The organism is Psychroserpens mesophilus (genome assembly GCF_000826645.1).
In the GTDB taxonomy this organism is placed as follows: Bacteria; Bacteroidota; Bacteroidia; order Flavobacteriales; family Flavobacteriaceae; genus Psychroserpens; species Psychroserpens mesophilus.
The window spans coordinates 288,357-346,027 of the sequence record NZ_JXJP01000003.1 but is presented as its reverse complement, the minus strand read 5'-3'; the positions used below and the strand labels follow the sequence as shown (position 1 = coordinate 346,027).

Here is a 57,671-nt window from a genome sequence, read left to right as displayed (position 1 = left end):
TATATGTTATAATTCCCGACGTAAATACTTTTGAAAACCCAGCTGAAGGAGTACGAACTATGGCTGTAATAGTTGGCGCAGTTTGCATAGCATTTGGCGTTTTACCCGCTTTTTTCTGTAAAGGTATTGATGCGTCACATATGGAAAACCGACAGGTTATTAATTTTAAAACCTTGGCTTCTAATATGAAAGAATTATTCAGGGGAATCAAACAAGTTTCAAAAAATAAGCCATTTATGAAACTCTGTGGCGCAACCTTTTTAGTGTTTAATGGGTTTCAATTAGTAGCTGCATTTTCTGTATTTATTATTGTTTTTTATATGAACAAAGGAAGCTGGGAAGATGCAGGAACATGGCCTGCTTGGTTTAACACACTTAACGCCATAATTACAGCTTTTATAGTTATACCTATAATTTCTAAAATGGCAACAAAATGGGGTAAAAGAAATGCTTTTCTTATTTCTACATTCTTATCTATTATTGGTTATATATTGAAATGGTGGGGTTTTGATGTTCAACTAAATGATCGTTTTAATCAAACGACATTAGGACAATCGCTGAATAACGGTGTTGCTTCTATATTTGATTTCTTGAATCCATATTTAGAGAGCGCTGGAATGTCATGGTTTAGTATTGATGCAAGTAATGGCATCCCTTGGCTAATCTTTTTGCCTATTCCGTTATTCGCCTTTGGAATGGGAGGATTATTTACTCTTATGATGAGTATGACTGCAGATGTATGCGATTTGGATGAACTAAAAAATGGTATGCCAAGAAAGGAAGGAACGTTTGGCGCTATTTACTGGTGGATGGTAAAATTAGGGCAAGCCATAGCAATCATCTTGAGTGGTGTAATATTAAAAATCGTTGGATTTGATCAGAATGTAAGTCTGCAAGCAGCAGAAACTATGAGGTCTCTGAGAATTGCAGATATCGTTGTGCCTGCTACCACTGCCGCGTTGGCGATGCTTGTAATGTGGAAGTATAGCTTAAATGAATCTCGAGCTAGAGAGATCAAAGAAGTATTGGTGAAACGCAGAGGAGAATTGTAACTTAAATAAAAATACAAATATAAATGTCATATAGAGATGAAGATTATCACGCATATAGTGGTGTAAATTTTACAGAACTTTCTGGAACTGATTTTTCAGAATATACCTCAGAAGACTTGAAAAAACTATGGCGGAAAACTTTAAAAAGTGGAATGCATGGTATTTGTTTCAGTATGTATGAAGATGGTCAAGAGCCTGGAGATATAATTACTGTGGAACAGGTCGAAAGACGTGTTAAGATCTTGAAACCTTATTCTAAATGGATAAGATCATTTTCTTGTATTGAAGGGAATGAGCATATTGCTAGAATTTCACACAAACATGGCATCAAAACTATGGTTGGTGCTTGGTTGAGTGATAATAAAGAGGATAATGAAAGAGAAATAGAAGGCTTAATCGCTCTAGCCAAAGAAGGATGTGTAAATATTGCAGCTGTAGGAAATGAAGTACTTTATAGAAACGACCTGTCACTTCAAGAATTATTAGAATACATGACACGTGTCAAGGAAGCACTTTCTGGTTTAGATATACCAGTTGGATATGTTGACGCTTATTATGAGTTTTCTGTTCATCCTGAATTGGTGGAAATTAGTGATGTTATTTTAAGCAATTGTTACCCTTATTGGGAAGGATGTCACATAGATGGCTCCTTAAGTCATATGCAACAAATGTTTGGTCAAGCTACAGATGCCGCTAAAGGAAAAAAAGTAATAATTACCGAAACTGGTTGGCCGAGTGAAGGTGGAAGTTTAAGAGGCGCATTGTCTTCTGAAGAAAATGCCATGAAATATTTTATAAATACACAACTTTGGGCAAAAAAATCGAATATAGAAGTCTTCTATTTCTCATCTTTTGATGAATCCTGGAAAACAGGAGATGAAGGTGATGTTGGAGCGTTTTGGGGACTTTGGGATAAGCATGAAAAATTGAAATTTTGAATTTAATATCGACTGGCTTGTAGTTTTAATAATAAATCTATTACAACATTAAGTTTAATTAGCAATACGGTTGAAATAATGAACACAACATTACCAATACGTAGTTCAAAAACATCGTGATTGTTCATTATGACTTATAGAAATGAAGGCTCTTAAGGCATTACAAACATTGGTTTGTGCAATTTTTATTTTGAAATATAAAATAATTTGTATTTGTATGTTTTTTGTTTAGGTGGTATTTGCATAATAATCAAATTTTACTATCTAAATTTACGAATATGAAAATCTAATAATATGTTTTTTGAATAATTAATAAATCTAAATACTTAATACTATGAAAAAAATTACGCTACTAACTTTTTTATTAACATCTTTTGTGATGTTTGGTCAATCGTCCTTACCAATTGACTTCGAAAACGGAACTACGACTGCTTCTTTTGAATTTGGCGGTTTAGGATTTGCCAATATTGCTAATCCTGATCCATCAGGAATTAATACCTCTTCAAGAGTTTTGGAAGTTGTTAAACCTGCAGGCGCTGAATGGTTTGGTGGATTTGGTTATGAAACACCAGGTTCAGCATTTATCGATCTAGCCAACGGTGAGGCTTTTACCCTGAAAATTTGGTCAACAAAAGCCAATCTCAAACTACGTTTTCAAATCCAGATCGGATTAAGTGGAGAACCAACCTATAATAGAGATGTAATTGTTTCTGATGCTAATACATGGACAGAAGTTACTTTTGATTTCTCAAACCAAGCAGGTCTTACTGGTACTGAACAATATTCAACTCTAGTTATACAACCTGATTACGACCCAGCATGTGAAGGACCAGGTTGTCCAACCCTTGCTGTTGGAGGAACGTATTACATTGATGATATCGTTCAAGTAGGTGCTCCTGAGCCGACATGTACAGACGGTATTCAAAATGGAAATGAAACAGGTGTTGACTGTGGAGGACCTGATTGTCCTGCTTGTCCGCCTTCATGTACTGATGGTATTCAAAACGGAAACGAAACAGGAGTTGACTGTGGAGGACCTGATTGTCCTGAGTGTCCTGCTCCAGATCCGACTGTTGGTCCAGTTAACTTTGGTTCAACAGGGAATGATATGTATATCTACAGTGAATTAAGTGGAAATGCAAATTCTTCAGATTTTGCTGGGTTTAATTTAGTGGATTTTGCAGGAGGAACACAACTTTCTCAACCTGATTTATCTGGAGATACTGTTTTAAGAGTTGATAATTTAGATTTCTTTGGTAGTGGTTTAGGTGAAGTATTTAATGCTACAAGTACGTATAGTTTTGTGCATTTAAATTATTATGCAACATCTTCTACAGCATTTAATTTTTCATTAGTAGATCAATCATTAAGTGCGACAATTTGTTGTGGTAACCCTGAAGAACCATTCTACAGATTTGGTAGTGGAGGAGATGCTCCTCTAGTTACAGGACAATGGGTAAGCGTATTTATTCCATTATCACATTTTGCTAACTTTCCAGCACTTGTAAATGGTACATGGGATGGAACAGATATTATCCAAACGCTAGTAACTGGAAATGGGACTGTTTATTTAGATAACATATTCTTTAGTGATTCTAATACCTTAGGTATAGATCAGTTTACAACGGTTTCTACAAAAGTATTTCCTAATCCAACAAATTCAACGTGGAATGTAGTTTCAAATCAAGTGATTTCAAAAATCCAATTATTTGACATATTAGGTAAAGCAGTTATAACACTTGAGCCAAATGCTGCAGTAACAACTATCGATGCGGCATCAATTCCAAAAGGGATGTATTTTGCAACTTTAACAACTGAATTAGGTTCTGAGACTATTAAGTTGATTAAAAACTAAATTATCTTTTAATATAATTATAAAAGAGTGTATTTTTATAAAGTACACTCTTTTTTTATGATGACAAGATTATGATAACACTAAAACACTTAGCAGAACAATTAAACGTGTCTATTTCAACCGTTTCAAAAGCATTACATGATAGTGAAGAAATAAGTCCAGATACTATAGAACGTGTTAAAGCGCTTGCAAAGCATCTTAATTATAAGCCCAATAAAGTGGCTATTAGTCTAAAGAACAGTAAAACAAATACGATAGGCGTTATAATTCCAAATATACTTAATCATTTTTTTGCTAAAGCACTTTATGCTATTGAGAAAGAGGCTTCAAAGCAAGGATATAATATCATTACTTGTCTCTCTAATGAAAAAAAAGATAAAGAAATGAATAGTCTACAATTATTGTCTAATGGTAGTGTGGACGGGTTTATAATGTCTATGGCTGAAGAATCACAAATTGCAAATAATGTAGATCATATTAAAGACATACTTCATCAAAATATTCCGGTTGTAATTTTCGACCGAGTTTCGGAATCTATTGCATGTGATAAAGTCATAATTGATGATTTCGGAGCAGCTTACGAGGCTACAAAACATTTACTTTCGGAAGGCAGAAAACATATTGTCTTAATTAGTAATATAGATGACCTAAGTGTTGGAAAACTCAGAACTAACGGTTACATGGAAGCTTTAAGTGAGGCTGCAAATTATGACAATAAACCAAATGTTATAATCATTAAAACCAATGATGCAATTGAAGCACCAATAGAGGATTTATTTAAAAATCATCCTACTGTTGACGGTATTATTTCTATTGATAATACTTCAGGAGTTGTAGCGCTTCAAAAAGCCATTAAACTAAATTATAAAATACCTCAGGATTTATCTATTATTGGTTTTTCAGATGAAAACGTACTTCAGTTTACAGATCCAAAATTATCTACGATTTCTCAGCACACTTTAGATATTGGTAAATCCTCTGTTCAGTTGTTGGTCGATCGTTTAAAGAGTAAAGACCAGGTAAAGCCTATTATTAAAACCATAAAAACAAAATTAATTTTAAGAGAAACCACGAAATAAAGAACACTGTATAGTAGTCACTTTTACAAAGACTCTTTGTTAAATGGACTAAATAGACCTTTCTAAACTTTTCAATTGCGTATATTTAATGCATAATATTAGAATATGTTAGAAGAATTAAAAACAAACTACGGTTACTTATTTGAGGAAGAATTACTTCAAGAAATTAATAGTGTTGGTACGTATAAAGATGTGCCAGAGGGTCATCATCTCATAGAAATAGGTGATTACATAAGATCTATGCCACTTTTAATAAGTGGTGCTATTAAAATTCTTCGTGAAGACACCAATGGTGATGAACTTATACTATATTTTATTGAACGAGGGGATACTTGTGCAATGACACTATCGTGTTGTTTGGGGCAATCAAAAAGTGAAATAAGAGCTGTTGCTGAAACGGATACAAAACTGATAATGATTCCTGTTCAAAAAATGGAAGAATGGCTAGGGAAGTATAAAAGCTGGCAAAAATTTATTCTACAAAGTTATCATGATCGTATGTCGGAATTGCTTCATGCTATTGATACCATTGCGTTTTTAAAAATGGATGAGCGTTTGTTCAAATATCTGAAAGATAAAGCTATGGTCAATCATAATGAAGTTATTCATGTTACTCATCAAGAAATAGCACAAGATTTACATACCTCACGTGTTGTAATTTCACGATTACTAAAAAAGTTGTCCATCAATGGTAAAATAGAACTTCACAGAAATAATATTAAGGTTATAGATCTGTAAAAGGTAACTTTTGTTACCAAATACCATTCAATTTCGATTTAGATTTGAACGAAATTATAAGCATATGGATATACAATTGATATTAGGATATATTGGAGCACTTTTAATTGGTGTTGTTTTAGGACTTATTGGTGGTGGTGGATCGATTTTAACAGTTCCGATTTTAGTATATCTCATGTTTGTTAATCCTGTTACAGCAACGGCTTATTCGCTTTTTATTGTTGGTGTGTCGGCATTGGTAGGCGCAATTAGAAATATTCAAAAAGGTTTGGTTGACTTTAAAACGGCTATAGTTTTTGCTATTCCAGCATTTATAGCTGTGTATTCTACTCGAAAATTTTTGGTCCCAGCAATACCTGAAGAACTATTTAGTTTAGGTGCTTTTATAATGACAAAAAATATTGCCATTATGCTATTTTTTGCTGTTATCATGTTAGTAGCTTCCATATCCATGATTAGAAATAATCGAAACGAATCTAATGAGGAATCTAGTGTTACATATAATTATCCTTTAATTGTAATTGAAGGTTTAGTTGTTGGTGTACTAACAGGAATTGTTGGAGCAGGCGGTGGATTTTTAATAATTCCAGCACTAGTTTTACTCGCTAAGCTACCCATGAAAAAAGCTGTTGCAACGTCGCTTTTAATTATTGCAATTAAATCACTTATCGGTTTCATTGGCGATATTGAAAACTTAGATATCGATTGGGCATTTTTAATTAAATTCACTACAATATCTGTAGTTGGCATCTTCTTAGGCATTTATTTGTCGAAATTCGTCAATGGGAAAAGTCTTAAAAAAGGCTTTGGTTGGTTTGTGCTAATTATGGGTGTATATATCATCTTTAAAGAATTATCTAAGTCTTAGTCTGTAACCTTTGTTACACCACAACCTGTTTTTTTGTAGTAATTTTAAGCTGTTTAATTAATAGTTTAAAAAGATTAGTACATATGAAAGTAGAACAAATTTATACAGGCTGTTTAGCACACGCAGCATATTATATAGAAAACAATGGAGAAGCAGCAATCATAGATCCGCTTCGAGAAGTAGAACCATATATCAAAAGAGCAAAACTTGATGATGCCAAAATAAAATATGTTTTTGAAACTCATTTTCATGCCGATTTTGTGTCTGGTCATTTAGAATTAAAAGAAAAAACAGGTGCTAATATTGTTTATGGACCTACAGCAAAACCTGGGTACGAAGCTATAGTTGCTGAAGACGGTCAGGTATTTGAAGTAGGCAATTATAAGGTTAAAGTGATTCATACGCCTGGTCATACCATGGAAAGTACAACGTATTTGTTGATAGATGAAAACGGAAAAGAGCATGGTATTGCAACTGGTGATACACTTTTTATTGGTGATGTTGGTCGTCCTGATTTAGCCCAAAAAGTTGTAGCTGAACTTACCCAAGATAAATTAGCAGCTTTATTGTACCACTCATTAAGAGATAAAATTATGCCTCTAAGTGACGACTTAATCATCTATCCAAATCATGGTGCTGGATCTGCATGTGGAAAAAACATGAGCAAGGAAACTACAGATACTCTCGGCCATCAGAAAGAAGTAAATTATGCGTTGAGAGCAGACATGACTAAAGAAGAATTTATTGAAGAATTGTTAGATGGTTTAACTGAACCACCTGGATATTTTCCTCAAAACGTTATGATGAATATTAAAGGCTACGAAAGTTTTGATAAAGTAATGTCAAAATCTCATAAACCATTAAACCCTAAAGCGTTTGAAGCAGCAGCAAATGAAACTGATGCCATAATTTTAGATATACGTCATCAATCTGAATATATCAAAGGACATATTCCGAGATCTATTTTTATAGGAATCAATGGAGATTTTGCACCTTGGGTTGGTGCTTTAATTGTAGATGTGAATCAGCCAATTTTATTAGTATCTCCAGAAAACAGGTTAGAAGAAGCAATTACTCGATTATCACGAGTTGGATTTGACAATGTTTTAGGCTATCTAGAAGGAGGATTTGAAAATTGGAAAACTTCAGGAATGGAGTACGATACACTTACTTCTATAGCTTCTGAAGAATTTGCTAAGACCTATTCAGAGCATAAGGATGTAGTTTTTGATGTTAGAAGAGAAGGTGAATATAAAGCAGAACACATTGAAGGTGCTAAAAACACACCCTTAGATTATCTTAATAATTATTTAAGTGAATTCCCAGATGACCAAACATTTTATGTTCATTGTGCTGGTGGTTATCGGTCTGTAATTGCTGCATCCATATTGAAAAGTAGAGGGATTCATAATTTGATTGATATTGCTGGTGGTTTTTCAGCTATTAAAAACACAAATATACCAAGAACGGCCTATGTTTGCCCTTCAACAGTTAATTAACTTACATGATTTTTTGGTTGGTAAAAAGCGTGTCCGAATTGAAGTAGGATGCGCTTTTTTGTGTAACAAAGGTTACCAAATTTTACTCTTAGAACGATTATTTTTAAAGAAGTTAATTTACGCGAACACTATTAAAAACAAATTAGAAGACTATGTCATTTTTATCAGCAATTTTCGGTACAAAATCTCCACAAAATGATTGTATCACAGTTTTATCTCCTAATGATTTTCAAAGTCAGGTTGAAGGTAAAAATGTTCAATTAATTGATGTGAGAACACCAAATGAATTTAAATCGGGTCACATAAAAGGGGCTAAAAATATCGATTTTTTCTCTGGAAGATTTAATGTTGAGTTTAATAAGCTTAAAAAGGATAAGCCCGTTTATGTTTACTGTAGAAGTGGAAGTCGAAGCCGACAAACTGCTAACAAGTTAGCGAACATGGACTTTAAAGAAATCTATGATTTAAAAGGAGGCATATTAAATTATTAAATTATGAAACATTTATTAGCCGTTTTTGCATTATCTTTTTTATTATTTAGTTGTAATAACTCAAAAAAAGAAATTTCCTATGCATCTAAAAAAGTAGTTGATACAGAAAGTCCACATCCTGGTAAGACGTTAATGGAAACCAATTGTTATGTTTGCCATAGTCCAACGGCTAATCACGAAGACCGAGTAGGTCCGCCAATGATTGCAGTTAAAAAACATTATCTAATTGAAGGAATGTCTAAAGAAGAATTTACTGATGCCATTCAAAATTGGATTGCTAATCCTACAGAAGATAATGCGAAAATGCCTGGAGCTATTAGACGTTTTGGGATCATGCCTAAGCAAATGTTTCCCGAAGAAACCATACGATTAATCTCTGAATATCTATTTGAAAATGACATAGAGGAACCTGAATGGTTTGAGGAACATTTTAATTCTGAAAAAGGTCAGCATAAAGGTATGGGAAAAGGAAAAGGAATGCATAAAAACCAGGCTAAAGCTGATGGGGAAGCTGTAATGACCAATAGTGAACGTGGCTTAAAATATGCCTTAAGTACTAAGGCCGTTTTAGGTAAAAATTTAATGGGAACTATTCAAAAAAAAGGAACAATTGCGGCCTTAGATTTTTGTAATGTCAAAGCATATCCACTAACAGATAGTATGGCTCAAGTTAATAATGCAACTATTAAACGTGTAACAGACAAACCAAGAAATCAAAATAATCAGGCGAATGCAATTGAATTAAAACACATGGAATTTTTTAAAAATCAATTGAGTAATGCTGTTGAAATAGAACCAGTCGTTTCTGAAATAAACGATAAAATTCACGTATATTATCCTATCATTACAAATGAGATGTGTTTACAATGTCATGGTAAACCCAATCAAACTATGAGCAAAGAAACGTTAGCTAGGATAACTCAATTATATCCCGAAGATAAAGCGTTAGGTTATAATATAAATGAAATTAGAGGCGTTTGGAGTATTACTTTCGATAAATAAATACGATTAATCATGAGCAAGTTTTCAGAAATAATCAATCAAAACAAACCAGTACTTGTCGATTTTTTTGCAGAATGGTGTGGACCATGTAAAATGATGAGTCCTATTTTAAAGGATGTTAAGTTAGATTTAGGTGATAAAGTTTCTATTATCAAAATTGATGTCGATAAAAATCAATCTTTAGCAGCTCAATATCAGGTGAGAGGTGTTCCCACTTTTTTATTATTCAAGAATGGTAAACAAGTTTGGCGACAATCAGGTATGATTCAAAAAGACGAATTAATAACTGTTATATCAAGTGCTAATTGATGAATTTAAATGAAGAGTTTTGGGATAATCGCTACAAAAATGATGATACTGGTTGGGATTTGGGTCAAATTTCACCACCTTTAAAAGCATATATAGATCAACTTACCGATACATCAATTCAGATTTTAATTCCTGGCGGAGGAAATTCATATGAAGCAGAATATCTGTTTAATAAAGGGTTTAAAAACGTATTTGTAGTAGATCTTTCACTCACAGCATTGCAAAACATTAAGAGTCGTGTTCCGTATTTTCCTTCGCAACAATTACTTCATAATAACTTTTTCGATCTGGATTTGAGCTTCGATTTAATACTCGAACAAACCTTCTTTTGTGCTATTGATCCAAATTTAAGAAATGACTATGTGTTTCAAATGAACGACTTGCTTTCTGATCAAGGAAAGCTGGTAGGATTGTTATTTGATGCTCCACTTAACAACGACAGACCACCATTTGGAGGTTCTAAATCTGAGTATATCAACCGCTTTGATAATGTATTTAATATCAAACTTATAGATACGGCATATAATTCATTCGAATCAAGGCAGAATAAAGAACTATTTTTTATCTTAGAAAAAATAAAAAAGAAATCTTAAATTCAAATCATTATGAAAGCAAATATGGGAAATACTGACCGACTTATTAGAATAGTCATAGCAGTTATTATTGGAATATTATACTGGCAAGGATTAATTGAAGGGACTCTAGCCTATATTCTAATCGCATTATCAGTCATCTTCGTACTGACTAGTCTCATAAATTTTTGTCCGTTATACACTTTGTTTGGAATTAATACTTGCAAAAGAAAATAGCAATAAAACCTATCGAGATATTTCGATTCGTACATGTTTTGTAACAATAGTTACATTATATTCAATAAAAGGCTTTTACTTTTATCAATATTGAAAATTAACCAATTCAAAATTAATAATTGTATAAAGTATGAAATCACATTACCAAATTTTAGTGATAGGTGGAGGTACTGGAGGAATAATGACCTCGGCCAATCTATTGAATAAAGATTCAAGTCTTGATATTGGCTTGATTGAACCAGCCGATTGGCATTACTATCAGCCTGCATGGACTCTTGTAGGAGCAGGAACTTTTGATTTCGATAAAACAAAAAAATCCATGGCTTCCGTTATGCCTAAAGGAGTCGATTGGATTAAAGATTACGCAATAAGTTTTAATCCAGAAAATAATAGTGTTTCAACAAAAGAAAATGGTGCAATCACTTATGACTATCTTATAGTCTCTCCAGGATTAGTTATGGACACGTCCTTAATCGAGGGTTTAACAGAAGCGCTAGATAAAGGGGTTGTTTGTAGTAATTACACAGACCCAAAACATACGTGGGAAGTTCTTAAAAATTTTAAAGGCGGAAATGCTGTATTTACACAACCTACAACGCCTATCAAATGTGGTGGAGCTCCTCAAAAAATAGCCTATTTAGCAGCCGATTATTTTAAGAAAAACGGATTAAAACATAAATCTAATGTCGTTTTTGCAACGCCTGGATCTGTAATTTTTGGTGTTAAAGAGATTCGTGAAAACTTGATGAAAGTAATTAGCCGTTATGGTATTCACTTTAAACCATTTTATGCACCTATAAAAATTGATGGGGAGAATCAAATTGTAACGTTTAAAGGAGTTGGAACTGGTGAAAATAAATGTGTCATCAATGAAGATAATGAATTAAGGGAGATTATGTCTGGTGAATCAATTATTGAAATGCCATTTGATATGCTTCATTTAGCGCCTCCACAAACAGCTCCTAAATTTGTTAAAGAATCACCATTGGTTAATGATGCTGGTTGGTTAGATGTAGATAAGCATACACTGCAACATAATAAGTATTCTAATATTTTTGGTTTGGGAGATGTTGCGGCTTTGCCTACCGCCAAAACTGGAGCTGCAATACGTAAGCAAGTTCCTATTGTTTCAGATAATATTAGACAATTAATAGCACATAATAAAAAAGGAAATAAATCTTATAACGGATATTCTTCATGCCCTTTAGTTACTGGTTATGGAAAAATGATATTAGCAGAATTTGATTATGATAATAATTTTATACCAGACCCCAAATTGAAACAAATGCTTGTTTTTAACAGTGAAAAAGAACATTGGAGATTATGGATGCTAAAGAAATACGGACTGCCTTATCTGTATTGGAACAAAATGATGAAAGGGAAAGAAGTTTAAACTTAACCTGCATGATTAATAGCAAAAAGTATCTTATTTTCTAAGATACTTTTTTTTAACTGACAAATATCATATTTAAAATCAATACTCTATGGTAATTTTATAATTTCAAAATAACGACTAAAACATCATACTATGATTGCACAAAACATAGCTTTATACAGTTGGACTAACGGAGTAATAATGATAGCAGTTTTTGGACTGGTTTGTCTTACATTAATTGGGTTTTTGGTGAAATTTATGACATCCAGTGACAGAGATAAGGAGGAACCTAAAGAAAGGTGATTTGTATGTCTATTGCTATTAAAAAGGAGTGCATGATCATGCACTCCTTTTTTAATTTTTAAGAATTAAATTTTAAAATTTATAGTGTAAAAAAACAGAAAAATTTCGACCTGGTTCTGTAATAGGTGTTCGATCAAAGTTCTCTTGATTAGTAAAAGAAAAGTTTAAGTGGTTATTATAAGCTTCGTCAAATATATTAATGACAGCTAATCCTAATGTGATGTTCTTGATAGGCGTTAATCCTAAACGGAAATCTAAGGTTTGATAGCCATCCGTTTCTATTTCTCCAAAACTTCTTGATATATCATCTTGTTTCGATACGACATTGTATTGTAAATTTGCCCAATAGTTATTCTTGTCAAATCCAATTGTAAGTCTTGTCGTTAAAGGAGGAGTTAACGGTAAGGACTCAGCTAAATCTTTGTTTTTTGCGTACACATAAGAGACTTCTGTTTTATAGTAATAATCTTTCAAAAAATCGACTTGAAACATGGCCTCAAAGCCTGTTTTATAAGCTTCATCTAAATTTTGAAACACCTTTACATTGGTTGGTTGTGCCATAGGATTAAATTTACGGCTAATCGCAGGATCTATAATACCAACAATATAATTTTCGAACAATGAGTAGTAGAAGGACGCTCCATATTTGAAGGCGTTAATACCATTTTTGAAATTTTTATTTCCATTAAACCCAATTTCAAACTGATTATTAACTTCAGCTTTTAAATTAGGATTTCCTATGTATTCATATGGGTCTTGACCAGCATTAAAATGGTTTATAAAGCGTTCTATCATATTCGCTGAGCGAACACCTCGACCATATGCAGCTTCAATAATAAAATTATCAGATACTGATTTTTTAATAGAAACAGTTCCGCTAATATTATGTTCAGTACGTTTTTTTAAATCATACATAGCAGCAAAGTCATCTTCAGGATCTTGAATGTCTGAAACCACTTGATCATATCTAATTCCAGCAGTAAATATGGTACTAGAGCTTAAATTGTATTTTGCTTCTGTAAATAATCCTAAATCAGTTATATAAGAATTTTGCCAAACCTTATCATTAAATGTCATTGGCGTTGGTAGAACATTTCCATTCATAACTTTAACTAATCGTGTTCTACTTCCGTCTCGTGAAATATGAATAGCGTCCAGTCCGGTAAACATATTTAGTTTTGAAAATGGCTTCCAGTTTAATTCTAGTTTTCCTCCAATGGTTGTTGCATCTACAGCAGAAGAGGCTTCCATCATCATAAAGGAAGGCCTATTGCTATTAGACATTAAATGGTCTACATAACTATAATATGTTTTTGCAGTGAATGATTTAACAATTCTACCAATGTTATTTAATTTGTAATCTAATGAAATGATACTACTATTATCATATTCAGTATCCATTGGCAAGGCAGCATGTAAAACATCACGACCAAATGATTGTCGCCAATGTGCCTGAATTCGTTGATCTTCAGATAAATTATAGCCTATTTTAATACCATAATCTGTACTTCTAAATGATGAAGGTATTTCAACTTCATTACCATCTTTATAATTTCCAAAATCTCTGTAACCAGCGATAGCTACTATATCAAACGTCTCTTTTATATACTGTAGTTGTGCTAAGTTTACTATTGAATTTCCGTTACTTTCATATCCAGCAGACACCTTTCCATGAATGCCATAATCTTCGTAATCAGGTTTTTGAGTAACCATATTAATTACGCCACTAAAAGTAGCACCATATCTAACCGTATAAGGGCCTTTAATAATTTCAATTCTGGCAATGTCTTCAGGAATTATATGCGTAGTTATTGGGTCCATTCTATTCGGACAAGCATGCATAGCTTTGGTGCCTCCATCATATTGAATATTCAGCTGCTCATATTGAGACGCTCTAAATGATGGATCAATGGCATAATTTCCTCGTTTGATCACCGAGAATCCATTAATCGAATTAAATAGGTCTGCGACATTTTTAGGTTGTACAATTTTTTCAACATAATTGTTTTTTACGGAAGTCATTACTGGATCCGTTTTTTTGTTTCCAGTAACAATCACTTCGTCGAGTATTGTTACTGTTTTCAGGGTGTCTTTTTTGGTTTCAGTCGTTTCTTGACTAAAAGACACATTTGTAATTAGTACGCATAGAAGCATACCATATAATGTTTTCATTTATAGTAATTTTTAATTTAACTGATGTCATTGTGATAGTGATTTCTACCAATTTCAAAAGAAAAATTATACCCTCGGAGGGTGAAAACAGTCGTTAGAATTTTTAAAAGAATACAGGTTAAGATAGGATAAAAATTGTGGTCTTTTTTGATAGATATTATCAGGTAATTTAAAGGTAATTTCAGGATGTAGATATAATACAAGTTCCTTGAAATCAATAATACTTTCAGGTGTGTTTTGTTCTTTATCTTGTGACTGAGCTACCTTTTTTAAGTGACATTTTCCATTACATTGGAGCTCAGGCTTGTCTTTATTCTCACATAAAGCTTCGATAAAACCAATAGGGTCTACCTCATAATACACATAGGACAATGTGACTTTAGTACTGTTTATAAAAAGAAGTACGATAAATGATATTGCAAAAATATAAGTGCATATTTTCATGGTTACAAATATACTTGTCTTTATTCATTTTAAAAGTGACTTTAGTCACATTATTGTCAGAATTCAAGAGTATTATTTTGAAAAATTATACGATTACAATCGTATTGAATCTACCTATTTTGATATTAAGATTTTAAATTGCTAAGGTGACTTTTGTTACAGAGTTTGAAACCAATGAAGATTAATTTTACATCTAATTAAAACTACAATTAAGATGAACACAACAGAAACAACACAAGAGCAAGACGTATTTACAATGCCACGAATTGGTGACAAGGCTCCAGAATTTAAGGCAACAACGACACAAGGTGAAATTAACTTCCCTTCAGATTATAAAGGCGAATGGTCTATTCTATTTAGCCATCCAGCAGATTTTACACCTGTGTGTACCTCAGAGTTTATGACGTTTGCACATTTAGAAGAAAAATTTAAGAAAGCGAATTGTAATCTCATCGGATTATCAATCGATGGTTTGTATAGCCATATAGCTTGGTTAAGAACTATTAAGGATAAAATCAAGTTTAATGGTATGGAAAACATAGAAGTTAAGTTTCCTTTAATTGAAGATATTTCGATGAACGTAGCTAAGAAATATGGTATGATTCAGCCAGGAGAAAGTAAAACACAAGCTGTTAGAGCTGTATTCTTTGTTGATCCTGAAGGCATTGTACGTGCACTTATTTATTATCCTTTAAGTTTAGGACGAAATTTTGATGAGTTATATAGAGCTTTAATAGCTATGCAAACCTCAGATAAATTCAACGTTGCAACTCCGGCAGATTGGAATCCTGGTGACGATGTTATTGTGTCGCCAGCTGGATCATGTGGAGTCGCTGAAGAACGAATGAGTGGAACCGATGATTTAAAATGTGAAGACTGGTTCTTTTGTACTAAACCTTTAGACAAAGATTTAGTTTTAAACGAAATTTTAAAAAAATAAATTATTTTAAATACGCTTTAGTTACTAAAGCGTATTTTTTTTGAATGTGAAATTATGGATGTTGAAATTTTAGCAAGAATACAGTTTGCTTTCACGATAGCTTTTCACTATATCTATCCACCATTGAGCATCGGGATTGGATTGATTATGGTGATAATGGAAGGCTTATACCTAAAAACAGGTAATAAACAGTATGAAATTCTTACGCGTTTTTGGTTGAAAATATTTGCCATAACATTTGGAATAGGTGTCGCTACCGGAATTATCATGGAGTTTGAATTCGGAACCAATTGGGCAGTTTATTCAAAATACGTTGGAGATATTTTTGGAAGTGCATTAGCCGCCGAAGGGTTATTCGCATTTGGTTTAGAAAGCACATTTCTGGGAATTTTAATTTTTGGATGGAATCGTGTGTCACCTAGAGTTCATTTTATATCTGCAATTGGAGTGTTTTTGGGATCTATGTTTTCTGCAGTTTGGATTGTGGTGGCGAATAGCTGGCAACAAACTCCAGCGGGTTACCATATTGTTGGAGAAGGAGTAAATGCAAGGGCAGAAGTAACCGATTTTTGGGCTATGGTGTTTAATCCATCAAGCGTCGATAGAATTATTCATGTTTGGCAAGGTGCTTTTTTGGCAGGAGCATTCATGATTTTAAGTGTGCATGCTTATTATTTATTAAAAGGCAGATATATTGAAATTTCTAAAAAAGCGTTCAAAATCGCTTTGTCTGTTGCTACCATTGTATCATTATTACAATTGGTCTCTGGTCACAGTTCTGCTGATGGTGTTGCTGAAAACCAACCTGCAAAACTGGCAGCGATGGAAGGTCATTATGATAAGTCCGCACCAGCTGATTTATACGTATTCGGTTGGGTAGATGATGAGACGCAAGAAGTTACAGGAATTAGTGTGCCTGGTGGATTATCTTTTTTAGTACATCAAGATTTTCAAGCACCGATTACAGGTTTGAATGCTTTTTCCGAAGAAGATAGACCAGGACAAGTTAATGCTGTTTTTCAGTTTTACCATATTATGATTTCTATAGGAATGTTTTTGATAGCTTTAACCTTGTATGCTAGTTTTTTATGGTGGAAAGGTACACTATTCGATAAAAAATGGTTATTAAAGATTTTTACCTTTTCAGTAATATTACCACAAATAGCTAACCAAGTAGGATGGTTTGCAGCCGAAATGGGGAGACAACCATGGATTGTTTACGGACACTTAAGAACTAGTCAAGGGTTTTCTCAAGAAGTCTCAGCCAATCAAATCGTTTTTTCGTTAGTTCTTTTTACAGTGGTCTATTCCATATTGTTACTTTTATTTTTATATTCTTTAAATAAGAAAATAAAACATGGACCCTATAACGAAGCAGAAAACCCTGAAGAATTTTTAAAATACACATAATAGTAGCATATGGAAACGTTTTTAGGTATCGATTATCCAACCCTCTGGTATTTAGTAGTTGGGTTATTATTTTCAGGATATGCAATTCTGGAAGGATTTGATTACGGAGCAGGAGCATGGCATCTGTTTTTTAAGAAAGATTTGAGCAGACGTATTGCAATTAATGCCATTGGACCTTTATGGGATGCTAATCAGGTTTGGCTGATTATTGGAGGAGGAGCACTATTTGCAGGATTTCCTGTAATGTACGCGACTATGTTGTCTGCTATGTACATACCATTTATGTTATTTTTAGTGTTATTGGTTTTGCGCTCTTCTGCCATAAAATTTAGAAGTGCTGAAGAAATGAAATGGTGGAGAAAATCCTGGGATATTATTTATTTTATTTCAAATGTTTTAATAGCATTTTTGCTAGGTGTTGTTTTAGGAAATATTTTACAAGGTTTTGAAATTCATGAAAACTTCTCTTATAAAGGTGGTATTTTCTTTTCATTTTTGAGTCCTTATGCTATTATAGTCGGGTTAACGACACTCTCAATTTTTATGACTCAAGGAGCTATTTTTTTATTGCTAAAAACCGAAGGACGATTGCATGCTAGATTAACATTTCTATTGAAAAAAGGGATGGTCTTTTTTATCACAAGTTTTGCAGTGACATCTCTATATACTTTAGTTTTTATTCCCGGAGTGACTGATAAGTTTAAGGAAAACCCATTGTTCTTCGTGTTGCCTTTACTGGCATTTCTGGCAGTTGCCAATGTGCCAAGATTAGTATCCAAGAAGAAATATTCAAATGCTTTATTGTTTTCATCCTTAACTATGGCATTTTTACTAATGCTCGTTGCTTTTCAGTTGTATCCTGTGCTTTTGCCTTCAACAATAGATCCAGAATATAGTGTTACGATTTATAACGCAGCATCTTCTCAGAAATCACTGGGTATTATGTTAACGATTGTTCTTATTGGTGCACCACTTTTAGCCGGTTATTTCTTGTTTTTATATAAAACATTCCATGGTAAAGTTAAATTAGATGATACAAGTTATTAAGGTATGAGCAATAACTTTTATTATGTAAAGGAGCACCAGATATGGTGCTCTTTTTTATGTAACATAGGTTACTTATATAGACTTTTAATTTTCAGAAATTTGATAAAACGAAATACCTTAATATTATGAAAATTAAAAGAGTACTCATTTTTCTATTGTCAATTATTGCAGCAAGTCCAGGTGTCTCACAAGAGCAGTTTACAGTACAAATAGAACCACTAGTGATTGCAAATGCTCCGAGCGTTCATTCTTTTTCTTTTGGTAAGACTACAGATGGAAAATGGATCATACTAGGAGGTAGAATAGATGGTCTACATAGAAGACAGCCTTTTGCTTCATTTCTTGAAAACGATAATAATAAAAATGTTTTTGTTGTTGATCCTGCTTCTAATCAAACATGGAGCACATCGTTAAATGTATTATCAGCATCATTATTTGAACAATTACAATCTACAAATCAGGAGTTTATTCAAAGAGGAAATACCTTGTATATTATTGGTGGTTATGGCTTTAGCGCTACACAAAACGATCATATTACTTATGATAAACTAACAGCAATTGATGTTGATGGTTTAGCAAATGCTGTTATAAATAATACAAGTATAACACCCTATTTTAGACAAATAACCAACAGTAATTTAGCCGTAACTGGAGGTCAGTTAGGTAGATTAAATGATGTGTTTTATTTATGTGGCGGACAGTATTTTGAGGGACGATATAATCCGATGGGTCCTAACAACGGACCAGGATTTATTCAGAACTATACAGATGAAATACGAACTTTTGAAATAAGTGATGATGGTTCAAACCTATCAATCTTAAATTATTCAGCTCAAAATGATACTAATAATTTGCATCGAAGAGATTATAACATGACGCCACAAATTTTTCCAGATGGAACACCAGGTTTTACCATGTTTAGTGGTGTTTTTCAGCATTCTGCAAATTTACCATGGTTAAACAGTGTCGATGTTACAGCTTCCGGATACACAGTTAACAATACATTTAATCAATATTTAAGTCAGTATCACAGTGCAAAAGTTCCTATATATGATAGTTTTAATAATGTTATGCACACGCTGTTTTTTGGCGGAATGAGTCAATATAAGCTCGATGCTAATAATAATCTTATTCAGGATAATAACGTACCATTTGTAAAAACGATTAGCAAAGTGTCTAGATTTAATGATGGTTCTATGGTAGAAAGTAGTTTAGATATTGAAATGCCTACACTTTTAGGTTCAGGAGCCGAGTTTATTCCATTAAATAATATTGCTAATTATCAATCTTATGACATCTTAGATCTTAATAGCTTACAGGAAGGTGTTACTCATATTGGTTATATTTTTGGAGGTATTGAAAGTACACAGGAAAATATTTTCTTTATAAATACAGGAACTCAAAGTAGTGCTAGTAATTTGGCTTTTAAAGTGTTTGTTAATAAAGCATCCTTAAATATTGACGATGTGGAACTTAATGTGAATAACATATACAATTTAAAAGTATTTCCAAACCCTTCTAAAGGTGACTATTTAGTTGAAGTCTTCATTCCTAATACAGAAAAAAGTAGTTTGGAGGTTTATGATGTATTGGGTAAAAAGATAAAGTCAATAGATGTAGATGCAACTATAGGATTACAAAAAATATCAATGGATTTAAATCAAATCGCTTCAGGAGAATATTTTTTAGTTTTTAAGAACAATTCAAATATCATTGAAAAGAAAATTATTAAACTTTAATAAGAAATTCTACTATGTAACAATTGTCACTGTGTAGTAATAATTAAAGAGTGATCTTTACTATGGAGTTTAAGTTGATTTTTTAGGAGATATTCAAACCAATGAAAGTCATTTTAAATCATTTTATAAAACTATAAAGCATTAAAAATGTCAAAAGTCGTCATACTAGGAGCAGGAATATCTGGACATGTAGCTGCGTCACATTTAAGACGAAAGCTTTCTAAAGACCATGACGTTGTTGTGGTTTCTCCAAACAGTAACTACCAATGGATTCCGTCTAATATTTGGGTTGGAATTGGTAGAATGAAATCTGAAAAAATTTTATTTCCATTAGCACCATTATATAAAAAGAAAGGCATAGGTTACAAGCAGGCAAAAGCTGTTTCTTTTTATCCAGAAGGAGATAAAGATGAACAAAAGCCTTATGTTTTAGCTGAATATGTTGCAGGAGCTCACAAAGGTCAAAAAGAAAAAATAACCTACGATTATTTAATTAACGCAACAGGTCCAAAACTCAATTTTGAAGCAACCGATGGTTTAATTCCAGGAGAAAATAAAACCTATTCGGTTTGTACTTATACACACGCAGATCATGCTTGGGAAGCATTAAATACCTTAATTCAGGAAATGAAAAAAGGTAAAAAGACTAAAATACTCATTGGTACAGGACATGCAAAATCGACTTGTCAAGGTGCAGCTTTCGAATACATACTAAATGTTGAGCAAGAATTACGACGTCATAATGTAAGAGATATGGCTGAAGTTACATGGATTTCTAATGAATATCAACTAGGTGATTTTGGAATGGATGGAATGTTATTGAGTTATGGTAGTTTGACTATGAAGTCTAGTGAAATGGTAGAGATGATCTTTGAGGACAGAGATATTAATTGGATTCTTGGCGCAGGAGTCAATAAAATTGAAAATGGAGTTGCGCATTATGAAAATTTAGAAGGAGAGTTTAAAACTGAAACTTACGATTTTGCTATGCTCATTCCAGCATTTTCAGGTCATGGCTTTAAAGCTTATGATAAAAATGAAAATGATATCACTGAAAAGCTTTTTAAAGGATTTATGATTGTTGATGCAGATTATACAACAAAATCTTATGATAAATGGTCTGTTCAAGATTGGCCTGAAACTTATCAAAATCCAAGTTATAAAAACATTTTTGCTCCAGGTATTGCTTTTGCTCCTCCACATGCGATTTCAAAACCAAGAAAAAGTAAAAATGGAACTGATATTTCTCCATCACCACCTCGTACAGGAATGCCTTCAGGGATCACAGCAAAATTGGTAGCCGATAATATCATTGATTCAATTAAAAAGGGTAAGGAGTCACTTCATCATAAAGGTAGTTTAGGAAATATGGGAGCTGCATGTATCGCTTCCGCTGGCTATGGAATGACTAAAGGTAGTGGTGTAAGTATAACCACATATCCCATTGTGCCAGATTATGAAAAGTACCCAAAAACACAGGGAAGACAATTGGGAAAAACCTTTGGAGAAATAGGTTTAGCAGGCCACTGGTTAAAACTGGCTTTACACTATGCCTTTATTTACAAAGCGAAAATGCGACCTTTTTGGTGGTTAATTCCGGAATAAAAATGTATTAAGTATGACACAAAGAATATCAAAATATCAAAGATTTAAAATGATGAATCCTATTCTTCAGTTTTTCAAATTTATTTATTTAAGTATAAAAATAATGATTGTTGTAGCTGGAGGACATGGAGGGACTCGAAAAGTAAACTGATGTGGTTGTCAGTTTTTTGATTGGTTGGTTTGAGGATATAGATTAACGTTTATATCTTTAAAAAGAGAGCGTTTAGTAACGCTCTTTTTTTATACATGGATTTTACTGTAAGAAAACTCTACGCATAGTATCAATTTTAATCCTATCATCGATTTTTTTTCCTTATTGAATGGTTTATTTTTTTTCAACCTATAATCAAGCTACCTTTATGTTGATTAATAGCAAAATTAGTTTCAACCCATCTAAACTATTTCTAATGGTTTGCTATAATCGTATTCTTAATATAAGGCTGTTTTTTTCTGTTAGTCTTTATCTAGTACTAATTTCAAATGCTTTCGCTCAATTACCTACGGGTTATATAGCTTCCGAAGTTCAGAATGGTTATAATACCATTATGGGTGTTGTTTTCAATTCAGATGGAACTAAGATGTTTGTTTGGGAAAAACGCGGACATGTATATGTGTCCAATTGGAATGGAACACAATATGTCAAGCAAACGACGCCTGTTCTCGATATTTCTGATGAAGTTGGAGATTGGCGAGATTTTGGTTTTGCTAGTTTTTGCTTAGATCCTAACTTCGACACTAACGGTTTAGTTTACATGTATTACATGGTTGATCGAGAGCATCTTATGAATTATGGAACACCCAGTTATGATCCAAATGATAATGATTATTATGAGGCGACCATAAGTCGTTTAACACGTTATCAATTAAATATTGGAAGTAATCCGTTAACGACAAATTATAATACCAGAACTGTACTTCTTGGAGAATCTGTATCAACTGGAGTGCCATTAACACATGAGTCACACGCAGGAGGAACGGTTATTTTTGCAAATGATGGGACCTTATTGGTGTCGACTGGAGATAATGCAAGTTATTCTTCAACAGACACAGGAAGCGCAAGTGAAACGTATTGGCAACAAGCAATCAACGATGGCATCATGCGTCCTGAGGAAAATGTAGGCGCATTCAGAAGTCAGATGATTACATCGCTTTGTGGAAAAGTATTGCGTCTTGATCCAGCAACAGGAGATGGAATCCCTTCAAATCCGCACTATAATGCTTCAAATCCGAGAGCTCCAGAATCTAGAATGTGGGCTATGGGTTTACGTCATCCATTCAGAATGTCAATTCAACCCAATAGTGGTAGTACTAATCCTGCTGATGGAAATCCTGGAATCATTCAGGTTGCAGATGTAGGTTGGGGAACTTGGGAAGATTTGCATATTTTTGATAAAGCCGGTTTGAATGGTGGTTGGCCTTTATATGAAGGCTTAACACAACATAATGGTTATTATAATAGTGGAACTACAAATCCTGATGAAGGAAATGTACCTTTTGTAAATAATTGTCCACAACCAACAAATTTCGTAGATGATTCAAATCCAGCTTTAAGACGTTTTGTGCACGACAGACCAGAAGTTGCTTGGCGTCATGGAGGTAGTAACGAAGCTCGTGTGCCTTGGTTTAACGGAACAACACCTACAAATCCTAGAGTGGGTACTTCAGGTTCTCCTACAACGGGAATTCAGTTTAGAGGAAATACTGCAATTGCTGGAGTGTACATTACTGGTGATGCAATGGGCAGTAGTATGACTGGTAAATATCTGTTTACAGATTACGTAAGAAACTGGATAAACATAGCAACGCTTACTGATGGAACGTTAAACTGGATAAGTGATATATCAGAATTGGCACCTATAAATTTTGGTGATGGCATAGTACATATGATGCAAAATCCGTTAGATGGTTTTATTTACTATGTGAATATATATAATGGAACACTTTTTAAAATATCATTTGAAGGTCCAACCTGGACGAACCAGCCAACTGATGTTACGTTACAGTGTGATCAGATTACAGATCCTACTGTTGAGTTCAATAATTGGTTAGCTAGTGTTACTGGAACTGTTTTATGTGGAAATGTTACACTTACAAATGATAATTCTGGGTTAAGTATAAGCTGTGGTGCTTCAGTTTCTGAGACAGTCACGTTTACTTTAGCGGATGACTGCGGAAACGAAATTACCAAGCAAGCTACATTTACCATTGAAGACAATGGTGATCCAACATTCAATGAAACATTACCAGCAAGTACGACAGTTGAATGTGATAACATTCCAACAGCAGAAACATTAACAGCTTCAGACACCTGTGGAATTGCAACGGTTTCTTTTACTGAAAGTACAGCTTCAGGATCATGTTCAGGCGATTATACCATCACAAGAACTTGGACAGCCACTGACGAATGTAATAATGAAACAATTCACATTCAAACCATAACGGTTGAAGACAATGGTGATCCAACATTCAATGAACCTTTACCAGCAAGTACAACAGTTGAATGTGATAATATTCCAACGGCAGAAACATTAACTGCTTCAGACACCTGTGGAATTGCAACGGTTTCTTTTACTGAAAGTACAGCTTCAGGATCATGTTCAGGCGATTATACCATCACAAGAACTTGGACAGCCACTGACGAATGTAACAATGAAACAATTCACATTCAAACGATAACGGTTGAAGATAATGGTGATCCAACATTCAATGAACCTTTACCAGCAAGTACGACAGTTGAATGTGATAATATTCCAACAGCAGAAACGCTTACAGCTTCAGATACCTGTGGAATTCCAACGGTTTCTTTTACTGAAAGTACAGCTTCAGGATCATGTTCAGGCGATTATACCATCACAAGAACTTGGACAGCCACTGACGAATGTAACAATGAAACAATTCACATTCAAACGATAACGGTTGAAGATAATGGTGATCCAACATTCAATGAACCTTTACCAGCAAGTACAACAGTTGAATGTGATAACATTCCAACAGCAGAAACATTAACAGCTTCAGACACCTGTGGAATTGCAACGGTGTCCTTTAATGAAAGTACAACTTCAGGATCATGTTCAGGAGATTATACCATCACAAGAACTTGGACAGCCACTGACGAATGTAATAATGAAACAATTCACATTCAAACCATAACGGTTGAAGACAATGGTGATCCAACATTCAATGAAACATTACCAGCAAGTACAACAGTTGAATGTGATGCCATTCCAACAGCAGAAACACTTACAGCTTCAGACACCTGTGGAATTGCAACGGTTTCTTTTACTGAAAGTACAGCTTCAGGATCATGTTCAGGCGATTATACCATCATAAGAACTTGGACAGCCACTGACGAATGTAATAATGAAACAATTCACATTCAAACCATAACGGTTGAAGACAATGGTGATCCAACATTCAATGAACCTTTACCAGCAAGTACAACAGTTGAATGTGATAATATTCCAACAGCAGAAACATTAACAGCTTCAGACACCTGTGGAATGGCAACGGTGTCTTTTACTGAAAGTACAGCATTAGGTTCATGCGCTGGAGATTATACCATCACAAGAACTTGGACAGCCACTGACGAATGTAACAATGAAACGGTTCACATTCAAACCATAACGGTTGAAGACAATGGTGATCCAACATTCAATGAACCTTTACCAGCAAGTACAGCAGTTGAATGTGATGCCATTCCAACAGCAGAAACGCTTACAGCTTCAGACACCTGTGGAATTGCAACGGTGTCTTTTACTGAAAGTACAGCATTAGGTTCATGCGCTGGAGATTATACCATCACAAGAACTTGGACAGCCACTGACGAATGTAATAATGAAACAATTCACATTCAAACGATAACGGTTGAAGACAATGGTGATCCAACATTCAATGAACCTTTACCAGCAAGTACAACAGTTGAATGTGATAATATTCCAACAGCAGAAACATTAACCGCTTCAGACACCTGTGGAATTGCAACGGTGTCTTTTACTGAAAGTACAGCATTAGGTTCATGCGCTGGAGATTATACCATCACAAGAACTTGGACAGCCACTGACGAATGTAACAATGAAACGATTCACATTCAAACCATAACGGTTGAAGACAATGGTGATCCAACATTCAATGAACCTTTACCAGCAAGTACAGCAGTTGAATGTGATGCCATTCCAACAGCAGAAACGCTTACAGCTTCAGATACTTGTGGCACAGCAATGGTGTCCTTTAATGAAAGTATAGCTTCAGGATCATGTTCAGGAGATTATACCATCACAAGAACTTGGACAGCCACTGACGAATGTAACAATGAAACAATTCACATTCAAACGATAACGGTTGAAGATAATGGTGATCCAACATTCAATGAACCTTTACCAGCAAGTACAACAGTTGAATGTGATAATATTCCAACGGCAGAAACATTAACTGCTTCAGATACCTGTGGAATTGCAACGATGTCCTTTAATGAAAGTACAGCTTCAGGATCATGTTCAGGCGATTATACCATCACAAGAACTTGGACAGCCACTGACGAATGTAATAATGAAACAATTCACATTCAAACCATAACGGTTGAAGATAATGTTAGTCCGATTTGGAATGTCATGCCTTCTGATATGACCATCATGTGTTCACCAAATATGCAAGCTGATTATGAAGCATGGTTAAATAGTTTTTCGGGAACTGACAATTGTGGAACACCAGCCGTTATCCATAATGCACCAGCAACTGTATCTTGTCCAGATGCTATTGAAGTTATATTTGAGCTGACTGATGTGTGTGGAAATACAGATGTTGCTACAGCTACTTTTAATGTGGAATCAACCTTACATGTATCGGAAGTTTTTGAAAATGATATTGTCATATTTCCGAATCCGACAGACAAGCATATTTATATAAAAGGCTTGGTAGGTGAAAGTCAAATGGAAGTCTATAATATCGCTGGACAAAACGTGTTTTCTAAAATGGTGAGTAATGGAAATCGTATTGAATTCAATTTAGAGTCAGGACTTTATTTAGTTAGAATTAGTTCAGATATTAAATCTGTCATCAAGAAACTAATAATTAGATAACATTAAGTGTAACATTTTTAATTGATTTGCGTCCAATAGGTGTATTCAATCAAAATAATCACTTAATCATGAGACAAGATAATCAACTTATCGTTTTAACACATTTGAGTCAATTACTAACCTTTATAACAGGCTTCGGTGGACTCATAGTGCCATTAGTTATTTGGTTAACTCAAAAAGACAATGTGTATAAAATGGATCAACAAGGAAAGCATATTTTAAATTTTCAGATTAGTATGTTAATTTACAGTTTAATCTGTATTCCTTTAATATTGGCATTTGGATTAGGGTTTGTAGGATTACTCATCTTATGTCTGTTATCATTTATATATCCCATTATCAATGCTGTAAAAGCTAGCCATGGTGAAACACCAAGATATCCTTTATCTCTTAATTTTATTAGTTAGTTATATTTTATAAAGAGGTAAATAAGAACGCGCACTTAATTAAGTGCGCGTTTTTTCGTTTTAGATTGATATCTATTGATTTGGTTGAAATATTTAATTTCCTTTTAATCGCATCCATAATTCAGATAATAATTTTTTTGCATCGCGATTTTCTTTTGGTTCTTCGGTAAACAAAACGTGACCAAATTCATCAACATCTAACTTATATTGAAATACAAATTTTTCAGAATTTGGTTCGATACTTAAAAGCCCAAATCGTAAATCGTTAAAATATAGGTTGTCATTTTTTTTAGTAATTGTATACCATCCTTCAGAAATTGTAATCATTCGTTTTACGTTTTTGTCTTCAATTAGACTTCCTAAAAACCCATGATTTTTAGGATAGGTTTCAAAAGTGATGGGTTTTGAATCAAAAAAAGAATAATTTCCGAGTAAATAAGAATTTTTAGTTTCCACATTAGCACTCCAAAGAACAGTATTTAAAGGAGAAGGCCTAGTATCTAATTGTCTATAATCTATTTGTTGCTCTTTCAAAGCATCTTGAAATTGAGTAAACGCCAACCATTTTAAAAAAAACGTTAATACTAAATATGTCGAACTGACGATTATACCTGTTTTATTATAAAATTGACGCTTTTTAGAGGATCTATTTTGTCTTATAGCAAGAATTAGAAATACTAAAAAGGGTATGGTGTAGAGGGGATCAATAACAAAAATTGTTTTGAAGGCCAATCGTATCTTAAAAGGCCAAAACAATTGAGTTCCCCAAGTCGTATGAGCATCTAAAATGGGATGTGTTACAAATGCCCAGAAAAATAACCAAGACCAACCTTTAAAACTTTTAAACTTTTCATAGCGGGAAACTATCCAGCCAAAAAGAGGTGCAAAAAGTATCGAAAAGACAATGGAATGTGTAAATCCACGATGTATAGAAAGCGCAGAAACCGTATCCGTAAAATAAGAAGCAAGTACATCTAAATCAGGGATTGTTCCAGCTAGAGCACCATAAAAAAGTGCTCTATTTCCTATTTTTTTTCCTAAAACAGCTTCACCAACAGCTGCCCCTAATACAATTTGAGTAAACGAATCCATAGTATTTAATAAAAGTAAGTCATGTAATTAAAACTATTAATGATACTTTTTTAAGTATTACAAATAATAAACGCACACTATGTAAGTGTGCGTTTTTAAACTTTTATATAATGTTTTGCTTTATAATTAACTATTCAGCATTACAGGCATAACCAACATGGTCACTTGCTCACCTTCATCTAAACCATCAATAGGTGTTAAGATTCCTGCTCTGTTAGGTAAACTCATTTCCAACTGTACCTGATCAGCATTAAGGTTATTAAGCATTTCAGTTAAGAAACGAGAGTTAAAACCAATTTGCATATCATCGCCTTGGTAGTCACAAGTTAATCGTTCTTCTGCTTTGTTTGAGTAATCAATATCTTCCGCAGAAATATTTAATTCAGCTCCTGCAATTTTTAAACGGATTTGATGCGTTGTTTTATTCGAAAAGATACTTACACGACGAACAGAATTTAAAAATTGTGTTCTGTCAATAGTTAATTTATTAGGATTTTCCTTTGGAATAACAGCTTCGTAATTAGGATACTTTCCATCAATTAGACGACATACCAATACAGAGTTCTCAAAAGTAAATTTCGCATTAGAATCATTGTATTCAATTGTAATGACATCATCACTTGTTGCTAAAATTCCTTTTAAAAGATTTAAAGGTTTTTTTGGCATTATAAATTCTGCCACTTGATCTGCAGTCACATCTTCACGTGTATATTTTACCAGTTTGTGCGCATCAGTAGCAACAAATGTCAAACCTTCTGTTGAAAATTGAAAAAACACACCACTCATCACTGGACGCAAATCGTCATTTCCTGCTGCAAAAATCGTTTTACTAATCGCAGTCGCTAAAATATCACCTGCAATTGTAGTTGTACTAGGATTATCGAGTACGACAGCTTTAGGGAATTCATTTCCATTAGCATAAGCTAATGCATATTTTCCATGATTAGAACTGATTTCAACAGTATTATTATCTTCTACAACAAAGGTTAACGGTTGCTCAGGAAATGTTTTTAAGGTATCTAAAAGCAAACGCGCTGGTAAAGCAATACTTCCATCTTCATCACTTTCAACATCTAAAGTAGATGACATTGTCGTTTCAAGATCACTTGCCGATACTGTAAGTTTTGAATCTTTTAATTCAAAAAGAAAGTTATCTAAAATAGGTAATGTGTTAGAATTATTAATAACACCACCTAAAACCTGTAATTGCTTGAGTAAATATGTACTGGATACTATAAATTTCATGTGTTTTATATAAAAAAATTGAACAACAAATATATTTTAATAAAGTGATAAACGTAAACCTTATTTATACAATTTTATTAACACTTGACTATTATATTTTATTCTTGTAAAAAAATATTGATTTCGTTAAAAAAAATCCTTTTAATTAACACTTGTTAGTTTTATTGTTGAAAATGAATTAATTTTATAAAAAAAAATAACTTATTATGAAAAAACTTACTTGCCAAGTACATGTTGTACTTATCTTATGCTTGTGTCTATCTTTTAATTTGTTTGCACAAACACCTGCCCAAAAGAAAGCTATAGCTGACACTTATGATCAAGAGTTATTAGCACAGCTTGCTCTTGAATACACAAGAACTTTTGAAGAAGACTTCGAAGCTGCAAAGGCTTATGCTGCTGCTAATAATATTCCAGTATATGTTGAAAAAGAAAATGGTGGAATAGCGGTACTTCATAAAGTATTGGAAGACGGATCATTACTTTATACATCAACAACCAACCAAGGCGCTGGACGAACGGTTAGAGCACACAGGTTATATCCTGGGCCAAGTCCGTTGGATCTAGAAATTGAAGGCGAAGGCATGATTGTTGGCGTATGGGATGGAGGTATAGTTTTACAGTCACATGAGTTGTTACAGGGGAGAGTTCAGCAAGTTGATGATGCAAATGCTCTTAGTAGCCATGCAACACACGTTTCGGGAACAATAGCTGGATCTGGTGATCCAGAAATTTCTGCCAAGGGTATGGCTCCAAAAGCAACATTGCATGCAAACGATTTTGATAATGACTTAGGTGAAATGACTCCACAAGCTGCGGCAGGACTTCTGCTTTCAAATCATTCTTATGGTGTGCCAGCTGGAAACGTGACAACATCTTTTTTAGGGACGTATTCTAATGCAGCGAGATCATTAGACCAATTATTATACAATACACCGTATTACATGCCTGTGTATTCCGCCGGAAATGATAGAAATACAGGTGTTAATTCTTCAGATAATGGATATGATCTTTTAACTGGAAATAAATGCGCAAAAAATAATATTGTTGTTGCAGCAGTAAACCAAGTAAATAATTACACTGGCCCAAGTAGCGTTGTAATGTCGAATTTTAGTAGTTGGGGACCAACTGATGACGGTAGAGTTAAACCAGATATATCTGCAAAAGGTGTAAATACATACTCATCAGATGCCAATGGTAATGATTCCTATGCATTTTATAATGGAACTTCAATGGCAGCTCCAAGTGTTACTGGAACTTTGGCGCTATTGCAAGAGTTATATGGCGATATCCATGGTAATTTCATGAAGTCTGCTACGATTAGAGCACTAATTATTCAAACTGCTTCTGAAGCTGGCTCTGCGCCAGGTCCGGATTATAGATTTGGTTGGGGTTTGCTAAATGCTGAAGCTGCTGCTGAGGCCATATTACATGAGGGCTATGAATCTCTTATAGAAGAGCTTACCCTTAATAATTCTGGAACATATACAAGAACGGTAACTTCAAATGGAGTGGATCCTCTTGTAGTAACAATCGCTTGGACTGATCCTGCAGGGAATATTTCTTCTATTGAAGATGATACTACACCGCGATTAGTTAACGATTTAAATGTCGTTTTAGAAGATACTAATGGTACGTTACATTATCCATGGAGATTCATTCCTGGATTTACATCATCAGCGCCTTTTAAACAAGTAAACGATGTTGATAATGTTGAAAAAGTTGAGATTGATGTTCCTGCTGGTGATTATATTATAAGAGTCACTCATATGGGGACTTTACTAGATGGATCACAAGATTTTTCTTTAATTGCTACAGGAATTACTGAATCTGATTTCACATTTACACCAGATAACATTAGTAAAGTTTCTTGTGCTGATCAAGTTGCAGAATTTGAGTTTAATTATGAATCTAATGCATCTTATAATGGGCCAACAACATTATCTGCGACAGGTTTGCCTGCAGGTGCTGTTGCTACTTTTACACCATCAGTAATCACTGCAGATGAAGACTTTATTCTTGAAATTTCAGGATTAAGTACTGTTGCGGCTGGAATTTATCCTTTTACAGTAGTTGGTTCTGGAGGTTCATTCACAAAGCAAACAGATATGGAGTTAGAAGTTTTAAGTGCTGCTCCTATAAATACTACAACTTTAAACTATCCTAATAATGGAGAAACAGATGTGTTTATTTATCCTAATTTGACTTGGGATGCGGAAGCTAATGCAACGCAATATGAAGTTGAGGTATCATCTGCCTCTGATTTTTCAGAAATTATTTTTTCAACAACAACTTCTGAAACCAATGTATCTGTTCCAGGATTAAACGATAATTCACAATACTATTGGAGAGTTAAGCCAGTTTCAGAATGTGTAGAAGGGAATTTCTCTGATGCATCTTTTACCACAGAAAGTATTAATTGCTCTAGTATTGCTACAGCTCAAGATACTCCAATAGGTATCAGTCTTGTACCAAATGAAATTCAATCGGTTATAACGATTCCACCAGCAGATAATGTTCTGATTGGTGATATCAATGTTACAGTGGCTTTAACCCATACGTGGTTGGCAGATTTAACAATAAGTTTAATTAGTCCTTCAGGAACTGAAGTTGTTTTAATGAATGGTGCATGTGGCGATTCTAATAACATCAATGTGATATTTGACGATAGTGGAGCTGCTTTTGAATGCGCAGATGCAACACCAGCTGTTACAGGTGTTTTAAGAGCACAAAATTTAATGTCTCCTTTTATTACTGAAAATTCTGCTGGAGATTGGACGTTAAGAGTTATTGACGGATTTGATAATGATGGTGGCGCTTTAGCTAACTTTGCGATAGAGTTCTGTGAAACAGCAGGACCACTAAGTATCACTGAGAATACGTTGGAAGGTTTCGAGTTATTCCCTAATCCTGCAAAAGATTACTTCGAGTTTTCACTGCAAAATCAAAGTAGTAACGTTAAACTTGCAGTTTATGATCTTAATGGTAGAGCTTTAATCTCTAAAGCATTTAACTCACAGGATAGAAAGATTGTAAATACGACCAGCTTATCAGCAGGTATTTACTTTGTAGAAATCAATAGTGGAAATAAAAAAGGCGTGAAAAAGCTTATTGTAAAATAATAGCTTGCGTTTCATAGTAAATAAAAGACCACAACTAGTTTGTGGTCTTTTTTTATATGCCTATTGATACTTTTTTCTTCGTAGATAATTAAAACTAAAACCAAAAATGGCTAAGATTACAAGAGGTAAAGCAATGTTGATAATTTGCCATTGGGTTTTCTCCTTTTCAATTTTCTGTGGATCTAAAAATTGAAGCGCAATATCTTTTGTTCTGATGTCCATCAATCCGTCGTCATTCAACAAATAATTAACCGCATTCTCTAGAAATTCTGAATTGCCAAACCTGCGACCAGTCATACGATCAAAACCGAGTTCCTGAGGCTTATTTTTAATAACATCATTTTTAATCACATCACCATCGGCAATTACAATCATTTTTGTTGAGGTACTCTTCGTTTTATCATCAGTTAATTGAAATGGTTTAACTCTATTTTCGTAAACAGAAGTAAATTCACCTTCTAACAAAACAGCGAGTGATTGGTACGGATCTACATACGTTTTTGGATCTGGTTCTTTAGTTACAATTTCTAAATCCACTTCACTAGGAACTCCGACCAATTTCGTCAATTGAGAGCTTCTTAATAAAATGGTTTTATCTACTGAATTTTTTAACGTATCGATCTGACTGGCAAAATCAAAACGTACCGGATTAATATTAGTCGTAATAGGATGATTCGGATTATTAGCTGCTAAAGGTGAATATGGCCACTGTACAGGTTGAAATTGCGCATTACTGCCTTCTCCTATGGCTAAAGTAATTGGAGCCGAGTAGAGGTCGTTAACCATTACTGGATTGATTCGCACACCATATTTAAAGAAAAAATCATTGAGATTTAAATCATTATTTACGGCTACAGCTTTACCTGAATTGCTGTACAGACTATCTTTATCCATTACAATAGCTTCTGTTAACCAAAGACTTTTTCCGCCATGCATTGTGTATTGATCTAAGACGTATTTTTCTTCTTCGGAAAAAGGTTCCATTGGCTTTGCCGAAATTATTAAATCGTATGATTTAAGATCATTTAAGGTTTTCTGAGGATTAACAGCAACGCTATCTAATGTAAAAGGTGCTAAAAAATAGTGCTCACCTAGTTTTTGAAGAAAATCAGCCATGTATGCATCTCTAAGTTGTGCATTTCCTCTCAATACGGCTATTTTTTTTGATTTTGGATTCACTAATTTTTTAAAAGCTTCAGCAAAGACATATTCTAAATTTTGAATGGAGCCATTAACTAACTCTTGATCCGAAGCGCCAATTTTATTTTTGATTAACGGAACAATTACCGTTTGTTCATTATAACTTGCCAATGCCCACGGAATAACAACTTCTTGTGATGTTTTTCCATTTTCCTGAACTGTGATTTGAAACGGTTGCATGCCACGCTGCGCCAGCTGTTGAATGTTTTGTTCTCGTGTAGATTTATCCTCTAAAGGATTAATAAAATTGAATATCAAGTTACTGTTTACTACCGAAAATTCTTCAAGAATCTGTTGCGTTTCATTTCGTAGTCGTCTGAATTCTGAAGGGAAATCACCTTCTAAAAACACATCAATTATTAAAGGTGCTTCAACAGTTGCAATAGTATGCTTGGCTGCTTCAGATAAGGTGTAACGTTTGTCTTTTGTTAAATCAAACCGCTTGTATACTTGTTTGGAAATCAAGTTGATTACAATGATAATTATCAATGTGATGCATACAATTAGGATATGTTTTTTAGTTTTAATCATCAAATTTTATAGGTTCTTTAAAGGGATTAATAGAAATGACTTTATCATTGCTAAATACAATCTCAACGCATTCTTTTTCAGTATTAAATGCACCAGGCTCAATTCCTAAACTATAATTCCATTTATTAGTATCGTGATCTTTGTTGAAGTCATTCCAACTTAACCATTCATAAGTTCCCAAAAGCGATTCGACTTCAGTTTTTGTTTTTCCAATTAATACTTCTGATGCCATCAAATCATCAGATAGTTCATAACGAAGTGATGGCTTGTCAATCCATAATTCCGAAGAAAAATACTTCTGATGATGGTAATTGCTAAAAATATTAATCATAGGATACACGCCATAAAAATAGATAAAAGGGGTTATCATTATACTCACAAATAACGTGAGCCATTTACGTTTATCAATTGTTTTTACAAACAAAAAGACAAGTACAAATACAACACACATCAATATGACTAATGGAATTGTAATTATCATTGATTAGCACGTTTAATGTTTAACGTTGTAAACGTTAAAAATAAGGCAGTTACACTCAAAAAGTAAATGATGTCTCTGGTATCTAATATTCCTCGACTCATGCTTTTAAAATGAGATTCCATGCCTAGTTTTTCTATAAAAAATGCATCTCCAAACAGATTGTAATTTGAAAGCCCTTCAAATCCAAAATAAAAGAAGAAACTAATAAACACAGCAGTAATAAAGGCGACAATCTGATTATCTGTCAGGCTTGAAGCAAAGACACCAATAGCAGTGTAAGCAGCAACCAAAAACAGCAATCCAAAATACGAACCCATAACGCTGCCTATATCTAAATTGCCTTCAGGATTTCCTAATTTTGAAATGGTATAAACATACAGTAAGGTCGGAATTAAAGCCATTAGTATTAAAATAAAAGCTCCAAGATATTTTCCAAAAACGATATGTAAATGACTGATAGGTTTGGTGAGTAATAATTCTAATGTGCCTTGTTTTTTTTCATCAGCAAAACTTCGCATAGTCACTGCTGGTACAAGGAAAATCAAAATCCATGGAGCCAGTAAAAAAAAGCTTGATAAGTCTGCAAAGCCATTATCTAGAATATTAAATTCACCTTTAAAAAGCCATAGAAATAAGCCATTTATCGATAAGAACACAGCAATGACTAAATAGCCAATGGGTGAAGCGAAGAACGAATTGATTTCTTTTTTAAGTATGGCAATCATTTAATTGTTGTTTAGCTGTTTCAATTTTTTTCTGAATAACACGATTTTAATGCCGTAAAAGATAGTAAATGTTAAACTATATACCGACGCAAAGAGGCTAACCGTTTGAGGTGTAGGTTTTTTACTTCCAAGCCGATTAAAAAGAACAGAAACTATCAATAAAATAACAAAAACAACAAATGGTGTCATTGTTTTTTTCCACGCTTTTTTAAGTTCGGTTTCAGTCATAAATTCAGTTATTTTAAGGTAACCACCTTATCCACACTCCAAGCTTCAGGTTTTGTATTAAACAAGGGTTTGGTTTTTGCCCAAACGCTTTTAAACAAATCGGAATGTCTATACTGTTCTAAATCGGCTTCAGAGTTCCAGTAACTATACGTGAAAAATTGGTTCGTATTGTGTTTATCACGATAAAGCTCTAAAAATTGACAACCTTCAAAGGCTCTGATTTGATGTTTAACAGCTTCAAAATCGGAGAGGAATTCATCAATTTTAGAAGGTTCAAATCCCATTTTTACAATTCGTACAAACATAACTTATCGTTCTAAAACTTCTTTTCCTTTAGGTGTTACAGGTGTTGCAACAAAATTTACAGTCACTGTATCTCGTAATTTTAATCCCATTAAACTGGAAGCACTTCCTACAGTACTACTATCACTTTTATAAACAGCAATTTCTAAATATCCAGATGAATTAAACACGACTAAACCTTTACCAGCGTCGTATCGCTTTTCTTCAGGAATATCAAAATTAATAGCATCACTATATTTATCATAGATTCTTTTAAACTTATAGCTACGAGCAGAAATCTCATAATTACGCGTTTTTTGTATCGATTCAAAAAAGCCACGCTTGATATTCGTAATGACATTACCATAGTTATCTATATAAATCACACTACCAATAATTTGATTTCGTTCGTCATTTACAAACGGAATCAAATTTTTAATCGGTTTAATCGTTTCAATGACCTTACCAATAACTTCTAAAGTGCCTCCACGAGCAATGTGACAAGCAACGTTAACAAAGACATCAAGTACAGGGAAACTGGTTGCTACACGATCGTGAATGTTAATTTCAACAATCTTTTGTGGTGCAATGTCTCTGCAAATCATACTCATAATGCCATTATTAGCACATATAAAATAGTGATCATCAAGTTGAACGGCTATGTGTTTGTTTTCCGGATTGAGTTCAGAATCAATTCCAATCACATGAATAGTGCCTTTAGGAAAGCTGCTATAAGCATTCTGAATGATATAAGCGGCTTCAGGAACGTTAAAAGGCGCAACGGAATGTGAGATATCAACAATTTTCACATCAGACAATTCACTATAAATGGCGCCTTTTATAGCACCAGCAAAGTGGTCTTTTTCTCCAAAATCGGTTGTTAATGTGATGATTGCCATAGCTAAACTGCAACAAATAATTTAATAGATTAATACGCTTTTATAATGTTTATCAAAACTGTTAAAAACTAATCAATATTTTAATCTTAGGAAAACCTAATGAGTTAAATAGTTTAATTATTTTTGGTAGAGATGTTATGAAATGAGCCTCATTTTTTCTCATCACAAAACTAATAAAAGAAAACAGATTAATTTATAAATCGAATAGCTTTTGAACGAACTTATTTTAGAACTAGAAGAAATTACTCCAAAAGAATTTTTTGGAGCCCAAAATGCCAATATTAAAATACTCAAAGAATACTTTCCTAAACTTAAAATTGTTGCCAGAGGCAACAAAATTAAAGCCTATGGTGATGAAGACTTGCTTGAAGAATTTGATCGTCGTATGAACATGCTTATGGAACATTTTGGAAAGTATAATAAGCTTGACGAAAATGTCATAGAGCGTGTATTAACAAGTCAGAGTAGCGACGATTATACAACATCTACTCAAAGTGGCGAAGCCATAGTGCATGGTGTTAATGGTAAAATTATTAAAGCACAAACGGTAAATCAACGGAAGCTGGTTGAAAGTATGCGTGTCAATGATATGGTCTTTGCTATTGGTCCTGCTGGAACAGGAAAAACCTATACAGGTGTTGCTTTGGCTGTAAGAGCCTTAAAAAATAAAGAGGTCAAACGCATTATATTAACACGTCCTGCTGTTGAAGCTGGTGAAAATTTAGGATTTCTTCCTGGTGATTTAAAGGAAAAACTCGATCCCTACATGCAGCCTTTGTACGATGCACTTCGTGATATGATTCCCGCAGAAAAATTAGCGAGTTTTATCGAAAATGGAACCATTCAAATTGCACCTTTGGCGTTTATGCGTGGACGAACTTTAGATAATGCCTTTGTGATTTTAGATGAAGGTCAAAATACGACGCATGCACAAATGAAGATGTTCCTGACACGTATGGGAAAAAATGCCAAGTTTTTATTAACTGGTGATCCTGGTCAGGTCGATTTGCCACGACGAACCATTTCCGGACTCAAAGAAGCTTTACTCGTACTTAAAAATGTAGAAGGCATTGGCATGATTTACCTCGACGATAAAGATGTGATTCGTCATAAATTGGTCAAGAAAGTCATTGAAGCTTATAAGAGTATTGAGAATAGAGATTAATTTTTTAATTTGAAGCTCATCCAGCTTTCGGCAGTCGCTCTCTGCGAGGAGCTCCAACAAATGCCTTAATCTGGGCTAGGGCTTTATCGTTAGAAAATATATTTTATTTATAATTTTGACACCTAAACACCTAAACACCTAAACACCTAAACAATAATGAGTAACACCATCATAGCATCCAATTTTAATTTTCCTAACCAGAAAAGTGTTTACAAAGGAAAGGTCAGAGAAGTGTACAATATCAATGATGAAGAATTGGTGATGATTGCCACCGATCGTTTATCGGCTTTTGATGTCGTGATGCCAAAAGGAATTCCGTATAAAGGGCAAATTCTAAACCAGATTGCGACAAGTATGATGAAAGCGACTGAAGATTTGGTGCCTAACTGGTTAACAGCAACACCAGATCCTAATGTGGCTGTCGGTCATTTATGCGAGCCATTTAAAGTTGAAATGGTCATTCGTGGTTATATGTCTGGTCATGCGGCTCGTGAATATAAATCTGGACGACGATTGTTGTGTGGTGTAGAACTGCCAGAAGGCATGAAAGAAAATGATAAATTTCCTGAACCAATTATTACACCTGCAACCAAAGCAGAAATGGGAGACCACGATGAAGATATTTCAAGAGAAGATATCTTAAAACGTGGTATTGTTTCTGAAGAAGATTACTTAGTTTTAGAAGATTATACACGTAAACTCTTCCAGAGAGGAACAGAAATCGCTGCTTCCAGAGGTTTAATTTTAGTAGATACCAAATACGAATTCGGAAAAACGAAAGAAGGCAAAATTGTCTTAATTGATGAAATCCATACACCAGATTCATCGCGCTATTTTTATGCTGATGGTTATCAGGAACGTCAGGATAAAAACGAACCACAAAAGCAATTATCAAAAGAATTTGTGCGTCAGTGGTTAATTGCTAATAATTTTCAAGGACTTGAAGGACAAACCGTTCCTGAAATGAGTGATGATTATATTGAAAGCGTTAGCGAACGTTATATCGAACTCTATGAGAATATTATGGGAGAACCTTTTGTTAAAGCTGATGTGACTGATATTCATAGTAGGATAGAGGCTAATGTTTTAGAATATTTAAAACAATAAAATGATTGCGGCCATTATAACCAAAATTTTCTTTTTAATAGCAGTAATCGATCCGCTTGGGTCAGTTCCGGTTTTTCTTGAAGCTACAAAACAATTAGACCAGAAGCATAGGAAGAAGGTGGCCATCCGAGCATCCTTTATTGCATTTCTTATTTTGTTGTTTTTTATTGTAGTCGGACAATTAATTCTTGATGGAATGGATGTCACGTTAGACGCGTTTCAAATTTCAGGAGGTGTCATATTATTTCTGTTTGCATTAACCATGATTTTCGGAGAAGGTAAGCCAGAATCTGAAAAACATTTAATCAACGATTACAAACATGTTACAATTTTTCCAGTCGCAATACCATCAATCGCATCACCAGGTGCTATAATGGCTGTCGTTTTGTTAACCGATAATAACATTTATCCAATTGAACAGCAAGCTATTACCACAGCATTAGTCTTTATTGTGATTATGGTTACTATGCTAATTTTACTGACAGCAAGTCTTGTACAACAACGAATCGGAGCTTACGGGATTACTGTAATTAGTAAGGTGATGGGCCTGATCTTAGCTGCTTACGCTGTGCAAAGTATATTAAGTGGACTCAAAGATTTTTTTGTAGTGCTAAAATAAGGTTCTAATAAGCACAACACAGAACAGGATTTAGAAAAACGCTATGAATATTCAATGTCTTATCGTTTTAATCAATCGTCTTACATTTTTATAAATAAATGCATTAGTCTTCACGTAATAAAAGGAAATAAGACAAACTATAATCATAAAACTCACAGCTCCAAATATTGCTTCTGTTGGTGTTAACGATTTGGAAAAGAAATGTTTTAAACCAATTCCAGTAAAGCTTCCGTAGATAATCATAAAATGTATGACATAAATCGATAAGGTTTTTTGTCCGATTTTTCCAATAAGTGATCCCTTCAAAAATGGTTCTGCTGCATAAAAAACGCCAAATAATACGAGTACGTTTCCGAAGTGTGTAAACAAGTAATTATAATATGCAGACGATTTGAACACTTCAATATCTGTCCAGTAATACAGTCGCATTAAAAACCAGGACGAATATTCAATGAATAAGCTTCCGAAGATAAAAAAGCAAACCACTGTAATCAATCGGAATCTGTTTCTGTGGACGTGTGAAAAGAAAACAGTCGCCAGAAATCCACCAAAAGCTGTAAATCCAAACCATGGTAAAATTGTAAATATTGAACCGTTAGCTTTCGTCATATAATTGGCAAATAATTTTGGGATATGGCTCAAATCTAAACTGCGATATAGAGGCTCGTATAAAAAACTTAAACATCCCAAAATTAGCAGCAACAGGGATAATATTCGAACATGTTTCCGAAATAAAACATAACAGCCAATAAGTATAATAAGTGATAATCCAATGCATTGTAGCACATCGATAACGAATACATAGCTATGGAATTCACCGCTAAACCAGCCAAAAACATTGATACGCAAGGCGTAACCAATCAGAATGAGTAACAAACCTCTGTATAAGCCTTTTTTAATCCTTGAATAATCATTGCCTTTATCTTTTGCTCTTAATAACAGATATAAAAAAACCAATCCAGAAATGGTGAAAAATGTTGGCGCAGTAATGCCTCTAAAATACGACCAGATCTGGTAAGCTAAATTAGTTTCATCTCTGTAAATCGGATTTAAAAGCGTATCGATAAAATGCCCTTGAAGCATCATCAAAATAGCGAATGCACGTACAGCATCAATGAAGAAAAGTCGGTTGCTATTCAAAAAGTTGGTTTTAAAAATTAAAGATACTTTATTTTTTAAGGATTGCTAAAACTAAAATAATATCTTAGAGGAGTTTTTATAGGAATTCATGGAGCAACTCAATCTTTTATCTGAAAAATTCTCATCATTAGCTTGGGGAATTCCTTTATTAATTCTACTCATTGGAGGTGGATTATATCTTTTAATTCTGTCACGTTTTTTACCATTTCGTTTTTTTGGACATGCCATACAAGTCTTAAGAGGAAGATATGATAATCCGAATGATTCAGGAGAAATAAGTCATTTTAAAGCACTCACAACAGCCTTGTCATCAACGATTGGTATGGGAAATATTGCTGGAGTAGCATTAGCGATTTCTATTGGAGGACCAGGAGCGATGTTCTGGATGTGGATTAGTGCAATTATTGGAATGAGTACTAAATTTTTTACATCAACTTTGGCAATCATGTATAGAGGTAAGGATAGCAATGGCGATTTGCAAGGTGGACCTATGTATTTTATTCGTGAGGGTTTAGGGAAAAACTGGCAATTTCTTGCTGTAATGTTTTCTATTTTCGGAATGCTAGGCGCTTTACCTGTTGTTAATGTCAATCAGTTAAAACAAGCTATTAATGATATTATTTTAATTCCGAATGGCGTAGAAGTGACTTTATCTTCTAATTTGATGATAGCAGCAATTCTGGTGATTTTGACTTCAGTAGTCATTTTGGGTGGATTGAAACGTATTAGCACAATTGCTTCTAAAATGGTGCCCTCGATGGTGCTTTTATATTTCGCTTTAGTTGTAATTATTTTAATTATTAATCGTACTGAAGTTCCGAAATATGTATTACTGATTTTTACAGATGCCTTTGAAGCCAATTATATTAATGGAGATGCTGTATTTGGTGGAACTTTAGGAGCCTTGTTAATATTAGGAATCAAACGAGGAGCATTTTCAAATGAAGCTGGAATAGGTACAGCTCCAATGGCTCATGGTGCAGCAAAAACTAATGAACCTGTACGTGAAGGCTTAGTTGCTATGTTAGGCCCAGTGATCGATACATTAATCGTTTGTACATTAACTGCATTAGCCATTTTAGTCACAGGTGTATGGCAAACTACAGATGACAATGGTGTAAGTTTAACGGCTTCAGCGTTTCAAGATGCAATGCCTTATGGTCAGTATTTATTAATGATTTGCGTATTTATATTTAGTATGTCATCCTTGTTTTCTTATGCTTACTACGGAACGAAATGCATGTCTTTTTTAATTGGAGCAGATAAGAAGCACTATTATAATTATCTCTACATTTTGAGTATAATTCTTGCAGCGACGACCTCGTTTAGTACAATGATAAATTTTATAGATGGTATTTTCGCCTTAATGGCGATTCCTACGATGTTGTCTACTATTATATTGGCTCCAAAAGTTGTGAAAGAGATTAAAGCCTATCGAAAACGCATGAAATCTTAAAAAGACCTATACTTTTTAGTTATATCGTTACGATTTGTATTAATGTTGCTAATTTAATATATTTATGCTAAATTAATATATATGACTATAGATTTATGTCCAAACTGTGGATCTGATCATTACATCAAGAGTGGAATTATTAATAACCGTCAACGTTATAAATGTAAAAAATGCAATTATTTTTTTACTGTCAATAAAATTGGAAAGAAGATTGACGATTATTACGTAAATAAGTCGCTTCAGTTGTATTTAGAAGGATTAACCTACCGTGAGATAGAACGTATTCTGGGCATTTCTCATGTCAGTATCATGAATTGGGTCAAGAAGTACAATATCAAACGACCTTACAATACCAACTACCACCCAACTTATAAAATTCTCAATGCTTCTGAACTTGGAAATTACTTCCAAAATTCACAAAACATAAAAGGTGCTGGTGTTGTAGTAACCGAATTAGGAGATAAATTTATGTTGATTAAATGGGAACGTTTCAAGGATTAGTATATTTATTTAGCATTTAAATATAGTTATTTTTAGTTAGAACATTGTTTTTCAGAGCTTAGTAGTGCACACAAAACCAATTCATTACTAACTAACACATGTAAACAATGAAAAAACAATCCCTTGTATTGATAGGTCTTTTTTTTCTAACCTTTCAATGTTTAACTGCTCAAGGTTCTCCAGATTATACAGGAGGACTCAAAGTAAAACTAAATGAAGATGGCTCTAAATACTTTAGAATCATCTCATGGGCTCAGTTTTGGGCTCAACATAATTCAGATCGTCCTTTAGATGCCAATGGCAATGAACAAAGTGAACTTAACTTTAGTATGCGAAGAGCTCGTGTACTCATGTATGCTCAGATTAACAAAGACTTTTTAATTCTAACTCATTTTGGTTTAAACAGTCTGAATGCTGATAATATGTCTCCTGTCGGTACAGGTGATAACTCACAATTGTTTTTCCATGACGTTTGGGCGCAATACAGTTTGAGCGATAACCATGCCATTGGTGGTGGTTTGCACTACTGGAATGGAATATCGAGGTTAAACAATCAAAGCACTTTAAACATGATGACGCTTGATAATCAGAGACAAGCCTGGGCTACTATTGGTTTATCCGATCAGTTTGCTCGTCATATGGGTGTGTATTTAAAAGGAAAATTCAAAAAATTTCAATACAGAATTGCGGTTAATGAAGCAATAACGAATAATTTACAAGCTTCTGCTGTTCCAGTAAATAGTGGAGCGGCTATTTATTCAGGAAGACGATTACTAGGTTCAAAAGATGCTGGTAAAACCTACGCTGGCTATTTTGATTATCATTTCTTAGATGAAGAATCTAATTTTTTACCTTATAAAGTGGGAACCTATTTGGGTGGTAAAAAGGTTTTCAATATTGGAGCAGGTTTTTTCTTGCATCCAAATGGTTCGGTTATAGCTGATAGTAACGGTGAGTTATCTGGTGAAAGTGTTTCCATTTTTGCATTCGATGCTTTTTATGATGCACCATTGGGTGACAAAGGAGCTGCAATTACGGCCTATGTCCTTAGCCAGTTTAGTGACTACGGACAAGATTTTACTCTGGGAACAACGTATGAAACTGGCTCCTTATTACATGCTCATTTGGGTTATGTGTTTGCTTCAGAAAGTAAAACGAAATTTCAGCCTTATGTTCAATTTGACAACAGACAAATTGATGCCATTGATGACCAGGCAACGTCTTTTGGAATAGGAGCCAATGCTTATTTCAGTGGACACAATTCTAAACTATCTTTAGAGTATTTCAATACCAAATACGGAGCTAATGATGCTGTTGGAACTCTAACACTTCAAGCAATGATTTATCTATAAAAACCAACTATTATGAGTGAAAAACAAAAACATGCAACAGCGTATTGGAAGGAAAATATAAAGTACCTGTCCATACTATTATCAATATGGTTTATAGCATCTTATGGATGTGGAATCTTATTTAAAGAAGAACTCAACGAATTTAGACTTGGTGGTTTTAAACTAGGTTTTTGGTTCGCACAGCAAGGTTCGATATATGTATTCGTAATTCTCATATTTGTGTATGTGAGATTGATGAATAAACTCGATAAAAAATACGGTTTCGACGAGTAACCCTTAACTAATTTAAAAAAACAAAACATTATGAGTGTACAAACGTGGACTTGGATATTAGTAGGGATTACGTTCGCCCTATATTTCGGAATTGCAATTTGGGCCAGAGCTGGTTCAACTAAAGAATTTTACGTTGCAGGAGGAGGAGTTTCTCCTTTAGCTAACGGAATGGCTACAGCTGCAGACTGGATGAGCGCTGCATCATTTATAAGTATGGCTGGATTAATCTCATTTATGGGTTATGATGGCTCAGTATTTTTAATGGGATGGACTGGTGGTTATGTGCTTCTCGCATTACTGTTAGCACCTTACCTTAGAAAATTTGGAAAATTTACAGTACCCGATTTTATTGGAGATCGCTATTACTCTAACACGGCTAGAACTGTAGCCGTTATTTGTGCTTTAATTGTATCGTTTACTTATGTCGCAGGACAAATGAGAGGTGTAGGAATTGTATTTTCTCAATTCTTGCAAGTTGATATTAATGTTGGAGTTATTATAGGAATGACAGTAGTTTTAATATTTGCATTTTTAGGCGGAATGAAAGGAATTACCTATACGCAAGTTGCTCAATATTGTGTTTTAATTTTTGCATTTATGGTGCCTGCTTTTTTCATTTCAATGCAAATGACCGGAAATATCATCCCACAAATTGGAATGGGAGGAACTGTTGAAGATGGAACTTTTTTACTGGATAAATTAGATGCACTACACACACAACTAGGCTTTAACGAATATACAAGCGGAACAAAATCAACTTGGGATGTTTTTGCTATAACATTGGCTTTAATGGTGGGTACCGCTGGATTACCTCACGTAATTGTTCGTTTCTTTACGGTTCCTAAGGTGAAAGATGCTCGTAAATCGGCTGGTTATGCGTTATTATTAATCGCAATTTTATACACAACAGCTCCTGCCATTGCCGTTTTTTCAAGAACTAACCTTATAGAAACTGTAACAGAAACTGAGTATAAAGAGATTCCAGAATGGTTTAAAAACTGGGAGAATACGGGTTTAATTGCTTGGTCTGATAAAAATGGAGATGGTAAAATTCAATATGTGGCTGGAAGTGCTTTAGATGGTAAAAAACCTGTATATACTGATTCAAGAGGTGTACATGGTGAACGAATGATTTCAAATGCAAGTACTGCTAGCAATGAACTCTATGTTGATCGTGATATTATGGTATTAGCAAATCCTGAAATTGCAAATCTACCCAATTGGGTCATAGCTTTGGTAGCAGCTGGTGGATTGGCAGCGGCTCTGTCTACAGCAGCAGGATTATTATTGGTTATTTCAACGTCAATCTCTCATGATTTAATCAAAAAACAATTGAAGCCTAATATTTCTGAAAAAGGAGAATTAATGGCAGCTCGAATAGCTATTCTAGTGGCTATCATCATTGCTGGACTCTTCGGAATATATCCACCAGGATTTGTCGCAGCGGTCGTCGCTCTGGCTTTTGGATTAGCAGCAGCTTCATTTTTTCCGGCTATTATCCTCGGAATTTTTGATAAACGAATGAACAAACAAGGAGCAGTTGCTGGAATGATTGTAGGTATAATTCTCATGTTATTTTACATGATTAGATACAAAACAGGTTTGATTGGAGTTATGGATGCCAGACCAGCCAGTGAATGGTGGTTTGGAACATCACCAGAAGGATTTGGAACTATTGCTATGCTAGTAAATGTCGTGGTTTCTGTAGTTGTTTCTAGATTAACACCAGCACCTCCACAAGATGTTCAAGATATGGTAGAGAGCATAAGAATTCCTTCAGGAGCAGGAGAAGCTTCTAGTCATTAATAGACTCTTAAGATTTTTTAATCATTAACATCTTAGGAATATTAGTTAGTTAGAAAATCAGCGTTACTTAATTGTAATGCTGATTTCTTATATTAGTTGAAATATTTAAAGTTGCTTTATTATAATTTTGCAAGCATAAAATAATTACAGGAATCCATGAAAAAACGTCATGAACAAAAATTAGTAGTATTAGCTATCGCATTGCTTATACTATTTAATATTCCTATTGTATTAATATATAATCATGAAGGTGTTATTTTCGGAATTCCTACCTTTTATTTTTCAGTATTTTCGATTTGGTTATGCTCAATAATTATTTCATATATCGTATTAAAACGTCACTATGAATAATTATCTACTTGTTTTTATCATTATCATTTATTTGGCAGTGTTATTCTATATTGCTTTTCTTGCTGAAAAGAAAAAACAAAGTAAATGGGTTAACAATCCTTATGTGTATACCTTATCATTAGCAGTATATTGTTCTGCATGGACCTATTATGGCAGTATTGGGATTGCCGCAAACTCTGGAATTGATTTTCTGCCAATTTATTTAGGACCTGTCATAGCTGCTCCTTTATGGATTCTTGTTCTTAGAAAAATAATTAGAATTTCTAAACAACATAAAATTTCATCTATAGCTGATTTTATTTCCTTACGTTACGGAAACCATAAGTTCCTTGGTGCTTTGGTTACGTTGATTTGCCTTTTCGGTACAGTGCCATATATCTCGTTACAATTAAAGGCAGTGTCTGAAACATTTGAAATTATGGCTGATGAAACCAGCTATATTTCAACAACGATACTTGATGACTCTACATTTTATGTTGCCTTATTGTTAGCCGTTTTTGCAACTTTTTTTGGAACTCAAAATACTGATGCATCAGAAAAACATAAAGGGATCATTGCATCCGTAGCTTTTGAATCCATATTGAAACTAGTATTTTTTCTAATTATTGGTATTTACATCACATTCTATCTATTTGATGGAACTTCAGATATCTATAATCAAATTTCTGTACTGGACAACTTTAAATCTTTAACGACTCTAGATGGCGTTGAAGATGGATTTAATTGGTTCTTTATGATTGCATTGTCCTTTATGGCTATTTTTTTATTACCAAGACAATTTCAGGTTGCTGTTTTGGAAAATAATCGTGAAAAACATTTAAAAAAAGCCATATGGCTATTTCCGTTATACTTGTTATTATTTAACGTTTTTGTAATTTTTATTGCTTGGGCAGGAAAGCTAACCTTTGGTGATTCTTCAAATGCTGAATACTATACGCTCTTATTGCCACTTCAAAATGAGAATACATTTTTAGCAACGCTTGTTTTTTTAGGTGGTTTTTCGGCAGTAATCTCTATGGTAATTGTTTCTACACTGGCATTATCAACTATGGTGAGTAATAACTTGATCATTCCATACGGATTTTTAGATAAGTTTATTAAAAACCAACCTGAGCGTAATTCAAAATATATTAAGAACATACGAAGAGTTTCTATTTTCACAATTATTATAGTCGCCTATGTCTTTTACGTTTCATTTTCAAAAGAATTGTCTTTGTATTCTATTGGGCTAATTTCATTTGTAATTATAGCTCAGTTAGCACCTTCATTTTTTATAGGATTATTTTGGAATCGTGGTTCATCAAAAGCGACTATTATCGGTATGATTTCTGGTTTTGCAATAGCAATTTATACGCTAGTATTGCCATTTGTAATTAAAGCATATACTGGTAGCGACGATTTTGTTCAGAATGGAATACATGGTATTACTATGCTTAAACCTTATGCTTTGTTTGGAATTGATTTTTTGAGTCCTCCAGCACATGCCTTTTTTTGGAGTATGACTGTCAATATCATGTGCTATTTGTTGTTTTCCTTGATGTATAAAGGTCATTACAGAGAGCGAAATTATGCAGAAATGTTTGTCGATAGTAAAAATTTCACGACACTTCAAGATAGTGCTTTGGTCTGGAAAGGGGAAGCTTATGTGGCTGATATCAAAAGTGTTTTAATTCGGTTTTTGGGTGAAAAAAGAGCAAATCGTGCTTTGAAAATTTTCTTTACCAAATATAACATGTCTCCTGATACTCAAATGGCTGATGCAAGACTTATTAATTTTTCTGAAAAACTTTTGACTGGAAGCATCGGTAGTGCATCCGCAAAAATATTAATTGATAACGTAGTTAAGGAAGAACAAATTAGTTTGGTTGAAGTTTTGAAAATTCTGGAAGAGTCTAAAGAAAACATTGTAAATAATAAGATTTTATTGGAAAAATCAACGGAGTTATCACAACTATCTTTGAAATTAAAAGATGCTAATGAAGAATTAATATCAAAAGATAAGCAAAAAGATGAATTTTTAGATACTGTGGCTCACGAATTAAAAACACCCATTACAGGTATTCGTGCAGCAACAGAGTTATTGATGGATGAGGATGACGATATGCCTAAAGACATAAAAATTCAATTTCTAAAAAACATACTTCAGGATTCAGATAGGCTAGGACGCTTGATTAATAATATTTTAGACTTTGAAAAATTAGAAACAGGTCGATTGAATCTCGATATTCAACGCTATGATCTTCAAAAAACAATTAAGAAAGCAATGTCCAGCATATCGCAAATAGCCGCTAAAAAAGATATTAGTATAGTAAATAAAAATACGCATAGTTTTAAACTAAGTTATGATGAAGATCGTATTCTCCAGGTATTAACTAATTTAATTTCAAATGCTATCAAATTTTGTGAACCAAAAACTGGAAAAATCGCAGTAGATTACAAACTTGGAAATGAACATGTAGAGATCTCTGTAACCGATAATGGTAAAGGGATTCCTAATGAAGACCATGACTATATTTTTGATAAATTTTATCAGTCTAAACATCAAAATACAGTCAAACCTCATGGAAGTGGATTAGGCTTGGCTATAACCAAACAGATAATAGAAAAACATAATGGTAAAATTTGGGCTCAAAAAGATGTAAAAAATGGCGCAAAGCTTGTTTTTACGTTACCTTTTAAGTAAATTGTATTAAATTTTTTATGAGGAGAAAAATTTTAATAGTTGACGACGAGCCAAACATAGTGATGTCGTTAGAATATACCTTTAAAAAACAAGATTTTGAAGTGTATATTGCTAGAGATGGAAGTGAGGCCTTAGAGATTTTAAAGCATGAAATTCCAGATGTTGTGTTGCTGGATATCATGATGCCAAATGTAGATGGTTATCAAACGTTAACTTATATCAGAAATTTAAAAAGTTTAGAGCACACTAAGGTTGTGTTTTTAACGGCTAAAAATAAAGCTTCAGATATTGAAAAAGGTTTAAAACTTGGAGCAGATAAATATTTGACTAAACCGTTTTCAGTAAAAAAAATAGTTTCAGAAATTCTTGAACTACTCGATTAAATTTTGGTTTTGTGTGCAAACAAACTAATGTTTAATTAAAGTTTTAAGACATGAAATTTTATATCAATCCTTTAGCGTCAGATATCATTATTTGTATCTATGCCGTTGCTACGCTATATCTCAGATTTAAATTTGAAAATGATGCCAATGTAAATCCTGGACTATCGATAGTCATGGGCATATGCTTTGTAGTCATTATATGGGCACTCATTAAATTAAAAGTATTAAATCCAAATTGGTTTGGCTTGCTAAACTCTAAAAAGCTAAAGCCATGAATTATCAGGAATTTTATCAAAAAAGTATTCAAAATCCTGAACTATTCTGGAAAGATCAATCAGAAGCATTGGAATGGTTTACACCTCCAAAAACTATTTTGTCAAAAGATAAATATGACTACTATCAATGGTTTGAAGATGGCGAACTCAACTTAAGCTATTTGTGTATTGATAAACATATTAAGGATGGCTTTGGCGAACAAAACGCCATCATTTATGATTCACCAGTAACGAATGTGAAACAATATATAAGTTTCAATAAATTACACTTAGAAGTATCAAAATTGGCTGGTGGACTTCAAAGTATGGGACTCAAAACAGGTGATGTTTGCATTATTTACATGCCTATGATTCCACAAGCGCTATATGCTATGTTAGCATGTGCCAGATTGGGTATTATTCATTCGGTTGTTTTTGGTGGTTTTGCGCCTCATGAGCTCGCTATCAGAATTGATGATTGTAAACCGAAAGCGATAATTACGGCATCTAGTGGTATTGAAATAGAACGGATTATACCTTATAAACCTTTTGTTGATGAGGCCATCCTAAAGTCACATTATAAGCCTGAACATGTTATCGTTTTTGACAGGCAACTTGGTGTTGAAATACCAAACAAATCATATGATATTGATTATACCACATTAGTTGAAAAATCGCCTTCAGTTGAAGCGGTGTCATTAAAGTCAACACATCCATCTTATATTCTATATACTTCAGGGACCACAGGAACACCTAAAGGAATCATAAGAGATACTGGAGGTTATGCTACTGCACTGAAATTTTCAATGAAATATATCTATGGCGTTGATGAAGGTGATACATTTTGGGCAGCGAGTGATGTTGGTTGGGTAGTAGGCCATAGTTATATCGTTTACGGACCTTTATTACATCGGAATACAACAATATTATTTGAAGGAAAACCGATAAAAACACCGGATGCATCTACCTTTTGGAGAGTAATAAGTGAACACAACGTAAAAGTTATGTTTACTGCACCAACAGCTATTCGAGCTATAAAAAAAGAGGATCCAAATGGTGATCTTTTGAAACAATTTGATATGTCATGTTTAAAATATCAATTTTTGGCAGGAGAGCGTTGTGATGTTGCCACATTAACATGGACTCGACAGCATTTAAATGTTCCGGTAATAGATCATTGGTGGCAAACTGAAAGTGGTTGGCCTATGTTGGCCAATATGGTAGGAATAGAATTGCAGTCCGTTAAACCTGGGTCAGCTGGTTTTCCAGTTTGTGGCTATGATATTCGAATTTTAAATGAAGATGGCGAAATAGCAGCTAATGGGGCTGAAGGCTATGTAGCCGTAAAGTTACCTTTACCTCCTGGAACCTTATCTAATCTTTGGGGAAATCCTGAGCGCTTTAAATCAGGTTATCTTAATCGATTTGATGGCTATTATTTTTCTGGAGATGGAGGCTATCAAGATGAGGATGGTTATGTGTTCATTACTGGACGAGTAGATGACATCATAAATGTAGCAGGACATCGATTGTCAACTGCTGAAATGGAAGAAGTTGTAGCATCTCATAATTCAGTTGCAGAGTGTGCTGTCTTTGGTATTCATTGCGATTTAAAAGGGCAAAAGCCACTCGGACTCATCGTATTAAAATCTGGAGTTACTTCAACAGAAAAAGACATTCAACAATCAATAGTGCAATCGGTAAGACATGAAATAGGAGCTGTAGCTTCATTCAGGGATGTACTCGTTGTAAATAGATTACCAAAAACGCGAAGTGGTAAAATTCTTCGTAAATTATTGCGCAATATTGCTGACGAACAGCAATACAATATTCCATCAACCATTGATGATGTCACTATTATAAACGAAATAAAATCAATATATCAAATCCACAATATTGGGATTCATAATTTAAAAAAATAACCATGAGTAATTATCATATTAAACATCTAGAAGAATACTACCAAGTTTATAGAAAATCTGTAAGGAATCCTGAAATATTTTGGGAAGAAATTGCAGAAGAACATTTTATGTGGCGAAAAAAATGGAACAATGTTTTGAGTTGGGATTTTACAAAGCCGGAAATTAAATGGTTTGAAGGTGCTCAACTTAATATTACCGAAAATTGTATAGATCGTCATTTAGCAGTAAGAGGTGAAAAGACAGCAATTATTTTTGAACCTAATAGTCCAGATGAAGAAGCCCAACATATCACATATAAACAGTTACATGAAAAAGTTTGCCGGTTTGCGAATGTTTTAAAAGCTAAAGGAATTCAAAAAGGTGATCGTGTATGTATCTACTTACCAATGATACCTGAATTGGCTATTTCTGTTTTAGCATGTGCAAGAATTGGAGCTATACACTCCGTTGTTTTTGCTGGATTTTCTTCAATCGCTTTAGCAACAAGAATTAATGATTCAGATTGCAAAATGGTAATTACTAGCGATGGTTCTTACCGAGGTTCTAAAACCATTGATTTAAAAGGAATCGTAGATGAAGCTTTAGAGGATTGTGATTGTGTAGAATCTGTATTAGTAGTAAAACGCATCAATTCTGATATTCCCATGAAAGAAAATCGTGATTACTGGGTACAGCCACTACTTGATAATGCATTATCAGATTGTCCTGCAGAAACTATGGACTCTGAAGATCCATTATTTATTTTATATACGTCTGGTTCTACTGGAAAGCCTAAAGGTATGGTTCATACAACTGCTGGTTATATGGTCTATACGGCTTATACCTTCAAAAATGTATTTCAATATCGTGAAGAAGATGTATATTGGTGTACTGCAGATATAGGTTGGATTACAGGACACAGCTATATTGTTTATGGTCCTTTGTGTAATGGAGCAACAACGGTCATGTTTGAAGGTGTTCCAAGTTATCCTGATTATGGACGATTTTGGGATATTGTAGACAAACACAAAATCAATCAATTTTATACAGCACCAACAGCCATAAGAGCATTGGCTAAAGAAGGTGTTGAACATTTAGAACATCATGATTTATCATCATTAAAAGTTTTAGGAACTGTTGGTGAGCCCATTAATGAAGAGGCTTGGCATTGGTATGATGACAACGTTGGAAAGAAAAAATCACCAATTGTTGATACTTGGTGGCAGACCGAAACAGGTGGAATTATGATTACACCAATTGCTTTTGCAACACCAACAAAACCAACGTATGCAACTTTGCCTTTTATTGGGATTCAACCTGCTTTGATGGATGAGAACGGAAACGAAATAAAGGGCAACCAGGTTGATGGTCGATTATGTATAAAATTTCCTTGGCCTAGTATTGCCCGAACTATTTGGGGAAATCATCAACGTTATAAGGACACGTATTTCTCTGCTTTTAAAAATATGTATTTTACAGGAGATGGTGCATTACGAGATGAAGTTGGCTATTACAGAATAACAGGTCGTGTAGATGATGTGATTATTGTGTCTGGACATAATTTAGGAACAGCACCAATTGAAGATGCTATCAATGAGCATCCGGCTGTTTCTGAAAGTGCAATAGTAGGCTTTCCACATGATATTAAAGGCAATGCACTTTATGGTTATGTAACTCTAAAAGAAACAGGAGAAGATCGAAATCATGATAATTTAAGAAAAGAAATTAATCAAATTATTACAGAACAAATCGGTCCTATAGCTAAATTAGATAAGATTCAGTTTACCCATGGCTTACCAAAAACACGAAGTGGTAAAATTATGCGTCGAATTTTACGCAAAATTGCTGGTAAAGATATGAGTAATTTAGGAGATACCAGTACACTTTTAAATCCGGAAGTAGTTCAAGATATTATGGATAATGTTTTGTAACTTTGGCTAATGACCAAAAAAATCGCTTTTATAATTTTTGCAGGTTTCTGTATTTCAGTTGGTTTATATCCTTTGATATATTTTCTAATTGATCCAACATTTGGCTTGCTAAATTCTAAAAGCGATTTATTATTAAATGATGGTATTTGGAACATTGCGTTCTATGCACACATATCTTTAGGAGGATTAGGCCTTTTGATTGGTTGGGCCCAATTCAATAAAAAACTTAGAAAAAATAATGTTAATTTGCATCGTAATATTGGAAAAGTCTATCTTATTTCAGTACTAATAAGTGGATTTTCAGGGTTATATATTGCTTATTTTGCTACAGGAGGTATGGTATCCACGCTTGGTTTCTCGATTCTTGCAATTGTATGGATATATACGACGCTTAGAGCTTTTTTAGAAATTAAAAACCAGAGTGTAAAAAAGCATCAAAAATACATGATTTATAGTTATGCAGCTTGTTTTGCTGCTGTGACCTTGAGAATTTGGTTACCTATATTAACGGCACTTCTTCAAAACTATATAACCGCTTACCGAATTGTATCTTGGTTATGTTGGATTCCAAATATGATCGTCGCATTTTATATAGTAAAGCGAGAAAAATTGAATAACGCTTACATTAGAACCAATGCATAAAGTCTTTCAGTTTTAAATTTTTACTTTTTTTCTTTAATAAACTTGAGAGTTTTAAAAATATCAAAGCAGTTAGAAAAGCATCGCCTGAAGCAGTATGCCTGTCGTGCATTCTGATGTTAAAAGTGTTACACAGTTCGTCTAAACTGTAATGCTTATGATCTTTAATATATTTTGTTTTTTGATACAATTTTCCAGTATCAATAACTTTATTCTTCAGTTTCGGTAAGCCCATACGTTTAAGAGCTTCATTCACCATAGCAATATCAAAGGCAGCATGATGTGCCACTAAGACAGAATTCTTGATATGTGCTAAAAAAGCAATAATAGCATCTTTTTCTTCTAATTTTGTAATGTTTCCAGCTTTAAGTAAACCATGTATTTGAACTGTGTCTTTATTAAAATGTTCTTGCTTTACATAGCATTCCAGACTATCATAGACATTAATTTCAAAAGCTTGAACAGCAACAGTTCCAATAGAAATGATTCGGTCAGATTTAGGGTCTAAGCCTGTCGTTTCTGTATCAAAAACTACAAAACGCACTGCATCTAAATCATTAATTTTATGATTAAATGCTGCTTTATAATGTCTATAAAACTTCGGATATTTTAAATCTCTTTTAAACCATTTCATTACAATAATTGAGATAATTTAAATCTAATTTTAACAAGTTCTTGAATGTCTTTTACGGGTTTAAAGCAACCTTTTAATTTTAATCTATCGTTTTTATTTAAATTCTTAATATCAATAAAACGACCTGAATCGTTACGTTTTAACCCGTGTTGTGTTCTAAATCGCAATAAAATTCTAAAGGCATTAATACAAGAATCATAGAGATCTTTATTTTGAGGTTCTAAATCACCTAGTTTTTTGTAACGAGCCATAGTACTGTTAATGTCTTTAATTTCATGTGATAAAATTAATAATCTTGCAGCATCGACTAATGGCATAATTGCACGAGCTTTAATATCAAATTGATCTTTGTGGTCACCTGAATCCTCAACTAGAAAGTTTCTAAAAAAACTTAAAGGAGGAGGGTTTCTTAAAGCATTTCGACCCATAAAGTTTAAAAAGATCTCATAGTTGTCAATCGCTTCAAATATACTATCAGACATTTGATCAACAAGGTCGTGATTTCCAAACACAAAATCGTAATCGAAGAAAATGTTACAGAGCAGTATTTTATCTTCATCAGGATGTGTAATCCAGTTTTTAAATTGAGCTTTCCACTGCGAAACAGACAAACACCATTTAGGATTACTAGCCATCATTTCAGCAGGACAAAATTCAAATCCAACAACATTAAGTTTGTTGTTGACGGCCTTTGATAATCTTAAAAAATATGATTTTACAACTGCATCATTTTGTACATTTTCATAAACTAAGGCATTATCCTGATCTGTTAAAAGTAATTGTTCTTTTCGACCTTGACTACCAATCGCTAACCAGGCAAAGCTCGTGGGTAATTCTTCTTGTAATTCATCAATACTCAATTGAATACATCGTTTAGTAATGGCATCATTGATAGCAGAAATGATATTGGTTATAAATCCTACAGGAATATTTTGTTCAATATAATTCTTCATTAACAATTGTGCTTTTTGCATAATCATTTGCAATTGATTTGCGGAGCTTGCACGTTTAATTTCTTTTATAAGCACGGAAGGATTATTACCATGAATTACAATTATATCGTGTTCTGATAAAATTCCTACTAATTCAGAATTAATAGTGCCATCTTTAGTAATACATAAATGTGATATGCCATGATTTAACATAGCTATTTGTGCTTCAGCCACTGTGATATGTTTTGGAAACGTAATCACAGGAGCGGACATGATGGCTGTAACATGTTCTGAAATATCATGTTTTCCTGTCGCAATTTTATGTCTTAAATCTTTATCTGTAATTATACCAATTGGTCGATTGTTTTCTGTAATAATAATTGAGCCAATATTGCTCTGACTCATAATAACTGAAGCTTCTTTTATGGTAATTATCGGTTGACAAGTTATAGGATTTTTAGAGAATGAAGCTGATTGCACTTCAGTAAAACTTGATGCATTTGGCTGTAATATGGTTTCATTTGCAAAAAGTTTACCTTTATTTTCACTAGAATATGGATGTCTTGTATTAGTTGCAAAACTTGCCAGTATAAATTGATTTGCTTGAAGATTATTTATAATAATATCATCAATTGATTTTGCAGGAATACCATAAATAATACTTTCTTCTTCAGCAATGGCATTGAGTAAATAAAGATCTTTACGAATAACGGCACGTAAACCAAAAATATCACCTTCATCACATTCGTCTATTAAGGTATTGTCACTGTAAAGGCCAACAGCACCATCTTTGACCACATAAAAGTAATCATGTAAAGCTTCATTTTGTTTAAAAATGTGGTCTCCTTTTTCATAATAAAGTACTTTTATTTGAGTCGAAATATGTAATAGTTCGTCATAACTTAAATAATCAAAAGGTGGAAAGCCTTTTAGAAAGTCTAAAATACGTTCTGCAATGGTGTTCGTCATCTTACTAATTTATGTAAAATAAATCGTTTAATAGCTGAGTTATATCAGGTATTTTAACTTAAAAAATCTATATTTAAAATTGAAAAATTAAAATTATGCACGCATAGTATTTTTTATATCTTTACAAAAAACTCACGTATGTCATCTACAAAACTTACTCAGCTTTTACATATTAAATATCCTATTATTCAGGCTCCAATGTTTTTAGTATCAAATGTAGCTATGGTTAGAGAAGCTATGCATGCTGGTATTGCTGGCTGTATTCCTGCTTTAAATTATCGTACGTTAGACGAGTTAAGGGCAGCTATTAAAGAATTGAAGAAGGCAAAAGTGGAAGGTGGATCATTTGGATTTAATTTGATAGTTAATAAATCTAATTTAAAATACAAAGGTCAGTTAGAAGTGCTTTGTGAAGAAGGTTGTGATTTTATTATTACGTCTTTAGGTAGTCCTGAAGAAACGATCAATCAGGCGCATGCAGCAGGAATTAAGGTATTTTGTGATGTTACCGATTTGAAATTTGCAAAAAAAGTTGAAGTTTTAGGTGCAGATGCCGCAATTGCAGTCAATAATGAAGCAGGTGGTCATCGAGGGAATTTATCACCTGAAAAAC

Annotated in this window: 50 protein-coding genes (2 of these 50 cut by a window edge); 38 read left to right on the top strand and 12 right to left on the bottom strand. The window is 33.7% G+C overall.

Going from position 1 to position 57,671, the window contains the following annotated elements; translation table 11 throughout:
* The 13 genes from TD18_RS05420 to TD18_RS05365 form a co-directional block, all read left to right on the top strand.
* On the top strand, window positions 1–1,052 hold the 3' portion of the coding sequence (locus TD18_RS05420; RefSeq protein ID WP_040249544.1) for an MFS transporter. Its footprint begins 514 nt before the window's first position; 1,052 of the gene's 1,566 nt are visible here — the last part of the coding sequence; the start codon falls outside the window, past its left edge; its stop codon occupies window positions 1,050–1,052.
* Window positions 1,053–1,075: 23 nt separating this feature from the next.
* The gene (locus TD18_RS05415) at window positions 1,076–1,990 is read left to right on the top strand and encodes a glycoside hydrolase family 17 protein (RefSeq protein ID WP_040249541.1); all 915 of its coding nucleotides are present in this window, start codon (window positions 1,076–1,078) and stop codon (window positions 1,988–1,990) included.
* A 334-nt stretch (window positions 1,991–2,324) separates the two neighbouring features.
* Complete coding sequence (locus TD18_RS05410; RefSeq protein ID WP_040249539.1) at window positions 2,325–3,845, top strand: T9SS type A sorting domain-containing protein; 1,521 nt, start codon at window positions 2,325–2,327, stop codon at window positions 3,843–3,845.
* Window positions 3,846–3,916: 71 nt separating this feature from the next.
* Complete coding sequence (locus TD18_RS05405) at window positions 3,917–4,924, top strand: LacI family DNA-binding transcriptional regulator (protein WP_040249536.1); 1,008 nt, start codon at window positions 3,917–3,919, stop codon at window positions 4,922–4,924.
* A gap of 105 nt (window positions 4,925–5,029) precedes the next feature.
* Complete coding sequence (locus TD18_RS05400; protein WP_040249534.1) at window positions 5,030–5,662, top strand: Crp/Fnr family transcriptional regulator; 633 nt, start codon at window positions 5,030–5,032, stop codon at window positions 5,660–5,662.
* Window positions 5,663–5,726: 64 nt separating this feature from the next.
* Entirely contained in the window at window positions 5,727–6,530 is an 804-nt protein-coding gene (locus TD18_RS05395; RefSeq protein WP_040249531.1) for a sulfite exporter TauE/SafE family protein, read from the top strand.
* Between the two features lie 83 nt (window positions 6,531–6,613).
* Window positions 6,614–8,029 carry an MBL fold metallo-hydrolase gene (locus TD18_RS05390; RefSeq protein WP_040249527.1) on the top strand — a complete coding sequence of 472 codons (1,416 nt, stop codon included), beginning with the start codon at window positions 6,614–6,616 and terminating at the stop codon, window positions 8,027–8,029.
* Window positions 8,030–8,181: 152 nt separating this feature from the next.
* The gene (locus tag TD18_RS05385) at window positions 8,182–8,520 is read left to right on the top strand and encodes a rhodanese-like domain-containing protein (RefSeq protein WP_040249524.1); all 339 of its coding nucleotides are present in this window, start codon (window positions 8,182–8,184) and stop codon (window positions 8,518–8,520) included.
* A 3-nt stretch (window positions 8,521–8,523) separates the two neighbouring features.
* Window positions 8,524–9,522 carry a c-type heme family protein gene (locus tag TD18_RS05380; RefSeq protein WP_040249521.1) on the top strand — a complete coding sequence of 333 codons (999 nt, stop codon included), beginning with the start codon at window positions 8,524–8,526 and terminating at the stop codon, window positions 9,520–9,522.
* 12 nt (window positions 9,523–9,534) lie between these two features.
* Window positions 9,535–9,831 carry a thioredoxin gene (gene trxA / locus TD18_RS05375; protein ID WP_040249518.1) on the top strand — a complete coding sequence of 99 codons (297 nt, stop codon included), beginning with the start codon at window positions 9,535–9,537 and terminating at the stop codon, window positions 9,829–9,831.
* Complete coding sequence (locus TD18_RS05370) at window positions 9,831–10,424, top strand: class I SAM-dependent methyltransferase (RefSeq protein ID WP_040249515.1); 594 nt, start codon at window positions 9,831–9,833, stop codon at window positions 10,422–10,424. The genes trxA and TD18_RS05370 overlap by 1 nt, the downstream gene beginning before the upstream one ends.
* A gap of 12 nt (window positions 10,425–10,436) precedes the next feature.
* Window positions 10,437–10,640, top strand: a complete 204-nt coding sequence (locus tag TD18_RS16955; protein WP_084205849.1) for a YgaP family membrane protein — start codon at window positions 10,437–10,439, stop codon at window positions 10,638–10,640.
* Between the two features lie 130 nt (window positions 10,641–10,770).
* Window positions 10,771–12,033, top strand: a complete 1,263-nt coding sequence (locus TD18_RS05365; RefSeq protein ID WP_040249512.1) for an NAD(P)/FAD-dependent oxidoreductase — start codon at window positions 10,771–10,773, stop codon at window positions 12,031–12,033.
* A gap of 357 nt (window positions 12,034–12,390) precedes the next feature.
* Here the strand turns inward: TD18_RS05365 and TD18_RS05360 are convergent, their stop codons facing one another.
* Window positions 12,391–14,490, bottom strand: a complete 2,100-nt coding sequence (locus TD18_RS05360) for a TonB-dependent receptor domain-containing protein (protein ID WP_241480645.1) — start codon at window positions 14,488–14,490, stop codon at window positions 12,391–12,393.
* Window positions 14,491–14,556: 66 nt separating this feature from the next.
* Window positions 14,557–14,934, bottom strand: coding sequence for a hypothetical protein (locus tag TD18_RS05355; protein WP_052461052.1), 378 nt, complete (start codon window positions 14,932–14,934; stop codon window positions 14,557–14,559).
* 214 nt (window positions 14,935–15,148) lie between these two features.
* Between TD18_RS05355 and TD18_RS05350 the strand changes: the two genes are divergently transcribed.
* From TD18_RS05350 to TD18_RS05320, 8 genes are all read left to right on the top strand, one after another.
* Entirely contained in the window at window positions 15,149–15,874 is a 726-nt protein-coding gene (locus TD18_RS05350; protein WP_040249508.1) for a peroxiredoxin, read from the top strand.
* 54 nt (window positions 15,875–15,928) lie between these two features.
* The gene (locus tag TD18_RS05345) at window positions 15,929–17,284 is read left to right on the top strand and encodes a cytochrome ubiquinol oxidase subunit I (protein ID WP_040249504.1); all 1,356 of its coding nucleotides are present in this window, start codon (window positions 15,929–15,931) and stop codon (window positions 17,282–17,284) included.
* A gap of 9 nt (window positions 17,285–17,293) precedes the next feature.
* On the top strand, window positions 17,294–18,331 hold the full coding sequence (cydB, locus tag TD18_RS05340) for a cytochrome d ubiquinol oxidase subunit II (protein ID WP_040249501.1): 1,038 nt from the start codon (window positions 17,294–17,296) through the stop codon (window positions 18,329–18,331).
* 125 nt (window positions 18,332–18,456) lie between these two features.
* Window positions 18,457–20,070: a T9SS type A sorting domain-containing protein gene (locus TD18_RS05335; protein ID WP_040249498.1), complete on the top strand. Its 1,614-nt coding sequence runs from the start codon at window positions 18,457–18,459 to the stop codon at window positions 20,068–20,070.
* A 147-nt stretch (window positions 20,071–20,217) separates the two neighbouring features.
* Window positions 20,218–21,675: an NAD(P)/FAD-dependent oxidoreductase gene (locus tag TD18_RS05330; RefSeq protein ID WP_040249495.1), complete on the top strand. Its 1,458-nt coding sequence runs from the start codon at window positions 20,218–20,220 to the stop codon at window positions 21,673–21,675.
* A gap of 13 nt (window positions 21,676–21,688) precedes the next feature.
* Entirely contained in the window at window positions 21,689–21,826 is a 138-nt protein-coding gene (locus TD18_RS17370; protein ID WP_162835789.1) for a hypothetical protein, read from the top strand.
* 256 nt (window positions 21,827–22,082) lie between these two features.
* A complete protein-coding gene (locus tag TD18_RS16605; protein ID WP_160289454.1) occupies window positions 22,083–26,750 on the top strand; it encodes an HYR-like domain-containing protein in 4,668 nt (1,555 codons plus the stop codon).
* A gap of 68 nt (window positions 26,751–26,818) precedes the next feature.
* Entirely contained in the window at window positions 26,819–27,157 is a 339-nt protein-coding gene (locus TD18_RS05320; protein WP_040249790.1) for a DUF4870 domain-containing protein, read from the top strand.
* Window positions 27,158–27,250: 93 nt separating this feature from the next.
* Here the strand turns inward: TD18_RS05320 and TD18_RS05315 are convergent, their stop codons facing one another.
* Window positions 27,251–28,249: a metal-dependent hydrolase gene (locus tag TD18_RS05315; RefSeq protein WP_040249492.1), complete on the bottom strand. Its 999-nt coding sequence runs from the start codon at window positions 28,247–28,249 to the stop codon at window positions 27,251–27,253.
* 126 nt (window positions 28,250–28,375) lie between these two features.
* Window positions 28,376–29,494 (bottom strand): DNA polymerase III subunit beta, encoded by a 1,119-nt coding sequence (gene dnaN, locus TD18_RS05310; RefSeq protein WP_040249489.1) that lies wholly within the window; start codon window positions 29,492–29,494, stop codon window positions 28,376–28,378.
* Between the two features lie 206 nt (window positions 29,495–29,700).
* On the opposite strand from dnaN, the gene TD18_RS16600 reads away from it, so the two are divergent.
* Window positions 29,701–32,616: a S8 family serine peptidase gene (locus tag TD18_RS16600; RefSeq protein WP_084205848.1), complete on the top strand. Its 2,916-nt coding sequence runs from the start codon at window positions 29,701–29,703 to the stop codon at window positions 32,614–32,616.
* Between the two features lie 60 nt (window positions 32,617–32,676).
* On the opposite strand, the gene gldG is transcribed toward TD18_RS16600, so the two are convergent.
* The 5 genes from gldG to TD18_RS05275 all read right to left on the bottom strand — a co-directional run bounded on the left by gldG (window position 32,677) and on the right by TD18_RS05275 (window position 36,962).
* Window positions 32,677–34,347 (bottom strand): gliding motility-associated ABC transporter substrate-binding protein GldG, encoded by a 1,671-nt coding sequence (gene gldG, locus TD18_RS05300; RefSeq protein ID WP_040249485.1) that lies wholly within the window; start codon window positions 34,345–34,347, stop codon window positions 32,677–32,679.
* Window positions 34,340–34,828 (bottom strand): hypothetical protein, encoded by a 489-nt coding sequence (locus TD18_RS05295; RefSeq protein ID WP_040249482.1) that lies wholly within the window; start codon window positions 34,826–34,828, stop codon window positions 34,340–34,342. Before TD18_RS05295 ends, gldG begins: the two co-directional genes overlap by 8 nt.
* The gene (gene gldF / locus TD18_RS05290) at window positions 34,825–35,553 is read right to left on the bottom strand and encodes a gliding motility-associated ABC transporter permease subunit GldF (RefSeq protein ID WP_040249479.1); all 729 of its coding nucleotides are present in this window, start codon (window positions 35,551–35,553) and stop codon (window positions 34,825–34,827) included. The genes TD18_RS05295 and gldF overlap by 4 nt, the downstream gene beginning before the upstream one ends.
* 236 nt (window positions 35,554–35,789) lie before the next feature.
* Window positions 35,790–36,086, bottom strand: coding sequence for a putative quinol monooxygenase (locus TD18_RS05280; RefSeq protein ID WP_040249472.1), 297 nt, complete (start codon window positions 36,084–36,086; stop codon window positions 35,790–35,792).
* Window positions 36,087–36,089: 3 nt separating this feature from the next.
* Window positions 36,090–36,962, bottom strand: coding sequence for an SAM hydrolase/SAM-dependent halogenase family protein (locus tag TD18_RS05275; RefSeq protein WP_040249468.1), 873 nt, complete (start codon window positions 36,960–36,962; stop codon window positions 36,090–36,092).
* A 211-nt stretch (window positions 36,963–37,173) separates the two neighbouring features.
* On the opposite strand from TD18_RS05275, the gene TD18_RS05270 reads away from it, so the two are divergent.
* The 3 genes from TD18_RS05270 (at window position 37,174) to TD18_RS05260 (ending at window position 39,853) form a co-directional block, all read left to right on the top strand.
* Entirely contained in the window at window positions 37,174–38,127 is a 954-nt protein-coding gene (locus TD18_RS05270; RefSeq protein ID WP_040249466.1) for a PhoH family protein, read from the top strand.
* A gap of 156 nt (window positions 38,128–38,283) precedes the next feature.
* Window positions 38,284–39,234, top strand: coding sequence for a phosphoribosylaminoimidazolesuccinocarboxamide synthase (locus tag TD18_RS05265; RefSeq protein WP_040249463.1), 951 nt, complete (start codon window positions 38,284–38,286; stop codon window positions 39,232–39,234).
* A 4-nt stretch (window positions 39,235–39,238) separates the two neighbouring features.
* On the top strand, window positions 39,239–39,853 hold the full coding sequence (locus TD18_RS05260; RefSeq protein WP_040249783.1) for a MarC family protein: 615 nt from the start codon (window positions 39,239–39,241) through the stop codon (window positions 39,851–39,853).
* Window positions 39,854–39,904: 51 nt separating this feature from the next.
* On the opposite strand, the gene TD18_RS05255 is transcribed toward TD18_RS05260, so the two are convergent.
* Window positions 39,905–40,993: a heparan-alpha-glucosaminide N-acetyltransferase domain-containing protein gene (locus tag TD18_RS05255; protein WP_052461049.1), complete on the bottom strand. Its 1,089-nt coding sequence runs from the start codon at window positions 40,991–40,993 to the stop codon at window positions 39,905–39,907.
* 88 nt (window positions 40,994–41,081) lie between these two features.
* On the opposite strand from TD18_RS05255, the gene TD18_RS05250 reads away from it, so the two are divergent.
* The 12 genes from TD18_RS05250 to TD18_RS05195 all read left to right on the top strand — a co-directional run bounded on the left by TD18_RS05250 (window position 41,082) and on the right by TD18_RS05195 (window position 54,526).
* Window positions 41,082–42,449 carry an alanine/glycine:cation symporter family protein gene (locus tag TD18_RS05250; RefSeq protein WP_040249459.1) on the top strand — a complete coding sequence of 456 codons (1,368 nt, stop codon included), beginning with the start codon at window positions 41,082–41,084 and terminating at the stop codon, window positions 42,447–42,449.
* Between the two features lie 81 nt (window positions 42,450–42,530).
* Window positions 42,531–42,950: a transposase-like zinc-binding domain-containing protein gene (locus TD18_RS05245; protein ID WP_040249457.1), complete on the top strand. Its 420-nt coding sequence runs from the start codon at window positions 42,531–42,533 to the stop codon at window positions 42,948–42,950.
* Window positions 42,951–43,057: 107 nt separating this feature from the next.
* Window positions 43,058–44,302 (top strand): hypothetical protein, encoded by a 1,245-nt coding sequence (locus TD18_RS05240; RefSeq protein WP_040249455.1) that lies wholly within the window; start codon window positions 43,058–43,060, stop codon window positions 44,300–44,302.
* Between the two features lie 12 nt (window positions 44,303–44,314).
* Complete coding sequence (locus TD18_RS05235; RefSeq protein WP_040249453.1) at window positions 44,315–44,575, top strand: DUF4212 domain-containing protein; 261 nt, start codon at window positions 44,315–44,317, stop codon at window positions 44,573–44,575.
* Window positions 44,576–44,605: 30 nt separating this feature from the next.
* On the top strand, window positions 44,606–46,381 hold the full coding sequence (locus TD18_RS05230; protein ID WP_040249450.1) for a sodium:solute symporter family protein: 1,776 nt from the start codon (window positions 44,606–44,608) through the stop codon (window positions 46,379–46,381).
* Between the two features lie 156 nt (window positions 46,382–46,537).
* Complete coding sequence (locus tag TD18_RS05225) at window positions 46,538–46,732, top strand: hypothetical protein (RefSeq protein ID WP_040249447.1); 195 nt, start codon at window positions 46,538–46,540, stop codon at window positions 46,730–46,732.
* Window positions 46,725–49,415, top strand: coding sequence for a sensor histidine kinase (locus TD18_RS05220; protein ID WP_040249443.1), 2,691 nt, complete (start codon window positions 46,725–46,727; stop codon window positions 49,413–49,415). The genes TD18_RS05225 and TD18_RS05220 overlap by 8 nt, the downstream gene beginning before the upstream one ends.
* Before the next feature lie 17 nt (window positions 49,416–49,432).
* The gene (locus TD18_RS05215) at window positions 49,433–49,798 is read left to right on the top strand and encodes a response regulator (protein ID WP_040249441.1); all 366 of its coding nucleotides are present in this window, start codon (window positions 49,433–49,435) and stop codon (window positions 49,796–49,798) included.
* A 50-nt stretch (window positions 49,799–49,848) separates the two neighbouring features.
* The gene (locus TD18_RS05210; protein WP_040249438.1) at window positions 49,849–50,073 is read left to right on the top strand and encodes a hypothetical protein; all 225 of its coding nucleotides are present in this window, start codon (window positions 49,849–49,851) and stop codon (window positions 50,071–50,073) included.
* Window positions 50,070–51,974, top strand: coding sequence for an AMP-binding protein (locus TD18_RS05205; RefSeq protein WP_040249436.1), 1,905 nt, complete (start codon window positions 50,070–50,072; stop codon window positions 51,972–51,974). The genes TD18_RS05210 and TD18_RS05205 overlap by 4 nt, the downstream gene beginning before the upstream one ends.
* 2 nt (window positions 51,975–51,976) lie before the next feature.
* A complete protein-coding gene (gene acs, locus TD18_RS05200; protein WP_040249434.1) occupies window positions 51,977–53,884 on the top strand; it encodes an acetate--CoA ligase in 1,908 nt (635 codons plus the stop codon).
* Between the two features lie 9 nt (window positions 53,885–53,893).
* Entirely contained in the window at window positions 53,894–54,526 is a 633-nt protein-coding gene (locus tag TD18_RS05195) for a DUF2306 domain-containing protein (protein WP_040249431.1), read from the top strand.
* Here the strand turns inward: TD18_RS05195 and TD18_RS05190 are convergent.
* Both TD18_RS05190 and TD18_RS05185 read right to left on the bottom strand, forming a co-directional pair.
* Window positions 54,510–55,157, bottom strand: a complete 648-nt coding sequence (locus TD18_RS05190) for a 3'-5' exonuclease (RefSeq protein WP_040249428.1) — start codon at window positions 55,155–55,157, stop codon at window positions 54,510–54,512. The two genes, TD18_RS05195 and TD18_RS05190, sit on opposite strands and share 17 nt — an antisense overlap.
* Complete coding sequence (locus tag TD18_RS05185; RefSeq protein ID WP_040249426.1) at window positions 55,157–57,058, bottom strand: DUF294 nucleotidyltransferase-like domain-containing protein; 1,902 nt, start codon at window positions 57,056–57,058, stop codon at window positions 55,157–55,159. The genes TD18_RS05190 and TD18_RS05185 overlap by 1 nt, the downstream gene beginning before the upstream one ends.
* Before the next feature lie 138 nt (window positions 57,059–57,196).
* Here TD18_RS05185 and TD18_RS05180 point away from each other — a divergent pair, with 138 nt between their 5' ends.
* A protein-coding gene (locus TD18_RS05180; protein ID WP_040249423.1) for an NAD(P)H-dependent flavin oxidoreductase crosses the window boundary here: on the top strand, window positions 57,197–57,671 show its 5' portion. 476 nt of this gene lie beyond the right edge of the window; the window shows 475 of its 951 coding nt (coding positions 1–475); it begins with the start codon at window positions 57,197–57,199; the stop codon falls past the right edge of the window.

Bases quoted from the DNA above. Each gene is read 5' to 3' on its own strand.
- TD18_RS05415 (WP_040249541.1), top strand. From the start codon at position 1,076: ATGTCATATAGAGATGAAGATTATCACGCATATAGTGGTGTAAATTTT.
- TD18_RS05410 (WP_040249539.1), top strand. From the start codon at position 2,325: ATGAAAAAAATTACGCTACTAACTTTTTTATTAACATCTTTTGTGATG.
- TD18_RS05405 (WP_040249536.1), top strand. From the start codon at position 3,917: ATGATAACACTAAAACACTTAGCAGAACAATTAAACGTGTCTATTTCA.
- TD18_RS05400 (WP_040249534.1), top strand. From the start codon at position 5,030: ATGTTAGAAGAATTAAAAACAAACTACGGTTACTTATTTGAGGAAGAA.
- TD18_RS05395 (WP_040249531.1), top strand. From the start codon at position 5,727: ATGGATATACAATTGATATTAGGATATATTGGAGCACTTTTAATTGGT.
- TD18_RS05390 (WP_040249527.1), top strand. From the start codon at position 6,614: ATGAAAGTAGAACAAATTTATACAGGCTGTTTAGCACACGCAGCATAT.
- TD18_RS05385 (WP_040249524.1), top strand. From the start codon at position 8,182: ATGTCATTTTTATCAGCAATTTTCGGTACAAAATCTCCACAAAATGAT.
- TD18_RS05380 (WP_040249521.1), top strand. From the start codon at position 8,524: ATGAAACATTTATTAGCCGTTTTTGCATTATCTTTTTTATTATTTAGT.
- trxA (WP_040249518.1), top strand. From the start codon at position 9,535: ATGAGCAAGTTTTCAGAAATAATCAATCAAAACAAACCAGTACTTGTC.
- TD18_RS05370 (WP_040249515.1), top strand. From the start codon at position 9,831: ATGAATTTAAATGAAGAGTTTTGGGATAATCGCTACAAAAATGATGAT.
- TD18_RS16955 (WP_084205849.1), top strand. From the start codon at position 10,437: ATGAAAGCAAATATGGGAAATACTGACCGACTTATTAGAATAGTCATA.
- TD18_RS05365 (WP_040249512.1), top strand. From the start codon at position 10,771: ATGAAATCACATTACCAAATTTTAGTGATAGGTGGAGGTACTGGAGGA.
- TD18_RS05360 (WP_241480645.1), bottom strand. From the start codon at position 14,490: ATGAAAACATTATATGGTATGCTTCTATGCGTACTAATTACAAATGTG.
- TD18_RS05355 (WP_052461052.1), bottom strand. From the start codon at position 14,934: ATGAAAATATGCACTTATATTTTTGCAATATCATTTATCGTACTTCTT.
- TD18_RS05350 (WP_040249508.1), top strand. From the start codon at position 15,149: ATGAACACAACAGAAACAACACAAGAGCAAGACGTATTTACAATGCCA.
- TD18_RS05345 (WP_040249504.1), top strand. From the start codon at position 15,929: ATGGATGTTGAAATTTTAGCAAGAATACAGTTTGCTTTCACGATAGCT.
- cydB (WP_040249501.1), top strand. From the start codon at position 17,294: ATGGAAACGTTTTTAGGTATCGATTATCCAACCCTCTGGTATTTAGTA.
- TD18_RS05335 (WP_040249498.1), top strand. From the start codon at position 18,457: ATGAAAATTAAAAGAGTACTCATTTTTCTATTGTCAATTATTGCAGCA.
- TD18_RS05330 (WP_040249495.1), top strand. From the start codon at position 20,218: ATGTCAAAAGTCGTCATACTAGGAGCAGGAATATCTGGACATGTAGCT.
- TD18_RS17370 (WP_162835789.1), top strand. From the start codon at position 21,689: ATGACACAAAGAATATCAAAATATCAAAGATTTAAAATGATGAATCCT.
- TD18_RS16605 (WP_160289454.1), top strand. From the start codon at position 22,083: ATGGTTTGCTATAATCGTATTCTTAATATAAGGCTGTTTTTTTCTGTT.
- TD18_RS05320 (WP_040249790.1), top strand. From the start codon at position 26,819: ATGAGACAAGATAATCAACTTATCGTTTTAACACATTTGAGTCAATTA.
- TD18_RS05315 (WP_040249492.1), bottom strand. From the start codon at position 28,249: ATGGATTCGTTTACTCAAATTGTATTAGGGGCAGCTGTTGGTGAAGCT.
- dnaN (WP_040249489.1), bottom strand. From the start codon at position 29,494: ATGAAATTTATAGTATCCAGTACATATTTACTCAAGCAATTACAGGTT.
- TD18_RS16600 (WP_084205848.1), top strand. From the start codon at position 29,701: ATGAAAAAACTTACTTGCCAAGTACATGTTGTACTTATCTTATGCTTG.
- gldG (WP_040249485.1), bottom strand. From the start codon at position 34,347: ATGATTAAAACTAAAAAACATATCCTAATTGTATGCATCACATTGATA.
- TD18_RS05295 (WP_040249482.1), bottom strand. From the start codon at position 34,828: ATGATAATTACAATTCCATTAGTCATATTGATGTGTGTTGTATTTGTA.
- gldF (WP_040249479.1), bottom strand. From the start codon at position 35,553: ATGATTGCCATACTTAAAAAAGAAATCAATTCGTTCTTCGCTTCACCC.
- TD18_RS05280 (WP_040249472.1), bottom strand. From the start codon at position 36,086: ATGTTTGTACGAATTGTAAAAATGGGATTTGAACCTTCTAAAATTGAT.
- TD18_RS05275 (WP_040249468.1), bottom strand. From the start codon at position 36,962: ATGGCAATCATCACATTAACAACCGATTTTGGAGAAAAAGACCACTTT.
- TD18_RS05265 (WP_040249463.1), top strand. From the start codon at position 38,284: ATGAGTAACACCATCATAGCATCCAATTTTAATTTTCCTAACCAGAAA.
- TD18_RS05250 (WP_040249459.1), top strand. From the start codon at position 41,082: ATGGAGCAACTCAATCTTTTATCTGAAAAATTCTCATCATTAGCTTGG.
- TD18_RS05245 (WP_040249457.1), top strand. From the start codon at position 42,531: ATGACTATAGATTTATGTCCAAACTGTGGATCTGATCATTACATCAAG.
- TD18_RS05240 (WP_040249455.1), top strand. From the start codon at position 43,058: ATGAAAAAACAATCCCTTGTATTGATAGGTCTTTTTTTTCTAACCTTT.
- TD18_RS05235 (WP_040249453.1), top strand. From the start codon at position 44,315: ATGAGTGAAAAACAAAAACATGCAACAGCGTATTGGAAGGAAAATATA.
- TD18_RS05230 (WP_040249450.1), top strand. From the start codon at position 44,606: ATGAGTGTACAAACGTGGACTTGGATATTAGTAGGGATTACGTTCGCC.
- TD18_RS05225 (WP_040249447.1), top strand. From the start codon at position 46,538: ATGAAAAAACGTCATGAACAAAAATTAGTAGTATTAGCTATCGCATTG.
- TD18_RS05220 (WP_040249443.1), top strand. From the start codon at position 46,725: ATGAATAATTATCTACTTGTTTTTATCATTATCATTTATTTGGCAGTG.
- TD18_RS05215 (WP_040249441.1), top strand. From the start codon at position 49,433: ATGAGGAGAAAAATTTTAATAGTTGACGACGAGCCAAACATAGTGATG.
- TD18_RS05210 (WP_040249438.1), top strand. From the start codon at position 49,849: ATGAAATTTTATATCAATCCTTTAGCGTCAGATATCATTATTTGTATC.
- TD18_RS05205 (WP_040249436.1), top strand. From the start codon at position 50,070: ATGAATTATCAGGAATTTTATCAAAAAAGTATTCAAAATCCTGAACTA.
- acs (WP_040249434.1), top strand. From the start codon at position 51,977: ATGAGTAATTATCATATTAAACATCTAGAAGAATACTACCAAGTTTAT.
- TD18_RS05195 (WP_040249431.1), top strand. From the start codon at position 53,894: ATGACCAAAAAAATCGCTTTTATAATTTTTGCAGGTTTCTGTATTTCA.
- TD18_RS05190 (WP_040249428.1), bottom strand. From the start codon at position 55,157: ATGAAATGGTTTAAAAGAGATTTAAAATATCCGAAGTTTTATAGACAT.
- TD18_RS05185 (WP_040249426.1), bottom strand. From the start codon at position 57,058: ATGACGAACACCATTGCAGAACGTATTTTAGACTTTCTAAAAGGCTTT.